The sequence below is a fragment of the Arthrobacter sp. M71 S08 genome, assembly GCF_059089725.1.
Genome location: NZ_JBNHEY010000002.1, coordinates 115,344 through 170,890, shown reverse-complemented (window position 1 = coordinate 170,890; position 55,547 = coordinate 115,344). Strand labels below are relative to the sequence as shown.

General features: G+C 64.0%; 56 protein-coding genes and 1 riboswitch (2 of these 57 cut by a window edge). Of the genes, 19 read left to right on the top strand and 37 right to left on the bottom strand.

All coding sequences use genetic code 11. The annotated features are described in order from the left end of the window. A protein-coding gene (locus AC5RTB_RS04665; RefSeq protein ID WP_494059920.1) for an ABC transporter ATP-binding protein crosses the window boundary here: on the top strand, window positions 1-857 show its 3' portion. The gene continues 484 nt to the left of window position 1, outside the view; the window shows 857 of its 1,341 coding nt (coding positions 485-1,341); the start codon falls outside the window, past its left edge; the stop codon is at window positions 855-857. Between the two features lie 92 nt (window positions 858-949). Beyond that, window positions 950-1,933 (top strand): hypothetical protein, encoded by a 984-nt coding sequence (locus tag AC5RTB_RS04660; RefSeq protein WP_494059919.1) that lies wholly within the window; start codon window positions 950-952, stop codon window positions 1,931-1,933. Window positions 1,934-1,939: 6 nt separating this feature from the next. Here the strand turns inward: AC5RTB_RS04660 and AC5RTB_RS04655 are convergent, their stop codons facing one another. The 10 genes from AC5RTB_RS04655 to AC5RTB_RS04610 all read right to left on the bottom strand — a co-directional run bounded on the left by AC5RTB_RS04655 (window position 1,940) and on the right by AC5RTB_RS04610 (window position 10,444). Next, entirely contained in the window at window positions 1,940-3,949 is a 2,010-nt protein-coding gene (locus AC5RTB_RS04655) for an NHL domain-containing thioredoxin family protein (RefSeq protein WP_494059918.1), read from the bottom strand. After that, complete coding sequence (locus AC5RTB_RS04650; protein ID WP_494059917.1) at window positions 3,946-6,102, bottom strand: bifunctional copper resistance protein CopD/cytochrome c oxidase assembly protein; 2,157 nt, start codon at window positions 6,100-6,102, stop codon at window positions 3,946-3,948. Before AC5RTB_RS04650 ends, AC5RTB_RS04655 begins: the two co-directional genes overlap by 4 nt. A 122-nt stretch (window positions 6,103-6,224) precedes the next feature. After that, window positions 6,225-6,515, bottom strand: a complete 291-nt coding sequence (locus AC5RTB_RS04645; RefSeq protein WP_056544463.1) for an HU family DNA-binding protein — start codon at window positions 6,513-6,515, stop codon at window positions 6,225-6,227. Between the two features lie 255 nt (window positions 6,516-6,770). Then, window positions 6,771-7,076 carry a 30S ribosomal protein S14 gene (gene rpsN, locus AC5RTB_RS04640; RefSeq protein ID WP_309072093.1) on the bottom strand — a complete coding sequence of 102 codons (306 nt, stop codon included), beginning with the start codon at window positions 7,074-7,076 and terminating at the stop codon, window positions 6,771-6,773. 2 nt (window positions 7,077-7,078) lie between these two features. Beyond that, a complete protein-coding gene (gene rpmG / locus AC5RTB_RS04635) occupies window positions 7,079-7,246 on the bottom strand; it encodes a 50S ribosomal protein L33 (protein ID WP_019481734.1) in 168 nt (55 codons plus the stop codon). Then, window positions 7,246-7,482, bottom strand: coding sequence for a 50S ribosomal protein L28 (gene rpmB / locus AC5RTB_RS04630; protein WP_026545364.1), 237 nt, complete (start codon window positions 7,480-7,482; stop codon window positions 7,246-7,248). The genes rpmG and rpmB overlap by 1 nt, the downstream gene beginning before the upstream one ends. Before the next feature lie 251 nt (window positions 7,483-7,733). Further along, entirely contained in the window at window positions 7,734-8,870 is a 1,137-nt protein-coding gene (locus AC5RTB_RS04625) for a glucose-1-phosphate adenylyltransferase family protein (RefSeq protein WP_494059916.1), read from the bottom strand. Further along, entirely contained in the window at window positions 8,867-9,364 is a 498-nt protein-coding gene (locus tag AC5RTB_RS04620; RefSeq protein WP_494059915.1) for a MarR family winged helix-turn-helix transcriptional regulator, read from the bottom strand. The genes AC5RTB_RS04625 and AC5RTB_RS04620 overlap by 4 nt, the downstream gene beginning before the upstream one ends. A 28-nt stretch (window positions 9,365-9,392) precedes the next feature. Next, window positions 9,393-10,202, bottom strand: coding sequence for an SGNH/GDSL hydrolase family protein (locus AC5RTB_RS04615; RefSeq protein WP_494059914.1), 810 nt, complete (start codon window positions 10,200-10,202; stop codon window positions 9,393-9,395). Window positions 10,203-10,207: 5 nt separating this feature from the next. Further along, entirely contained in the window at window positions 10,208-10,444 is a 237-nt protein-coding gene (locus tag AC5RTB_RS04610) for a hypothetical protein (RefSeq protein ID WP_494059913.1), read from the bottom strand. A gap of 111 nt (window positions 10,445-10,555) precedes the next feature. Here AC5RTB_RS04610 and AC5RTB_RS04605 point away from each other — a divergent pair, with 111 nt between their 5' ends. Then, complete coding sequence (locus tag AC5RTB_RS04605) at window positions 10,556-11,554, top strand: diacylglycerol/lipid kinase family protein (protein WP_494059912.1); 999 nt, start codon at window positions 10,556-10,558, stop codon at window positions 11,552-11,554. A gap of 3 nt (window positions 11,555-11,557) precedes the next feature. Here AC5RTB_RS04605 and AC5RTB_RS04600 read toward each other — a convergent pair whose 3' ends face one another. The 8 genes from AC5RTB_RS04600 to AC5RTB_RS04565 all read right to left on the bottom strand — a co-directional run bounded on the left by AC5RTB_RS04600 (window position 11,558) and on the right by AC5RTB_RS04565 (window position 19,634). Further along, entirely contained in the window at window positions 11,558-12,205 is a 648-nt protein-coding gene (locus AC5RTB_RS04600) for a M23 family metallopeptidase (protein ID WP_494059911.1), read from the bottom strand. 156 nt (window positions 12,206-12,361) lie between these two features. Continuing rightward, window positions 12,362-12,541: riboswitch (cyclic di-AMP (ydaO/yuaA leader) on the bottom strand. Window positions 12,542-12,668: 127 nt separating this feature from the next. Then, on the bottom strand, window positions 12,669-13,739 hold the full coding sequence (locus AC5RTB_RS04595; protein WP_494059910.1) for a siderophore-interacting protein: 1,071 nt from the start codon (window positions 13,737-13,739) through the stop codon (window positions 12,669-12,671). 110 nt (window positions 13,740-13,849) lie between these two features. Continuing rightward, window positions 13,850-14,737, bottom strand: a complete 888-nt coding sequence (locus AC5RTB_RS04590) for an ABC transporter ATP-binding protein (RefSeq protein WP_494059909.1) — start codon at window positions 14,735-14,737, stop codon at window positions 13,850-13,852. A 1-nt stretch (window position 14,738) separates the two neighbouring features. Next, window positions 14,739-15,803: a FecCD family ABC transporter permease gene (locus tag AC5RTB_RS04585; RefSeq protein ID WP_494059908.1), complete on the bottom strand. Its 1,065-nt coding sequence runs from the start codon at window positions 15,801-15,803 to the stop codon at window positions 14,739-14,741. Continuing rightward, on the bottom strand, window positions 15,800-16,852 hold the full coding sequence (locus tag AC5RTB_RS04580) for a FecCD family ABC transporter permease (RefSeq protein ID WP_494059907.1): 1,053 nt from the start codon (window positions 16,850-16,852) through the stop codon (window positions 15,800-15,802). Before AC5RTB_RS04580 ends, AC5RTB_RS04585 begins: the two co-directional genes overlap by 4 nt. A gap of 189 nt (window positions 16,853-17,041) precedes the next feature. Next, on the bottom strand, window positions 17,042-18,037 hold the full coding sequence (locus tag AC5RTB_RS04575) for a glutathione S-transferase family protein (RefSeq protein WP_494059906.1): 996 nt from the start codon (window positions 18,035-18,037) through the stop codon (window positions 17,042-17,044). An 83-nt stretch (window positions 18,038-18,120) separates the two neighbouring features. Next, complete coding sequence (locus tag AC5RTB_RS04570) at window positions 18,121-18,531, bottom strand: four-helix bundle copper-binding protein (RefSeq protein ID WP_494059905.1); 411 nt, start codon at window positions 18,529-18,531, stop codon at window positions 18,121-18,123. After that, window positions 18,528-19,634 carry a YihY/virulence factor BrkB family protein gene (locus AC5RTB_RS04565; protein WP_494059904.1) on the bottom strand — a complete coding sequence of 369 codons (1,107 nt, stop codon included), beginning with the start codon at window positions 19,632-19,634 and terminating at the stop codon, window positions 18,528-18,530. The genes AC5RTB_RS04570 and AC5RTB_RS04565 overlap by 4 nt, the downstream gene beginning before the upstream one ends. Before the next feature lie 120 nt (window positions 19,635-19,754). Between AC5RTB_RS04565 and AC5RTB_RS04560 the strand changes: the two genes are divergently transcribed. Further along, on the top strand, window positions 19,755-20,792 hold the full coding sequence (locus tag AC5RTB_RS04560) for an NAD-dependent epimerase/dehydratase family protein (RefSeq protein WP_494059903.1): 1,038 nt from the start codon (window positions 19,755-19,757) through the stop codon (window positions 20,790-20,792). A gap of 15 nt (window positions 20,793-20,807) precedes the next feature. Here the strand turns inward: AC5RTB_RS04560 and AC5RTB_RS04555 are convergent, their stop codons facing one another. The 4 genes from AC5RTB_RS04555 to AC5RTB_RS04540 form a co-directional block, all read right to left on the bottom strand. Next, entirely contained in the window at window positions 20,808-21,701 is an 894-nt protein-coding gene (locus AC5RTB_RS04555) for a carbohydrate ABC transporter permease (protein WP_494059902.1), read from the bottom strand. Then, entirely contained in the window at window positions 21,698-22,873 is a 1,176-nt protein-coding gene (locus tag AC5RTB_RS04550) for a carbohydrate ABC transporter permease (protein WP_494059901.1), read from the bottom strand. Before AC5RTB_RS04550 ends, AC5RTB_RS04555 begins: the two co-directional genes overlap by 4 nt. A 78-nt stretch (window positions 22,874-22,951) precedes the next feature. Then, on the bottom strand, window positions 22,952-24,202 hold the full coding sequence (locus AC5RTB_RS04545; RefSeq protein WP_494059900.1) for a sugar ABC transporter substrate-binding protein: 1,251 nt from the start codon (window positions 24,200-24,202) through the stop codon (window positions 22,952-22,954). A 41-nt stretch (window positions 24,203-24,243) separates the two neighbouring features. Then, window positions 24,244-25,293, bottom strand: a complete 1,050-nt coding sequence (locus AC5RTB_RS04540; protein ID WP_494059899.1) for a LacI family DNA-binding transcriptional regulator — start codon at window positions 25,291-25,293, stop codon at window positions 24,244-24,246. Between the two features lie 125 nt (window positions 25,294-25,418). Here AC5RTB_RS04540 and AC5RTB_RS04535 point away from each other — a divergent pair, with 125 nt between their 5' ends. Further along, a complete protein-coding gene (locus AC5RTB_RS04535; RefSeq protein ID WP_494059898.1) occupies window positions 25,419-27,287 on the top strand; it encodes a glycogen debranching N-terminal domain-containing protein in 1,869 nt (622 codons plus the stop codon). On the opposite strand, the gene AC5RTB_RS04530 is transcribed toward AC5RTB_RS04535, so the two are convergent. The 4 genes from AC5RTB_RS04530 to AC5RTB_RS04515 all read right to left on the bottom strand — a co-directional run bounded on the left by AC5RTB_RS04530 (window position 27,284) and on the right by AC5RTB_RS04515 (window position 30,224). Further along, window positions 27,284-27,664, bottom strand: a complete 381-nt coding sequence (locus tag AC5RTB_RS04530) for a DUF7793 family protein (RefSeq protein ID WP_494059897.1) — start codon at window positions 27,662-27,664, stop codon at window positions 27,284-27,286. The two genes, AC5RTB_RS04535 and AC5RTB_RS04530, sit on opposite strands and share 4 nt — an antisense overlap. A 17-nt stretch (window positions 27,665-27,681) precedes the next feature. After that, a complete protein-coding gene (locus AC5RTB_RS04525) occupies window positions 27,682-28,068 on the bottom strand; it encodes a DUF7793 family protein (protein WP_494059896.1) in 387 nt (128 codons plus the stop codon). Window positions 28,069-28,147: 79 nt separating this feature from the next. Continuing rightward, on the bottom strand, window positions 28,148-29,347 hold the full coding sequence (locus tag AC5RTB_RS04520) for a mechanosensitive ion channel family protein (RefSeq protein WP_494059895.1): 1,200 nt from the start codon (window positions 29,345-29,347) through the stop codon (window positions 28,148-28,150). Window positions 29,348-29,408: 61 nt separating this feature from the next. Further along, the gene (locus AC5RTB_RS04515) at window positions 29,409-30,224 is read right to left on the bottom strand and encodes a CPBP family glutamic-type intramembrane protease (protein WP_494059894.1); all 816 of its coding nucleotides are present in this window, start codon (window positions 30,222-30,224) and stop codon (window positions 29,409-29,411) included. A gap of 54 nt (window positions 30,225-30,278) precedes the next feature. On the opposite strand from AC5RTB_RS04515, the gene AC5RTB_RS04510 reads away from it, so the two are divergent. The 4 genes from AC5RTB_RS04510 (at window position 30,279) to AC5RTB_RS04495 (ending at window position 33,636) form a co-directional block, all read left to right on the top strand. Next, the gene (locus AC5RTB_RS04510; protein WP_494059893.1) at window positions 30,279-31,604 is read left to right on the top strand and encodes a DUF2252 domain-containing protein; all 1,326 of its coding nucleotides are present in this window, start codon (window positions 30,279-30,281) and stop codon (window positions 31,602-31,604) included. 47 nt (window positions 31,605-31,651) lie between these two features. Further along, on the top strand, window positions 31,652-33,037 hold the full coding sequence (locus AC5RTB_RS04505; RefSeq protein ID WP_494059892.1) for a dihydrolipoyl dehydrogenase family protein: 1,386 nt from the start codon (window positions 31,652-31,654) through the stop codon (window positions 33,035-33,037). Window positions 33,038-33,142: 105 nt separating this feature from the next. Continuing rightward, on the top strand, window positions 33,143-33,406 hold the full coding sequence (locus AC5RTB_RS04500; RefSeq protein ID WP_494059891.1) for a hypothetical protein: 264 nt from the start codon (window positions 33,143-33,145) through the stop codon (window positions 33,404-33,406). Continuing rightward, window positions 33,403-33,636, top strand: a complete 234-nt coding sequence (locus AC5RTB_RS04495; protein ID WP_490890194.1) for a DUF6480 family protein — start codon at window positions 33,403-33,405, stop codon at window positions 33,634-33,636. The genes AC5RTB_RS04500 and AC5RTB_RS04495 overlap by 4 nt, the downstream gene beginning before the upstream one ends. 70 nt (window positions 33,637-33,706) lie before the next feature. Here the strand turns inward: AC5RTB_RS04495 and AC5RTB_RS04490 are convergent, their stop codons facing one another. The 4 genes from AC5RTB_RS04490 to AC5RTB_RS04475 all read right to left on the bottom strand — a co-directional run bounded on the left by AC5RTB_RS04490 (window position 33,707) and on the right by AC5RTB_RS04475 (window position 36,733). Then, the gene (locus tag AC5RTB_RS04490; RefSeq protein WP_494059890.1) at window positions 33,707-34,012 is read right to left on the bottom strand and encodes a PRC-barrel domain-containing protein; all 306 of its coding nucleotides are present in this window, start codon (window positions 34,010-34,012) and stop codon (window positions 33,707-33,709) included. Window positions 34,013-34,105: 93 nt separating this feature from the next. Then, window positions 34,106-35,164, bottom strand: a complete 1,059-nt coding sequence (locus AC5RTB_RS04485) for an iron-siderophore ABC transporter substrate-binding protein (RefSeq protein ID WP_494059889.1) — start codon at window positions 35,162-35,164, stop codon at window positions 34,106-34,108. Window positions 35,165-35,274: 110 nt separating this feature from the next. Then, window positions 35,275-35,694, bottom strand: coding sequence for a ChaB family protein (locus tag AC5RTB_RS04480; protein WP_494059888.1), 420 nt, complete (start codon window positions 35,692-35,694; stop codon window positions 35,275-35,277). Between the two features lie 67 nt (window positions 35,695-35,761). After that, the gene (locus AC5RTB_RS04475; protein ID WP_494059887.1) at window positions 35,762-36,733 is read right to left on the bottom strand and encodes an ATP-grasp domain-containing protein; all 972 of its coding nucleotides are present in this window, start codon (window positions 36,731-36,733) and stop codon (window positions 35,762-35,764) included. 173 nt (window positions 36,734-36,906) lie between these two features. On the opposite strand from AC5RTB_RS04475, the gene AC5RTB_RS04470 reads away from it, so the two are divergent. Continuing rightward, the gene (locus AC5RTB_RS04470; protein ID WP_494059886.1) at window positions 36,907-37,155 is read left to right on the top strand and encodes a hypothetical protein; all 249 of its coding nucleotides are present in this window, start codon (window positions 36,907-36,909) and stop codon (window positions 37,153-37,155) included. 91 nt (window positions 37,156-37,246) lie between these two features. Here the strand turns inward: AC5RTB_RS04470 and AC5RTB_RS04465 are convergent, their stop codons facing one another. From AC5RTB_RS04465 to AC5RTB_RS04455, 3 genes are all read right to left on the bottom strand, one after another. Further along, entirely contained in the window at window positions 37,247-38,443 is a 1,197-nt protein-coding gene (locus tag AC5RTB_RS04465) for a TerC family protein (RefSeq protein WP_494059885.1), read from the bottom strand. Window positions 38,444-38,512: 69 nt separating this feature from the next. Beyond that, window positions 38,513-39,568, bottom strand: a complete 1,056-nt coding sequence (locus AC5RTB_RS04460) for an SDR family oxidoreductase (protein WP_494059884.1) — start codon at window positions 39,566-39,568, stop codon at window positions 38,513-38,515. Continuing rightward, complete coding sequence (locus AC5RTB_RS04455; protein ID WP_494059883.1) at window positions 39,519-40,490, bottom strand: aldo/keto reductase; 972 nt, start codon at window positions 40,488-40,490, stop codon at window positions 39,519-39,521. Before AC5RTB_RS04455 ends, AC5RTB_RS04460 begins: the two co-directional genes overlap by 50 nt. 159 nt (window positions 40,491-40,649) lie before the next feature. Here AC5RTB_RS04455 and AC5RTB_RS04450 point away from each other — a divergent pair, with 159 nt between their 5' ends. Together AC5RTB_RS04450 and AC5RTB_RS04445 are read left to right on the top strand one after the other, a co-directional pair. Beyond that, window positions 40,650-41,345 (top strand): SDR family oxidoreductase, encoded by a 696-nt coding sequence (locus tag AC5RTB_RS04450; protein WP_494059882.1) that lies wholly within the window; start codon window positions 40,650-40,652, stop codon window positions 41,343-41,345. Beyond that, window positions 41,342-41,620, top strand: coding sequence for an acylphosphatase (locus AC5RTB_RS04445; RefSeq protein WP_494059881.1), 279 nt, complete (start codon window positions 41,342-41,344; stop codon window positions 41,618-41,620). The genes AC5RTB_RS04450 and AC5RTB_RS04445 overlap by 4 nt, the downstream gene beginning before the upstream one ends. Before the next feature lie 15 nt (window positions 41,621-41,635). Here the strand turns inward: AC5RTB_RS04445 and AC5RTB_RS04440 are convergent, their stop codons facing one another. Then, entirely contained in the window at window positions 41,636-42,373 is a 738-nt protein-coding gene (locus AC5RTB_RS04440; RefSeq protein WP_494059880.1) for a YqjF family protein, read from the bottom strand. Beyond that, entirely contained in the window at window positions 42,366-43,667 is a 1,302-nt protein-coding gene (locus AC5RTB_RS04435; protein WP_494059879.1) for a cation:proton antiporter, read from the bottom strand. The genes AC5RTB_RS04440 and AC5RTB_RS04435 overlap by 8 nt, the downstream gene beginning before the upstream one ends. Before the next feature lie 116 nt (window positions 43,668-43,783). Between AC5RTB_RS04435 and ybaK the strand changes: the two genes are divergently transcribed. The 5 genes from ybaK (at window position 43,784) to AC5RTB_RS04410 (ending at window position 49,707) form a co-directional block, all read left to right on the top strand. Beyond that, window positions 43,784-44,272, top strand: a complete 489-nt coding sequence (ybaK, locus tag AC5RTB_RS04430; protein ID WP_494059878.1) for a Cys-tRNA(Pro) deacylase — start codon at window positions 43,784-43,786, stop codon at window positions 44,270-44,272. A 57-nt stretch (window positions 44,273-44,329) separates the two neighbouring features. Then, entirely contained in the window at window positions 44,330-45,259 is a 930-nt protein-coding gene (locus tag AC5RTB_RS04425; RefSeq protein WP_494059877.1) for a diacylglycerol/lipid kinase family protein, read from the top strand. 248 nt (window positions 45,260-45,507) lie between these two features. Further along, the gene (locus AC5RTB_RS04420; RefSeq protein ID WP_494059876.1) at window positions 45,508-47,241 is read left to right on the top strand and encodes a peptidoglycan DD-metalloendopeptidase family protein; all 1,734 of its coding nucleotides are present in this window, start codon (window positions 45,508-45,510) and stop codon (window positions 47,239-47,241) included. A gap of 147 nt (window positions 47,242-47,388) precedes the next feature. Beyond that, window positions 47,389-48,594, top strand: a complete 1,206-nt coding sequence (locus AC5RTB_RS04415) for a M14 family zinc carboxypeptidase (protein ID WP_494059875.1) — start codon at window positions 47,389-47,391, stop codon at window positions 48,592-48,594. A gap of 78 nt (window positions 48,595-48,672) precedes the next feature. Then, a complete protein-coding gene (locus AC5RTB_RS04410) occupies window positions 48,673-49,707 on the top strand; it encodes a M14 family zinc carboxypeptidase (protein ID WP_494059874.1) in 1,035 nt (344 codons plus the stop codon). A gap of 197 nt (window positions 49,708-49,904) precedes the next feature. On the opposite strand, the gene AC5RTB_RS04405 is transcribed toward AC5RTB_RS04410, so the two are convergent. Together AC5RTB_RS04405 and AC5RTB_RS04400 are read right to left on the bottom strand one after the other, a co-directional pair. Continuing rightward, window positions 49,905-50,921, bottom strand: coding sequence for a LacI family DNA-binding transcriptional regulator (locus tag AC5RTB_RS04405; protein WP_494059873.1), 1,017 nt, complete (start codon window positions 50,919-50,921; stop codon window positions 49,905-49,907). A 37-nt stretch (window positions 50,922-50,958) separates the two neighbouring features. After that, window positions 50,959-52,641, bottom strand: a complete 1,683-nt coding sequence (locus AC5RTB_RS04400) for a glycoside hydrolase family 13 protein (RefSeq protein ID WP_494059872.1) — start codon at window positions 52,639-52,641, stop codon at window positions 50,959-50,961. A 277-nt stretch (window positions 52,642-52,918) separates the two neighbouring features. On the opposite strand from AC5RTB_RS04400, the gene AC5RTB_RS04395 reads away from it, so the two are divergent. Then, window positions 52,919-54,214, top strand: coding sequence for a sugar ABC transporter substrate-binding protein (locus tag AC5RTB_RS04395; RefSeq protein ID WP_494059871.1), 1,296 nt, complete (start codon window positions 52,919-52,921; stop codon window positions 54,212-54,214). A gap of 108 nt (window positions 54,215-54,322) precedes the next feature. Beyond that, window positions 54,323-55,547 carry the 5' portion of an ABC transporter permease subunit gene (locus AC5RTB_RS04390; protein WP_494059870.1) on the top strand. It continues 365 nt past the right edge of the window, so 1,225 of the gene's 1,590 nt are visible here — the first part of the coding sequence; its start codon is at window positions 54,323-54,325; its stop codon lies off the right edge, out of view.

Here is a 55,547-nt window from a genome sequence, read left to right as displayed (position 1 = left end):
AGCCGCTATCGAACCTTGATGCGAAGCTGCGCGGACAGATGCGCTCGGAAATCTCCCAAATGCAGCGGCGCCTCGGAACCACCTCTGTTTACGTCACGCACGACCAGACAGAAGCCATGACTCTCGGTGACCGGGTGGCGGTTCTGAAGAAGGGCGAACTGCAGCAGATCGCCTCGCCCCGGGAGCTCTACGAGCAGCCTGTGAACCTTTTCGTTGCAGGCTTCATCGGCTCCCCGTCGATGAACTTCCTGCCGGCGACCATCGAAAACGGAAAGCTTCAGACATCCCTTGGGGCGCTCGACGTACCCGCTGACAAAGCTGCGAAGGCGGCGGGCCGGAAGGTCGTCCTCGTGGGTGTACGCCCGGAGTTCTTCGAAGACGCCAAGCTGGTCGATGATGCCAAGAAGCCGCACGGCTCAACGTTCAGGGCCACGCTGACCCACACCGAGTGGCTCGGAAACGAACAGTACGGCTACATCAACTTCGATCCGGCCCCGGAGGTGCGCGAGCTTCTCAACAACCTCGCCCGGGATATGGACGCCGATGAGTTGCGGCCCCAGGTTGTGGTCACACTTGACGCGGCGAGCCGCATCCGCGGCGGGCGCGAGTCAGAAATCTGGGTGGATACCCGGAAGCTTCATTTGTTCGACCCGGAGACCGGCGAGAACCTTACCCGCGATGCCGAGGCCGGAGCAGCCCTCACTGCCGAGGCCAACGAGGAGCGCGCTGAGGAGCTCGCCAGCGCGCATGAGGCCGATCGCGCAATGAACGGGAACGGCGACCGCGGCGGCGACCATGAAAGGGTAAGCGGCAGGCACAGCGACGGCGGCGGAGGTAGCCACGCCGCCACTCGCTGACGGCGGCTGGGACCAACGCGTACATGTCGGAACGCTTCGGTAGCGCCGCCGTCGTTGGCAGGTCTGGGAGCACCATTGGGTAACGTAAGAGAGTGCATTCGTCCCGCCTGATCCGAGTCCTCGCCGCCTGGCTGCTTGGACTCATGCTCGCGGTCGTGGCGGCAATTGCAACGGTGATGCTGGTCAACACGCACGTATTCGGTCCTCACGAGCAGGTGGAAGGCTACCTTGAAGCGCTTCGCCAGGGCGAGGGAGAAAGGGCGCTGGGGCTGCTGAACGCCACTGTTCCGGACGCCAATGCCGCGCTCCTCGACGGCCCCGCCCTGCAGCGTGCAGCGCAGGGCGTGGAAAACGTCTCGGTCGGTTCGCCGGAGCCGTCGGGCGAGAACCGGGTGGAGGTGGGCGTCACGTACACCATCGACGAATCCGAGCACGCAACGGCGTTCTTACTGGAAAAGACGGGGACGGAGTGGTTTTTCTTCAACCGGTGGGAGTTTGTTCCCTCGACCCTTCCCACGCTTGAGGTGTCGGTGATCAATCAGAGAGAAGCGACGCTGAACGGCACCCGGGTGCTCATGCCCGAAGGACGCAACCAGTTCGCCGTTTTCTACCCCGCGGAGGTTGAGGCCCACTACACGAGCGAGTACTTTGCCGCGCCCGCCCAGACTGTTGCCATCACGGACCGTCAGCAGGCTCCGGCCAGCCTGAACCTTGCCACCGCCGCAACTCCGGCCCTGACTGAAGCTGTCACCGCGCAACTGAAGACGTTCCTCGACTCGTGCGCCGAGCAGAAGGTGTTTCAGCCGGCCAACTGCCCGTTCGGCTTCGAGACCGGCAGTCGGGTGGCGGGCCCGATCACCTGGTCCATCACGGAGTACCCGGACGTCCGCATAGAACCGTTCAACGGCGACTGGGTGATTTCCCCGCTCACCGGCACCGTCCTGCTGGAAACCGAGCTTCAGGACCTGTTCACGGGCATCATCGAACCGGTCAGCGTCCCACAGGAGTTCGGGTTCACCGCCCGCCTCGCCGTCACCGACGAGGGCATCTCGGTGACCCCCGTGGTGGAGTACTAAGCCCGGTTAGTCGAGGCCGCGCAGGTCGAGCGTCAGTTCCGTTTCGCCGTCGGCATTGAGGGTCACCGGGATGCCCCAGTCCTGCTGGTACAGGTGGCACGCGGCATGGTCCGGGATCTCTCCGCCGGGCTCACCGTCACAGGCGGCAGCGCGCGCCGTGATGTGCAGGACGCCTTCAGCCACTTCATCCGACAGTACGAGCTGCCTCTGAAGGCCGACGCCGGTGCCTGCACCCGATACCAGGAGGGACTCCGGCGAGGAGGAGATCTTGAGCTGCGTCGGGTCACCCCACCGGTCGTCCAGCTTCTGGCCCTTGGGCGCGCTGAACCGCACCGTTACACCAAACTCCCCGGCCGCTACGGCGGTCTTGGGGCGCTGCGTCTGGGACGCGCCCTCATCCACCGCCAGCGCGTGCTTGGGGATCGGGACCCGCACCAGCTGGTGCTTGTTCGATTCGACGACGACGAGCAACGGTTCGCCGCCGGACTCCACAGGCGCCTGATCAACGAGCACGTCGGACGGCTCAGCGAGACCGCGGATAAGGGTGGAAACCTGCCGTGTGGCCGGGTCATACCGGCGGACGGCGCCGTTGTAGGTGTCCGCGATAGCGAGCGATCCGTCCGGCAGGGCCGTGACGCCGAGCGGGTGCTGGAGGCGTGACTGTTCGGCGTCTCCGTCGCGGAACCCGAAATCGAATAAACCGGTGCCGATCGCTGACTGGACCTGTGTGCGGCTCCTGCCGTTGACGGTGATGAAGCTCAGCACGCGCAGCGCGGAGGTTTCCGAGTCCGCGACCCAGATGTTGCCGCGTGCGTCCTCGGTCAACCCCGAGGATTGGGCGAACCAGGCGGCGGTGGCATCGCCGTCGAGCAGTCCTTCCAACCCCGTACCTGCCAGGATGTCCACGGCGCCGGTCACCGGGTCAAAGGTGAAGATCTGGTGAGTTCCGGCCATGGCCACGACAACCCGCTCGAGGGTGCTGGACCAGATGACGTCCCACGGAGAGGAGAGGGAGATATTGAGTGCATCCGTACCGAGGAAGGTGTCTTCCAGTCGCGGCGCGGCATCCTCCGGGATATCCTCAGGGTCGCCGCCGAGGTCGTGGGAGACCTCCTGAAGCTCAACCGGCCGGGCCTTGACCTGATCGCCGGCATCGAGCAGCCTTTGGACGCCGTTGCCGGCAACGGTGCTGACCATCCCGCTCTCCAGCGACACCGCCCGCAGGCGGTGGTTGACTGTGTCGGCAACGACGACGTCGTACCCCGCCCGGCGGGCGATCGCGGGCGAAAGGAGCGTCAGACCCTGTGGCTCATTGAACTGGGCTTCGTCGGGGCCGCCGTCCGCGAAACCGCGCGTGCCCGTCCCGATGGTGCGCCGCACCGTCTCAAGGTCCGATTCCAGCTCCACCAGCCGGTGGTGGCCGCTGTCGCCCACGAGGAACGTGTTGGTGGCAGGCAGGGCGAGCACTTTGCCAGGAAAGCGAAGGTTGCCCGCGGTGGGCTCCGCCGGCACGTAGGGACCGTCTCCGCGGTGCAGTGTGCCCTTCGCTTCGTGTTCGGCGACCAGTTCCTCGACCAGGGATTCCAGTCCGGCGGCATGGCCCTCACCGGACAGGTGGGCCACGATGTAGCCCTCCGGATCGATGACCACGAGAGTGGGCCACGCCCGCGCGGTGTACGCCTGCCAGGTGTCCAGCTCCGGGTCGTCCAGGACCGGATGGTGAATCTCGTACCGCTCCACCGCTGCGGCGAGAGCAACGGGATCAGCCTCATGCTCGAACTTCGGCGAGTGGACACCCACCGTGACGAATACGTCGGAGTATTTCGCTTCGAGCGGGCGGAGCTCGTCGAGGACGTGCAGGCAGTTGATGCAGCAGAAGGTCCAGAAATCCAGCAGGACAATCTTTCCGCGCAGATCCTCAAGCGTCAGCTGCCTGCCCCCGGTGTTTAGCCAGTTCCGCCCGACGAGTTCAGAGGCGCGGACTCGGTAGCCGACGCGGAGCGAGGTTTCGGTCATTCAGGGTCTCCTGTTGGGGTTGTGCGCTGTCCTGCGGGAGTGTCATGTGGTGCGCGGGCCGCGGGAGTCCGGGTGCTGTCCCGTTCCGCCAGCGAGGCGAACATGTTGTTATAAGCCGAGAGCTCGGCGTCGTTATTCCGGTCCGCGGCCCGGTCCTTGCGCCGAGTCTCCCTCGCATCGCTGCGGGACCACATCACGGCGACGCCGATAGCGAGCAGAAGAGTCGGGATTTCCCCGATACCCCAGGTCACCGCCCCACCGATCTGCTGGTCTTCAAGGGCGGAGGGGCCCCACTCCCGCCCCATGTTTCCGAACCAGGACGCCTGCAGCAATGAGGTGCCCCCCGTCAGCGCGACGCCGAAGAACGCGTGGAAGGCCATGGTGGCAAAGAGGAGCAGCAATCGTAGCGGATACGGTGCGCGGCGCGGGATCGGGTCGGTGCCGATCATGGTCAGGACGAAGATGTACCCGGTGAGCAGGAAATGCAGGTTCATGAGCTCGTGGCCTACGTGCTCCCGCAGGGCGAAACCGAACAGGGGCGAGTAATAGAAGATCACGATGGATCCTACGAAGTTCGCGGCCGCAAACAGCGGGTGGGTAACCAGTGCCGAGAATTTCGAGTGGACGATCACGAGGATCCACTCCCGGATGCCGCGGCTGCCGTCCCTGCGGGGTGTAAGGGCCTTCAGTGCGAGGGTGACGGGTGCGCCTATCACCAGGAACAGCGGGACCACCATGGTCAGTGCCATGTGGTCGATCATGTGCGCACTGAACAGCACCATGCCGTACACGGCGGGAGCGCCGGATGTGAAGTACGTCAGTGCGATCAGCCCGATAAACCAGGAGATGGTTCGGAGCACGGGCCAGGAATCACCGCGGCGGCGCAGTTTCAGGACACCCAGGATGTAGGCGACCGCGACAGTGACGGTGAAGGCGATCCACAGCCAGTCCGGGCGCCACTCAGTGAGCCAGCGCATCGCCGTCGGCTCCGGAGGCAGCTCGTATCCGGTGAGGATGCGTGCGGGGGTGGCGTCGGGCTGGAGCTCCTCCGAGCGCGGCGGTGCTGTCCTTGCCAGCCCGACGGCGACACCGGACACTGCGCCCATGATGGCGAGTTCGACGGCAATAAGCTGCCAGAGCACGCGGCGCGCGGACATGTTGATGTCCAGCTGGGGAATAATCCACTGCCGGTGCATGAGGCCGATACCGCCGAGGAGGATCGTGGCGATTGCCTTGAAGGTCACCAGCAGGCCCCACTCGGAGCCCAGTTGCGAGAGGCTGCCGATGCGCAGGCTCGCGTTGATGATGCCGGAGAGAAAAACCAGCGCGAATGCGAAGCCTGCGAGTGCGGAGAAGCGCTTCAAAACTGCCGTGGTCTGTGTTCCCAGCTTCCCGCTGATCACCGCGAGCACAATGATCCCGCCCACCCAGAGGCAGACGCCTATCAGGTGCAGCAGGATGGAGCTGACCGCGGCATTGTGGTCATCGCCGCTCGCGGAGTGGCCGATCAGTGCCATCGGCAGCACGCCGCCGAGCGAGAGCACGAGTGTGAGGGCCAACCACATGCTGGAGCGGGCGCCGAAGGTCATGGTGGCCACGACGGCGGCGATCATCGTGGTGGACAGCCATGCCCGGCCGGTATCGAAGTCGGTGAGGTAGGAAGCCAGGCCCTGGGTGTAGGCGGGGTCACCGCTGAGCGGCAGGCCTGCAGCGTCGGAGTAGGTCAGTACAAGGACGGCGAGGGCGGCGAGGGTCCAGGCGACGGCGGCCCAGGACGCAAGCGCCATCACCCTTGAGAACGCGGGAGTCTCTTCCGCCTCCGAGTCGGCGGTGCCCGTGCCGGAGCGGCGGGATCCGTTGCGCGAACGGGCGTGCCGCGGCAGGATCACCACCGCGAAGACGAGAGAACCGATGACGGCGGCAACCGAGATGTTGTGGACCGCCTTGGACACGGGCAGGCCCCACCGGGTGAGGACGCCGGGGTCGCTCAGCTGGCGTGGCGCGGCTGCTCCGGAGAAGGCGAGGGCGAGGACCACCGCGACAAGGACGGTGATACCCGCGGCAATCAGCCAGCCCGGCCTGACCCGGGCCTGGCCGGTGGCACCCGCGCTGCCGGGCTTCGACTGGTTTGTTGTTGTGGCCACGCTCTCCATTGTCTACCCGCAGTAGAACAACGACCAACTAACGTGGCCTTCCGCACGGGCCTGCCCCGGTGCCCGGCTTAACAAAAACGGGGACTGCCACGCAGGTGGTGGCAGTCCCCGAATCAGCTGACCTACTTGACGGCAGCCTTGAGCTTGGAGCCGGCGGTGAGCTTGACGCTGCTGCCTGCTGCAATCTCGATGGTCTCGCCCGTCTGGGGGTTGCGGCCGGTGCGTGCTGCACGCTCGGTGCGCTCGACTGCCAGCCAGCCTGGGATGGTGACCTTGACGTCGTTCTTGGCGGAGGAAGCGAGAACGTCGAACAGGGCATCCAGCACGCTGTTCACGGCAGTCTGGCTGGTGTCAGCCTTTGCTGCTACCTCGGCCACCAGTTCGCTGCGGTTCTTGGTCTCTTTCTTAGCCAATGTGTGTCCTCCTGGACTTGTGCGGATTATTCAGAACCTCACCGTGCTGGCGAAGCTTCTGGAGGAAAACCTATCAGCTTCAACCGCAAAGTCCCGCAGATTGGCGCGTTTTTGCCCGGTATTTAGCGGAATTCAGCCCTATTTCCCAGCTGGAAGCGGCCCGGGTACGTACCGGTGGCATTAAAACGATCAGGACGGCGACCGCATGGTCACCGTCCTGATCTCAGTTCACTGAGGTGTCTCAGCCGCAGGCATCTACCAGCTGGACTTGGTCACGCCGGGCAGCTCGCCGCGGTGCGCCATCTCGCGGAAGCGAACGCGCGAGATACCGAACTTCTGGAGGGTGCCGCGGGGGCGCCCGTCGATCTGGTCGCGGTTACGCAGGCGAACCGGCGAAGCGTTGCGGGGCAGCTTCTGCAGGCCGAGGCGTGCAGCCTCACGAGCCTCATCCGTTGCGTTTTCATCAACAAGCGTCTTCTTGAGCTCGAGGCGCTTGGCCGCGTAGCGCTCAACAATGACCTTGCGCTGCTCGTTACGAGCAATCTTTGACTTCTTAGCCATGTTTAGCGCTCCTCTCGGAATTCGACGTGCTTGCGAATTTTGGGGTCATACTTCATCAGAACCATGCGGTCCGGGTCGTTCCGGCGGTTCTTGCGGGTCACGTAGGTGTACCCGGTGCCGGCCGTGGACTTCAGCTTGATGATCGGACGTACGTCTTTGTCCTTTGCCATTAGAGCTTCACTCCCCGAGCCTGGATCTCAGCGACGACGGCGTCGATACCGCGGACGTCGATGGTCTTGATGCCGCGGGCGGATACCTGCAGCGTTACGTTACGGCGCAGGGACGGAACCCAGTAGCGCTTCTTCTGAATGTTCGGGTCAAACCTGCGCTTGGTGCGCCGGTGCGAGTGCGAGATGCTGTGCCCGAAGCCCGGCTCGGCCCCAGTCACTTGGCAGTGAGCTGCCATGACGATCCTCCAAAGATTGAATGAAACAGGAAACAGCCAGTGCTACCTGCCATGGAATGCGTTCAGGGGCGTCACCGTGATGACGGCCGAAATGGCCGTCGGATGTTCGCGTTTTTTGCGCAACCTGAGCCCCTAACTACCGGACCTCGGACGAGAAGAAGTTCCGAGAACCGGAGCAATTGCGCACGCTCCGCCACCTGATGCCTTTCCATTCTAGGAGGCGGCCCGCTTTAAGACCAATCGCGGGGCGCTCAGCTGCCGCTCGACTCGTCAGGATGCGAGGCCTCACCGTTGGCGTCAACGACCGTGACAACGTCGGTTTCGCCGATCTCACCGGGACTGAGGTGGGCGCCGGTGTCCACGACCGCCCAACGCAGCACCGTACCTGCAGGGACGCGAACCCGGTCAAGCACCACTGAATGCTCGACGACGGCGCCCTCCTCCACCACTGCGTCAGGTCCTATCACGCTGTGCGTGACGGATCCTGCGATGCGGGCGCCCGGAGAGATAAGACTGGACCCGATCCGCGCAGTGTCCTCGATGAAGGCGGGCAGCCTGCGGGGACTGGCGCTGAGGATCGGCCATGCGGGATCGTCGAAAGCCAGGCCGTTCCCTGCCAGGAGGTCCATATGCGCGCGGTAATAGTTCTTCGGTGTGCCGAGGTCCAGCCAATAGGAATCGAGCCGGTGCTCTGCGACGGTGCAGTTTTCGACCAGGTACGGGATCAGTTGGTCCCCGTAATCCTCCAGCTCGCCCTCCTTTTCATGCAGTTCCTCAAGCGTGGCCAGCAGGACATCGGTGGAGTAGAGGAAAATCTCCGCCGCCACCACATCGGTGCGGGGTTTTTCGGGCTTGTATTCGAAAGCGGTCACCAGGCCGCCTTCCACCTCCACGACACCGTGTTGGGAGGCATCGCCGTCGAACTGTTTGGTCACCATGGTGAGTACCGCACCGGTGTCCTGATGGGTCTCGAGGACGTCGCGGTAGTCGAGCTGATAGAGGTGGTCGGCGCTGAGGACGAGGACCAGATCCGGATCGAACTGACGGATGAAGTCCGCCTGCCGGTACAGGCCGTCCGCGTTGCCTACCGCGAAGCCTTCGCCGTGCTCCCCTTGGAAAGGCGGCAACAGCCGCAGTCCGCCGTTGGTGCGGTCGAGGTCCCAGGGACGGCCGTTGGCCAGATGGTCATTGATCGATTTGGGCTGGTACTGCTCCACCACCCAGACATCCGAGATGTGGCTGTGGTGGAGGTTCGAGAGCGGGACATCGATAAGGCGGTACGTTCCGCCCACCGGCACAACGGGCTTGGCTTTCCTGTCTGTGAGCGCACCGAGCCGTCCGCCTGTACCTCCGGCCAGAATCAGCGCCAGCACGGACGGCTTGGTCACACCGAACCCGCCGGCTGCGACTGCTTCAGGATCCAGTGCCCGTCATCAAGCCGGGCCAGGATCTTCTTGCCCACCCGTTCAAGGTCGGCGATGTCCTGCTCATCGAGTCCCTGAAAAACCAGCTCCCGGACATGCTCCACATGCTCGACGGCGAGTGACTGGAGGTTGTCGAGGCCGTCCGGGGTAATGGAAGCGGTGGTGACCCGGAGGTCCCTGGTGCTCTGGCTCCGCTGTACCCACCCGCGGGTCTCCAGCTTGGTGACCACGTGACTCAACCGCGAGAGCGAAGCGTTTGACCGGCCGGCGAGCTCACTCATGGGAAGCGTCCGGTCCTCGGCCTCCGAGAGCATCGCGAGGACGTGGTAGTCAAACAGGGTGATCTTGGCACGCTTGTTCAGATTGGCGTCCAGCGTCCCCGGCAGCATCGTAGCTACTGCATAGAGGGCAAGCCACGCTTGTCTTTCGGCCGGATTCAACCACCGCGCGCCAGTCATGACGATCATTCTCGCAGACGACCGGCTCTCACGGGGACGTTGTCTGCTGTGTCCGGACCGGGTGGGTCAGTTCGGGGTACTTTGCGGTGAACGCGTCCCCGGATGACTGCCTGCGTAGCCGTCTGCCCACCCACGGTCCAAGGTAGTCGCGAGCCCACAGGGCATCTTTGCGAAGTTGCACAAGCCTCGATGCAGCCGGGCGGGCCTCAAGTTCGGGCAGTTCGATGCTGTGGGCGGACTTCAGGACTTCCAGAACCCGAACCGCCATGAGCGTATGCCCGGCAGCGGACATATGCATCCGGTCGACGTCCCAGTAGCCCCAGTTCTGGAACTCCCGCATCCGCCAGTAGTCGGCCAGCTCGGCATCGTGGCGGTCCGCGATTTCGCGGACGAGTTCGTTGTAGATGGCTGTGCGCCCGCGCGTCTTGCCGAAGACGGCCGATTTCGACGAGTCGAACCCGGTGAAGAGGACCACAGCAGCACCGCTGTTCCGCAGGCGGGCGATGCCGGCGTCGTACTCTGCGAGCAGCGCGTCCAGATCAATGGAGGGCCGCAGGATGTCGTTGGCTCCTGCGTAGATGGTTACCAGGGTCGGTTTCAGGGCAAGCGCCGCATCGACCTGTTCGGAGAGGATCTGCCGCATTTTCCGGCCTCGGATGGCCAGATTCGCGTAGCCCCAGGAAGGGTCGGCGAGGACCAGCTGCTCGGCGACGCGGTCAGCCCAGCCGCGCACCCCGTTGGGACTTTGCGGATCCCAATCCCCCACACCCTCGGTGAAGGAATCGCCAAGGGCGACATATCGATGGGCGAATTCAGTGCCCGGAGACTCAGTACCCAAGAGTGTCAGTCCTCCCCGTCGGAACCAGGGGTGGAGTCACCCTCGTTCCGCTGGTGCTCGGCGTCGTATTCGTGCTGGGTGTGATGCTCGGTCTCTGTGTACGAGCCGTTGAACCCAGTGGTGTCACCGGTCGGACGGGCCGTGGACGGGTTGGGGAACGTGGGAGATCCGCTCAGGGCGTTGCCCTCGGTGTCCTCTTCCGGCCCGTTGCCCTCGCCTGCGCTGGACTGGTCCTGTGTCATGGCTCCTCCTTCTGGTTTTGCCCACCCAGCATAGTCCCGTAAAACTCTCCGCACACCCGGCGAGGGCAGACGCTAAGCTCGATTACAACCACTCTCGTCAGGAGAATACGCATGGCTTCCTTGCCGGACACCGAGACTGAAACGCGGGCCGAAACGCAGTCGGAATCGCGGACAAAGCGCGCAGCCCTGATCCTCAACCCGGTCAAGCCAACCGACGAGGATATCCGCGCAATCGTCACGGAGCTGAGCCTCGAGAAGGGGTGGCAGGAACCCCTCTTCCTCGAGACCACCGAGGACGATCCGGGGCACGGCCAGGCGCAGGAGGCTCTCAGGGAAGGGGTCGACGTCGTCATCGCGGCAGGCGGTGACGGCACCGTACGGTGCGTGGCGGAGGAACTGGCAGGCACGACGACGGCACTCGGCCTGCTGCCGCTGGGCACAGGCAACCTGCTCGCGCGGAACCTCGATATCGACGTCGATGACCCCCGGGGAGCCGTCGAAGCGGCGCTCGGTGGCACCGAACGGTTCATCGACGTGGTGCATGTGAACGTGGACCGGGCGCAGGACGCGCATGTTTTCCTGGTGATGGCCGGGCTTGGCTTCGACGCTTCGGTGATGGCTGACACGCGCGACGACCTCAAGGACAAGGTGGGCTGGCTTGCATACGTCGACGCCGGCATCCGGAACCTCCCGGGCAAGCCCTCCAAGGTTCATATTTCGATCGACGGCGGCAAGCGGGTCACCCGCCGCCTGCGCAGCGTCATGGGCGGCAACTGCGGAAAGATAATGGGCGGCCTGGAGATCTTCCCGGGCGCCAAGCTCAACGACGGACTGCTGGACATCATGACCATCGCGCCGCGCGGCAAGCTCGGGTGGTTCGCTGTCGTCGGCAAGCTCCTGGCGCGGGGCAAGGGCAAGGACCCATCGGTGGAGTATTACCAATGCAAGGCCGCTGAGGTGGAGTCTGACACTCCGCTGGAGATCGAGCTCGACGGCGACCCCCTCGGCAAGGGCACTCACATGTCCTTCCGGGTTGAGCCGAATTCGCTGAAGCTGCGGATGCCGTACGGCAAGAAGGACCCGGCGATCCTCACGAACCCCGTGCCGTAGGCGCTAGAGGCGGCCGCTCGGGTCGACTGTCTTCCCATCGACGAGCACTTCGAAATGCAGATGGCAGCCGGTGGAGTTGCCAGTAGTGCCAACTGCGCCGATAGCGTCTGCGCGGTCAATTTTCTCACCAACGGTGACGCCCAATGAGGCGAGGTGGTTGTAGGTGGTCTGCAGTCCCCCGCCGTGGTCGATCACAATGCGCTGGCCCCCGCCATAGGGGTGCCACCCGGACTCGGTCACGGTGCCTGAGTCGGCGGCGAGTACCGGCGTGCCGCAGGCGCCGGCGAAGTCCGTACCTGTGTGCATTTCCTCGCCGTACCCGGTCATCGGGTTGACCCGGTTGCCGTAAGGGGAAGCCACCGAAACTTCGCTCACCGGTGCACCGAGCGATGGCTCCTCGGCAGGCTTTTCTACCGGCTTCTTGGGCGCTTCGGCGTTCGCGACAGTGATTTCGCCCGCGGACAGCGTCGAAACTTTGCTCTCCTCAGCCGGTACGTCACTTGCGGACGACGGTGCAACCGGTTCGCGGCTGAAATCCACCGCGACATCCTCAGGCGCAGTGACGCTCTGCGTCTCGCTCACCCTCATCAGCCCTGCTTCGGTGAGCGCCGGCGGCCCTGCCAGCGTCAATGCAAACGCTGACGCAGCCAAGGCTCCACCAGCGCAAAGGAATACGCGGACGCGACGCTGGGAGCGTTCATGAAGGCGCGCGTCCCTGCGGGTCAGGCTTTCGGCGGTTGATGGGGATGAACGGTGACCGGACAAAACAGGCACAGGGGTGCCCACGGAATCTTGCTGGGACAAGGGATTGCCTCTCTTGACGCCGGCGAAGTTAGCTGTCGGGTTCGAGCAAGAGTCACTCGGCCTTACCTCGATAGCCGCGCCAGGGCGGGTCAAGGACTGTGCAGGCTTCACCCCAAAGGCAGCAGACCGACTGCCCAGGATTGGGTTCTCCGCCCCTGTCTTCGAAATGAACGGGAACCGGACAGGTGACAGGGCTAGGCGTACAGTCCGGCGGCCACGATGATACGGATGACCTGATTCAACGCTACGGCATCCGGCCGAAAGTTACAATTTCGTTATGCGCCAATCCCAAGGATCGTATGGCTGCGTGTTATGCGAGTTCGGCTTTACCCCGGCGCCAGTACCCCATGAAGGCGACCTGCTTGCGGTCTATGCCGACGTCCCGCACCAGGTAACGGCGTAATCCCCGGACCACCGCGGCTTCCCCGGCAATCCAGGCGTAGAAGGGCAGCGCACCCGAGGGCTTGTCCGGGTTCAGCGAGCCATCAAGGGCCGCGGGATCCAGCAACTGGGGCGTCTCCCAGAGGATGTTCTTGTCGATGTCGATATCTTCCGGCTCGGGCCCGGCTGCCCGTTCAGGACCTCCCGCACAGGCTGCCGCGGCAAGCGCCTGTCCTGAGGGTGTGTCCGAGCCCAGGCTCACGCGGAAGGGCGCCGCCAGGGATACCCAACCAGGGACCCTGACCGCCTGCCGGACTGCCGCATCGAGCAGTTCGCCGTGCGGACGGCCGCCGCGCACCAGCCAGCTGATCCCGACGCCGGACCGGGTCCGGATGTCCTGGCAGTCCGATGCATCCGGGACCTCCAGGAATGCATGGCCGCTGATGTGTTCCGGGAGGGATTCGAGGATGGCGCTGATCGCCGGAACGGCAGTCTCATCGCCCGCGAGCAGAACGTTCTGGGCCAGTCCCGGACGCCACTCGATGCCGCCGTACGCGCCGGCGGTGGAGCAGGTTGCGGCATGGATGTTCGGCCCGATCAGCCAGACGCGGTCGCCCGGCTCGGCCGATGCGGCCCACTGCGAGGCGGGGCCGCCCTTCCCGTCCGCGTCGAAGTGCATCACGAAGTCGACATCGAGCTCGGGAACTTCCAGGTCGCAGCGTGATTCGCGGACCGTGTAGGTACGCATGTGCCCGCGTTCGGCGGGCTCGAGGGAAAGCCATTGCTGGTACCACCCGCTGCCCGCGCCGTCCATGAGAGCGCCGAGGTCGGCGCACTCGCCGCCGGCCGGCGGGATCATCACCTTGATGCGGAGATCCAGGGTGGAACCCTGGACGCCGAAGTCGGAAAGGCACGCGCCGCCGAACGTAATGCGCCGGAAATTCGGGCTGACCGGCTCCACGCGGCTGACCACGACGTTGAACGCGCGGATCGCGGACACGGCAGACAGCGCGCCCGCACGCCCGGCCGCTCGCGGGGTTGTAATTTGTCCTGCATCTTGCCTTGACTTCGATCTCGTCCTTGGGACCCGATGCGTTGTGCTGCCTTCTGTCACGATGCTGCCTCCATTGCCGGTGCGGGTAGCCCGTCCTGCGGGTTCGCTAAAAAACCCGGGATGCCCTCCCGTGTGGTCTTTGCGCTTACGTTGCGGGGAGCGGCGTGATGCCGCCCGATCGGCACTACCATCGGCGTGCCTGAAACGGGATCCGGGATGACGTGGGATTGAAGACCGAAGACATCGGCGACCGTCTCCGCAGTAACCACCTTCGACGGTGAGCCCTCGGCGACGATGCGGCCACCCTTCATGGCGATGAGGTGGTCCGCGTACCGCGCAGCGAGGTTCAGGTCATGCAGGACGATCGCGACGGTGGTGCCCGCCGTACGGTTCAGATCGGTGATGAGGTCGAGGACTTCCACCTGGTGGGCCACGTCGAGGAAGGTGGTCGGCTCATCCAGGAGCAGGATGTCGGTCTGCTGCGCCAGCGCCATGGCTATCCAGACGCGCTGCCGCTGGCCGCCGGAGAGCTCGTCGACGTTACGGTCTGCGAGTTCCAGCGTGTCGGTGACCCGCAAGGCGGAGGCAACGGCCGCGTCGTCGTCGTGGTTCCACTGGCGGAACCAGCCCTGGTGGGGGTAACGGCCACGGCCCACGAGGTCCACGACGGCGATTCCGTCCGGGGCCACCGGGGTCTGCGGGAGCAGCCCGAGGGTTTTCGCCACCGCGCGGGTGGACAGTGAGTGGATGTCCTTGCCGTCCAGCAGCACTGTTCCCGCCGCGGGCTTCAGCAAACGCGCCAGCCCGCGGAGCAGGGTGGACTTGCCGCAGGCGTTCGCCCCGACGATGACCGTGACCTTGCCCGCCGGCAGTTCAACCGTGAGGTCCTCGACCACCGGCCGGTTGTCGTATGCGAGCGTCAGGTCTTTGGCGTTCAACCTCATGTCAGCCTCCCTGGCCTGATCGGTTGGATGTGGCAAGAAGCCAGAGGAGGAATGGGGCGCCGAGGACGCCCGTGATCACTCCGACCGGCAGGGAAACTCCTGGAATCAGGTTCGCGCCCACGAAATCCGCTGCCAGGACAATGACCGCTCCGACCAGCGCCGCAGTCACCAGCGGGCGGTACCCGCCGAGAAAGCGCCTGGCGATCGGGCCGGAGAGGAAAGCGATGAAGGAGACAGGTCCGGCAGCCGCAGTCGCGACCGCGGCGAGGAGCACTCCGGTGACGATCAGCGCCAGCCGCGACCGTTCGACGCTCACGCCAAGTCCGGCGGCGGCGTCATCGCCCAGTTCCAGCCCGCGCAGCGAACGGGACAGTACGACGACGGCGGGCGCCAGCACCACCAGCGCAACGAACAGTATGCTCACCCGCTCCCAGTTGCTCGAGTTGAGCGAACCGTTCAGCCAGGCGAGGGCATCAGTTGCAACGGTGATGTCGGTGCGGGTGAGGAGGAAGCTGACCACGGACTGCAGGACCGCGGCGAACCCGATGCCGACCAGGATGAGCCGGTACCCGGCCACTGAACCCCGCCGGGAAATGAAGTAGATGGCCAGCGCAATCACCAGGGCACCGCCCATGGCGAAGCCCGAGAGGACAAGGCCGGATGCACCGAGGAACGCGATCGCGAAAACGGCAGCCGCGCTGGCGCCGTAACTGATGCCGATAATGTCGGGGCTGGCAAGCGGGTTGCGGAGCATGGTCTGGAACACCGCCCCGGCAACGCCGAAGGCTGCACCGATCATGACCCCGATCAGGACGCGGGGAATCCGGTTCTCCATCACGATGAAGCTGGCCCCCGGGATGTCGGCGCCCGCCACGATGCGGAAGAAGTCGGGGATGGTCACGGTGTAGCGGCCCAGCAGGAGCGTGACAGCGCTGAGCACGACCACAAGGAAGGCCAGCGCGCCGATCTTCACGGCCCGCCGGGTGCGGAGATGGTGGCGTTGAGGGAGACCTGTGCCCTCACCACCGGCGCGCTCCTCGGGTGTGGGACGGACTGCGAGGCTCATAGTTCAGCCATCTTGCGGCGCCGCACCAGCCAGATGAATACGGGGGCTCCGATGATTGCGGTGAGGATGCCGACCTGTACCTCACCGGGCGGGAGGATGATGCGTCCGAGGATATCGGCGGCCAGCAGCAGGACCGGCGCGAGCACCATGGAGAAGGGAAGGATCCACCGGTAGTCGGGGCCCGTGAACGCACGCACGACGTGCGGAATGACCAGGCCAATGAAGCCGATGGGGCCGGCAGCTGCTGTCGCCGCACCACAGAGCACGACGACGCCCAGCGCCGTGAGCGCGCGGGCGAGCGTGACGTTCTGGCCCAGTCCGCGGGCCAGGTCATCACCGAGGGACAGGCTGTTGAGCACCTTGCCGGTGAGCAGGGTCAGGGCAAATCCGAAGGCGAGGAACGGCAGCACCGGCATGATCACGTCCCAGCCGCGGCCGGCTACGGAGCCTACCTGCCAGAACCTGAAGGTATCGAACGTCTGCTGACTGGAAACCAGCACCGCATTCAGCAGCGAGACCATGCCGGCGGAGAGTGCTGCGCCGGCGAGTGCGAGCTTCACGGGAGTAGCGCCGTCGCGCCCGAGGCTGGCAACGGCATAGACCAGCACCGCGGCGGCGGTTGCTCCGAGGAAGGCGAACCAGATGTACCCGGTGAAGTTAGTGACGCCGAAGACGAAGATACCGATCACCACGGCGAGTGCCGCACCGGAATTGATGCCGAGGATTCCCGGATCCGCGAGGGGGTTCCGGGCGACACCCTGCATGGCGGCTCCGGCCAGGCCGAGGGCGGCTCCGGCGAGCAGGCCGACGATGGTCCGCGGGATGCGCGAGAGTACGACGGCGTGGTCCCCGTTAGCCGGGTCCAGTGCGGTCAGGGCCTGCACCAGGGTTTCCACACCGATGGGGCGGGCTCCGATTGCCAGGGACGCCCCGCACGCGAAAACGAGCACAAGGATTGCGGCGGCCAGTTTCAGACCTCGAGCGGCGGGACGTTTCGGTGCGCGCTGCGTCCGCAGGTCCAACGGAGAGGCGGGCGCATCGAGTGCCATGCATGCCTCCTTGAGCCAACACCTGAAGTCGCCGGACAGTCGCCGGGACGGACTCAAGTAAGGCTAGCCTATGCATGGCAGCATTAGGAAACGATTCTGTTCGCTATTTCGAAATCCTGCCAAATCATGGTGCAGCTCCGGCCAGACCATGTCGCTGTTGAACCGGCCGGAGCTGTACAGAATTTCCCGTTACGCCGCCGCGGTCGGCGCAGTTCCGCGCCCGAAAGGACTTCCTCCGAGGCGTTCGCGCTGGTGTTCGGTGCGCCAGTTCTCCAGCGAGGGACCCTTCGGCACGATCTGTGTGGGGTTGATGTCCTCGTGGACGATGTAATAGTGCTTCTTGATCTGGTCGAAGTCGATCGTGTCGCCGAAGCCGGGGGTTTGGAAGAGATCCCGCGCATACCCCCACAGCGCCGGCATCTCGGTGAGCTTGTTCCGGTTGCACTTGAAGTGCCCGTGGTACACCGGGTCGAAGCGTGCCAGCGTCGTAAAGAGCCGCACATCCGCTTCTGTGATCGAATCACCCATCAGGTACCGCCGGTTGGTCAGCCTCTCCTCGAGCCAGTCCAGGGCGGTGAAGAGTCGATCATAGGCGTCGTTGTACGCTTCCTGCGAGCCCGCGAAACCGCAGCGGTAGACCCCGTTGTTGACCTCCGTGAATACACGCTTGTTGACGGAGTCGATTTCCTCCCGCAGGTCCTCCGGGTAGAGGTCGGGGGCACCCTCCCGGTGGTGCTCCTTCCACTCCGTGGAGAAGTCGAGCGTGATCTGCGGGAAGTTGTTCGTGACGACTGCCCCGCTGTTCACGTCGACGATCGCCGGCACGGTGATACCGCGGGGGTAGTTCGGATCACGCTTGAAGTACGCCTCCTGGAGCCGTTCGATCCCGAGCACAGGGTCTTTGCCGCCGGGATCGAGGTCGAAGGTCCAGGACCGCTTGTCATGGGTAGGCCCGGGGGTACCCATGGAGATAGCCTCCTCCAGTCCCAGGAGCCGGCGAACGATGATCGCCCTGTTAGCCCAGGGGCATGCCCGAGCGGCGACGAGACGGTAACGCCCCGGCTCCACGGGGAAGCCGTCCGCGCCGTCGCGCCTGATCCGCGTTTCAATGTACTGGGTGTCGCGCTTGAACTCCTTGCCGGAGTCCACGTAGGCACCCTTGGTGCTGTGGTCGGATTGGCTCATGATTTCACCCTAAGTGGTTGGCTGCCGGTCATGACCGGAGTTCGTTGAGCGCAGGCGGTCGGATGCCTTCAATCCTGCAGCGACTACTTCCCTAGCGATGCGAGCAGAGCAGTGCAGGCTGCTTCGCAGCGGCGGCAGGCTTCGGCGCAGATCCTGCAGTGATCATGCATGGAGGCGTGACGCTCGCATTCCTCCGCACAATTCCGGCAGGCCTGTAGACAGGCCTCGAGCAACGGCGCAAGGACCGCGGGGTGATGCCCGCCCTGGCGCTGAAGCATCCTGACAGTGGCCAAACAGATGTCAGCGCAATCCTGGTTCGTCCGGATGCAGTGCCGGAGCTCCTCGATGCCCTCCTCACCGAGGCAGGCGTCCGCGCAGCTTCCGCAGGTGGCAACGCAGTCCAGGCACGCCTCGATGGTGGCAGCGAGGTCTCCCGCCTGCACCTGCCCGGAGGGGCGCGGGTGGGCGATGATCATGTCAGCGATGTGGGTCATGATTTGCTTCTCTCCCTGGAGTCATGATCGCGACCGTACTTCTGACGGAGTTCGCGGCCGTCGTCTACAAGTTCGATCTGCTTGTCGCGCTTCTTCTGGGCGCCCTTGGTGTCACGAGGGGGCAACTGCACGGTTTCTTCTGCCTCGATGCCCGCCTGCAACTCACGGCCACGTTCGAGTTCGGCGTCGACTTCCGCCCCGAAGAGCAGGGAAAGATTCGCCAGATACAGCCACAGCAGGAAGATGATGACGCCGGCAATAGCGCCGTAGGTCTGCTGATAGTTGCCGAAGTTCGCGATGTAGAAGGAGAAAGCCACCGTTGTGATGGCAAGAACCAGCAGCGCAATTATTGAGCCGATACTGACCCACTTGAACTTGGGCTGCTGCACATTGGGTGTCGCGTAGTACAGGACCGCGACGGTCAGGACCGCAAAGGCTACCAGGACCGGCCATTTGGCGATGTTCCAGACGGTCAGTGCAGTTGGGCCGAGACCGATTACTCCGCCGATCGCTTCTGCCACCGGCCCGGACAGGATCAACAGCAGCGCCATCACCACCACCAGAAGCAGCACGACGATGGTGATCCCGAGCATGATCGGACGCAGCTTCCAGAAGGGACGCCCCTCCTCGACCTCGTAGACCCGGTTCATGGCACGGGAGAACGCGGTGACGTACCCGGAGGCGGACCAGAGAGCGCCGAGTAGGCCGATGACGAATGTCAGGCCGGCTGCTTCTGAAGAGGCCAACTGCTCAACCGTCGGCCCGATGGTGTTCGCGGCCTCCGGCGCGATGTTGGAGACGATGTTGAGCACGGTGTCAGTGGTTGCCTGTGCCTGCCCGAAGAGTCCGAGAATTGATACGAGGGCCAACAGCGCGGGAAAAATGGCCAGGACCGCGAAGAAGGTCAGGGCAGCTGCAATATCAGTACATTGGTCCTTGCCGAACTCGTTCAACGTCCGCTTGAAGACGTAACCCCAGGCCGGTTTGTCGAGGTCGGTAGGGGCATCCGGCTTCCGGGAGTCATCCGGTTCCGGGCTTGAGGCTCCCTTCGCCTGCGTTGCTTCCTCCGCAGAATCCGCCTTCGCTGGATCTTTAGTGGCCACGTTTCTACCTCCGGTTCGATTTGCCTTCCCCAACCGAACCATAAGGATACTTACTATTGCAATAAGTAGTCGAGCGTTTAGTGTGGTTTTCACGTCTCCGCAACGATTGAGGGGTTCCACATGCGCATTGCTGTTATCGGAGCGACCGGCAACGTGGGAACGGCGCTTCTCCGCCGTCTCCAGCAGGCCCGCGATGAGAATCCTGCCATCGAGCTGGTGGGGATCTCCCGCCGCGAGCCGTCCAGGGACCACGCACCGTACAGCGGTGTCGAGTGGCACACGGCCGACGTCGGCACTGACGCCGGTCGGGAAAGCCTCACCGCGGCGCTCCAGGGGGCTGACGCCGTCGTACATCTTGTCTGGGCAATCCAGCCGAATCGGGATGAGGACACCCTGTACCGAACCAACGTGACCGGCACCCGGAATGCACTCCGCGCAGCTGCCGACGCCGGTGTGCGGCACTTCGTCTGTGCGTCCTCCGTTGCGGCATACAGCCCTGCGCCAAAGAGCGAACGCGTCACTGAGACGTGGCCTACCGGGGGTATTCCCACGTCACACTACGGCCGGCACAAGGCCATCCAGGAAGACCTGCTCGATGAGTTCGAGGAGAAGTATCCCGAAATCCCGGTGGCAAGGCTTCGCCCCGGCCTGAGTTTCAACACCGAGGCGGGCAGCCAGATCGGCCGGTACTTCCTGGGCTCGCTGGTTCCGAAAGGACTCGTTCGGCGCCTGGGCATGCTGCAGGTGCTGCCGATTCCCTCCAGGTTCGTGTTCCAGGCGCTCCATGTGGAAGACGTTGCAGACGCCTATTGGTTGGCGGTCAAGCATCGGGCATCCGGGGCGTTCAATGTCGCCGCGGATCCTGTTCTCACACCGGCGATCGTGGCCGGGATCCTCGGAGCGAAACGTGTGTTCGACCTACCGGTGCCTGTCCTACGCGCGCTCGTCGCGGCCACGTGGCGGCTCCGGTTACAGGCTTCGGACCCGGGCTGGATCGACATGGCTTCCCAGGCGCCGGTCATGAACACCGATCATGCCCGTACCGTCCTGGGCTGGGAGCCGAAGTACACCTCGGTGGATGCCATCCGGCAGGTGCTCGACGGCATGGCTGAGGGCGAAGGGAACACCGGCTCCCCCAGCCTGCGTCCCGGCCGCTGACGCCTCCGCCGCCGTTTACTCCTTCACCGCGCCTGCCGAAGCGTTCATGATCCGCTTCTGGAAGACGAAGAACACGATCGCCACCGGAACGGTCATGAGGGCAGCCGCGGCGAGCTTGAGCGGATATTGCGTTCCCTGGCTCAGGGCCCCGGACGCCAGCTGCGCAACACCCTTGGTCAGTGTGGTCAGTCCGGGGTCCTGGGTGGAGATGATGAAGTGGTTAAGCTCGTTCCAGGAACCCTGGAAGGACAGGATCACAATTGTCATGACCGCGGGCCGCGCCATAGGCAGCACCACGGACCAGAATGTGCGAAAGGTTCCTGCGCCGTCGATCCGCGCCTGCTCCTCCACGCTGACGGGGATGGACTCGAAAAAGTTCTTCATGATGAAGACGCCCGCTGCATCGGCCAGGAGCGGCAGAATCATGCCGGTGTAGGAGTCGTACATACCCAATTGGTTGATCACCAGGAACTTCGGAATAAGCAGCACGACGCCGGGAACCGCCATCACCGCGACCAGGAGGGCAAACACCAGACCACGGCCGCGGAACGGGATACGTGCCAGGGCGTAGCCGGCGAGCGAGTTGAAGAACACCCTGCCGAGCGTCACGAACACGGTCACGATGAACGAGTTCATTCCCCACAGCGGGAAGTCAGAGTTCGCGAAGAGCGCCTCGTAGGCGGCGACAGTCCAGTTCTGCGGAACAATACCCAGTGGGTTCTGCGCGGCTTCCGGCTCGGTCTTGAAGGAGGTTGCCACCTGCACCAGGAACGGGAAGATGTAGATGATTGCGAGCGCAATCAGGACGAGGTACGCAATCCACGCCCCGCGGACGGCCTTTCGCCGGCCATCGGACCGGGGACGATGGTGGCTCGCGTGTGCCGGAGCCGGTGCTGTGGCGGTGCTCATCGGTTGGACCTTCGCTCTTCATCCTTGGGTGCGGCGGTGCCGGGGGCTGCTGCCGCACTTGAGCCGGCGCTGACTCCGGCAGGCACCATCCGCCGTCGTCGTGGGACATCCCGTTCCTGCAGCGCCCAGCGTTGCAGGAGGGTGAGGACAACGATGATGGCGAAGAGCACGAAGGCAATCGCGGCGCCGACTCCCCACCGCTGGTCGACGAAGGCGGCATTGAATGAAAGATAGGCGGGTGTCAGCGTTGTCTTGGCCGGTCCGCCCTGGGTGCCGGTGTAGATCTGGTCAAAGACCTGCCAGGTGCCGATCAGTCCAAGGGTCAGCACGGTGAACAGGGTGGGGCGCAGCATCGGAAGGGTGACGCTCCAAAAGCGCTGCCAGCCGGTGGCTCCGTCCACCATGGCTGCCTCCTGCACCTCGCCGCTGATGTTCTGCAGCGCCGCAATGAAGAGCAGCATGAACGTTCCGGAGGTGGTGAAGATTGCCATCAGGATGAAGGCCGTCATCGCCACCGACGGTCCCGCCAGCCAGTCCCACCCGGTGATGCCAAGGAACCCCGGATCCCTGAGGCCGGCAGGCGTCTGGTCGAGCCCGACCAGACCGAGCAGGATGTGCAGCACTCCCCGCGGGTCCTGGAACCAGTTGGGTCCATCGATGGCGAAGAAGGACAGGACCTTGTTCACCACGCCGGTTGCGCTGAAGAGAAACAGCCACAGCACCGTAATTGCCACCGAGCTGGTCACCGAGGGGAAGTAGAACGCGGTGCGGAAGAAGCCCCTGCCCCGCAGGATCTGTCGGTTCACCAGTACCGCCAGGAACAGGGACAGGGCTGTCTGCAGCGGGACAACGAGGATGACGTAGTACAGGTTGTTCCGGATCGAGGTCCCGAAATCGCGCCCGATCAGCCCCTCACCGCCGAGTATTCCGGCGTAATTTTCGCCGCCGACAAAATTGACGTTGGCGGAGAAGGGGCTGCCGCGCCCGGTCCAGTCCGACATGCTCACCCATGCGGCCATGAGAACCGGAATCACGAGGAACAGCCCCAGGATGAGGACGACGGGAGCGATGAAGAGCCAGCCCGCAAGTCCTTGCCTACCGCGGATGTCGCCGCGTCGCCTGGTGTCTGTGCCGGCCGCTTGCGAAGCGGGTGCTGGGGTGGTGGGTGGCATTGGAAACCTCGGTTCTGGAACGCATTGGCTGTCCCGGGCGACGCCCCGCAGTGGAGCGCCGCCCGGTGTGATGCGTCGTTACTGGGTGACTACGGATTCCAGGAGCGGTTGTACCGACTCCAGGATCTGCTGGGGATCCGAGGACTCCAGTGACTCAAGCTGGGAGTTCAGTTCCCCCAACACATCGGCTGCACCCTGCTGTGCGGGCAGGTTCTGCGCGTACTCACCGCCGGCGATGAAAGGCTCCAATTCCGGGTACTGTTCCGCCCAGTCTCCAGCAACCGACTGCAGGGAGGGCATGACGCCGAACGCTTCCGCGAACGCCAACTGGCTCTCGGCGGAGGTCAGGTGTTCCACGAGCGCCTTTGCGCCCTCGATGTTGTCGCTGTCGGCCGCGATGCCCCAGCAGTTGGTGAACTGGAGTGTCCCTTTGCCTCCAGGTCCCTCCGGGAGTTCGGCGACCTGGTACTCGACGTCCGGGAAATCGTTGGTCATGGCGCCGGCAATCCAGTTGCCCTCGATGACCATCGCTGCCAGGCCCTTCCCGAAGGCCTCGCCGCCCCAACCGGCTCCGAGGTTGGAGGAATAGTCGGCGACGCCGTCCGTCATCAGCTGCTTGACGTAGCTCAGGCCTTCAACGTTCTCCGGGCTGGCGGCCGTCGCCTCGCCGTCAGTGACGAGTCCGCCTCCAGCCTGTGCGGTGAACACACCGAGCCGCTGGAATTCGGGGCTGAACCCGAGACCAACAGTGTCGTCGGTGGTGAGCTTCTCAGCTACGCTGGCCAGTTCGTCCCAGGTTGTGGGGATGTCATCCTCCGTGAGGCCCGCCTCTTCCCACTTGGCTGTGTTGATGACGAGGCCGAGGGTGGAAAAGTCCTTGGGTGCGCAGTAAAGCTGGTCCTCGTATGTGAATGCATCGCGCAGGGCAGGATAATAGTCGTCCTTGTTCTCAAGGTCTTCCCCATACGGCTCGAGCGATCCGTTGGCAGCGTATCCGGCGAACGCGTCGGTGGACAGGTAGAACACGTCGGCCGGATCGCCGGAGGCGAAGCCCTGGCTCAGCTGCTGGGTGAGATCGGAGGCGGCGATGACGGACGCGTCCACACCTGACTCGCTTGCCCATGCGTCAACAGCCCCGGTGACGGCCTGGGTCTCGGCGTCGCCCGACGATCCGATGAGGACACTGACGGGTGCGTCCGTTACCTCGGCAGGGTCTCCGCCTTCCTCGGCGGATTCCGAGAAGCCGGATCCTCCGCAGGCGGTCAGGGCAAGCATCGATGCCGCAGTGATGGCGACGGCCAGGTGGCGTCGGGGATTTCCAGTCTTCATTGTCTGATTCCTCATGTTGTTGCGTCTTCTTGTGGGTTCGGTCAGGTACTACGGCTGAAGGAGTACGGCGTTCGCTGAATGAGTGTCGGTGGGAGCAGCAGATGCTGTTCCGGCGCCGGCCGCTGGTCTCCTTCCGGGGAATTGCTCGCGGCCAACTGGTGGGCGAGAACGGCAACAATGTGCCGTGCCGCGTCCTCCGTTGGCTGGGAAACACTTGAAAGTCCAACGGCGGCGGCAACAGGCGTGTCATCAAACCCGATGACCGCGGGTGAGGTCTGTGCCGGACGCAGCTGCCGCAGTTTCGCCGATGCGCCCAGGGCGAGGGAGTCGCTCGCACAGACCAGCGCCGTCGCACCGTGGGATGACAAATGTTCGGCGCCTTGCGCCCCGGCGGGGACGCCGTCGTCTGACTGAATGTCGAGGCCCGCGGTGGACAATCCGGCTGCGCGCATCGCGCGAGCCCAGCCGTCGCGACGGTCATCCCCGGCACCGGACCCTGCGGGCCAGCCAAGGAAGCCAACAGTGCTATGGCCCTGCTCGATCAAGGTTCGGGTTGCCCGCTCGGTGCCTGCGCCACCGTCGACGTCAACCCACGGGTGGCTGGAGGAGAACGGATCCTCGACGCTGCTCCAGGGACGGCCGAACGCGGCGAATGGAACTTCATGCTCAAGGAGCCAGGCAGTGCGGGCATCGCCATAGTGAGTGCCGGTGAGGACGAAGCCGTCCAAGGCAGCGACCTTCAACAGCTCCTCGTATTGGCAGATCTCACCGGAATCGGATTCGGCGCAGAACAGCGTAATCCTGTAGCCCTGAGCTTGAGCAGCTTCGGTGAGTGCGTGCAGGAACCGGTCCAGGATCGACCCGTTGATCCCGTCGACCACCGGCGTCATCCGGATGCCCAAATTCATGGATCGCCGCGTACGAAGCTGACGGGCAGCCGCACTGGGCCGGTAACCGCTCTCAGCGATAGCGTGCTGCACCCGCGCACGGGTTTCAGGCTTCACCCGATGGGGCGCATTAATCACATTGGAGACGGTCTGCCTGGACACACCAAGGGATTCAGCGAGGCTGACGAGAGTTGCCTTCGGCATGCCTTCCTTCTCCTTTGAGTTTGGCGCCATGTAGCGTTTACAGAATATGAACGTTCAAATAGTGTTGTCAATGAAAAATTTGAACGATCTAATTCTCGCGAGCCTCGAAACTTCAGGAGAACCCAGTGGCGTACCTACAGCCCTTCCTCCACAACCTCACCGGCGTATTCAGCGCCCCCGTGCAGGCATGGGCGGACCCTCACGGCCAGATTCGGGACTCCGGCGCGCAAGGAATCCATTGTGGTGACGACCGCATCATCCGGTCCGCGGTACTGACCGTCAACGGCGACGAACCGGATTGGGTCTCCACCCAGGTCCGCTCCGCCCAGCGGGTCGACTACCTGCACTTCGTACGGGTGGAATCGCAGGTAGCGGATCCCCTGATGTACCTGACGCGTACGCGCACCGCCGACGCGGAGGGTGTCTCCGAACGGATACGCTTCGAGTCCGCCTATAGCTTCCCCGTTCAGCAGCAAGTCCGGCTGGTACTCGACGCTGACAACACACCGATGGAGCAGGTGAAGTCCGGCGCACCCGGTAGGTCGGACCTCACGATGACCGGCCCGGAGTGGAGCTGGCGCGACGAGGACACCACCGCTCATCTGGAGGCACAGGGCGCACAGATCGCCTACGACGGCGGCCGCATCACCGTCACCTGGCAGGTTGGAGTGGAGCCGGGCGGCGCCGTCGAGCTTGCCTGGCGATTGGCTGTTGCCGATGCAGGCGCTCCTATGGTGGCTCCGTCAGGTCCAGCGCTTGCAGCTCCGACTGTCGAAGGTGAGTCACTCCAGCGCCTTGTGGACCGCTCGATCTCGGACCTCAACGGTCTCCGCATGGCCGCAGCCAACCGGCCGGAAGATGCCTTTCTGGCGGCCGGAGCCCCGTGGTTCTTCACCATGTTCGGTCGCGATTCGCTCATTGCGGCGCGGCTTCTCCTGCCCATCGACACCTCGCTGGCCGGAAGCACGCTTCGCGCGCTCGCCTCCCGACAGGGCGGCTCTACTGATCCTGAGACCGCCGAACAACCGGGAAAGATCCTTCACGAGGTGCGCCGCGGAACGCTGTCCTTCTCGGAGGGCGACGCCGGCGTATCCCTCCCACCCGTATACTTCGGCACAATCGACGCCACTCCCCTATGGATTTGCCTGCTGCATGACGCCTGGCGGGCAGGCTTGCCCAATGAACAGGTCGTAGGCCTGTTGGACCAGCTTGAGGCGGCACTGGTCTGGTTGCGGGATCACGGTGACTCGGACGGCGACGGCTTCCTCGAGTACGAGGACGAGAGCGGTCATGGACTGGCGAACCAGGGCTGGAAGGACTCCGGCGATTCCATACGCTGGCACGATGGATCCCTCGCAGAAGGACCGATCGCGCTCGTCGAGGTGCAGGCTTACGCCTACGAGGCAGCGATCGGCGGAGCCGCGCTTCTGGACGCCTTCGGGCGCCGCGGCGGTGAGGACTGGAGGCTCTATGCCGCGAATCTTCAGAAACGGTTCCGGGAAGCGTTTTGGTGTGCGGATGAACTGGGCCCCTATCCTGCTATCGCGCTGGATTCTTCCAAGCGAGCAGTTGACGGCATCACCAGCAACATGGGCCATCTGCTGGGCACCGGCATTCTGAACGGCGAGGAAGCACGGGCGGTTGCGGAACGAGTAATGGACCCCACCATGTTCTCCGGTTACGGTATCCGCACCGTCTCCACCACCAACGGCGGTTTCTGGCCCACCCGCTACCACGCAGGGTCGGTGTGGAGTCATGACACGGGCATGATTATCAACGGACTGCTCAAGGACGGCTTCACCAGGGAGGCGTCCTTGCTTGCCAGCGGACTGTTGCGCGCTGCAGAAGGGTTCGACTGGCGACTACCCGAATTGTTCTCCGGGCACTCGGCGTCCGATGTCTGGCCGCCAGTCCCATATCCGGCCTCCTGCAGGCCGCAGGCGTGGGCCGCCGCTTCCTGTGTTCCCATCGTGCGGGCGCTCGGCGGGCTCTAGCCGGTCCGCTCGGCGGCACTGCTGGAGGTAAGCCACCCGACCGCCAGTGCTTCATCCGTGAAGTACTGGCTGGGAGTTGCGGCACGGTAGTTGAACGCCGTCATGACGCGCGCCACCTCGTCCTTCCCGAGGACGGCCGTACGGCTCGAGCACGTCTCTTCCAGCAGGAGACCCCTCGCCGGAGCGCTGATCCCGTCGACCAGGTCTATGTGGACGAGCAGCGGCCGCTTGCACGCCGGCGACATGGCCTCGACGGCGGCGATGCTCGCCTGCACGTCGCTCAGGTCCAGAACTATCCCGGCATTCCAGCACAATCGAAGAAAGCCGCCCTCATCTGTCAGCGCGAAACGCACATGATCGTCAGCTGAATATTCCATTTTCGGTCTCCCCAGACTCATGGTTCAGATGTGCTGTGTCCCGGCGTCATCAGCCAGTCGATTGCCGCGGCCGGCGCCGCGAAATGGCGCGTGGGATATCGCGGACGATGAACGTCGTTGAAGAAGGTGGTGAGTAGCCGATCCACCGCTGAAGGCCCAACGAGCGCCAGCGCCGCCACGTTCAGGTGCCCGGCGAAGATCGCCAGTGCCGCAGCGTCGAGCGAGACCATCGAGTTGAGGATCACCAGCATCGGCTCGCACAGGCCCGGGTTCACTTCATCGAGCTTTCGGAGGAGTTCGAGGGCATCCTGCTCACTGACCGTCACGCCCTCATTCCATTGGACGCGGACATAGCCCTCCTCCAATGCGAGGACGAAGCGGTGGCCCGAGGCCTCCCCGTTCATCGATTCTCCCTTCCCCTGACCGTCGAAGCCAATGTATCCCACCTCACATCAACTGCGTCAGGAAGTGCCAGGAAGTGGGTCAGGAAGCCCTACGGGATTCCCGCTCGTCGAGCACGTTCTCACTCGGACCGCTGAAGTCCTCCCGGCGGCGCTCCGCGTCCGGGGAACCGGAGAACAGGCGGGCGTCCCGACCGGGCCAGCCGGCGTCGTCGTTCCCGGTCTGGCTGGGCACTGGCGCAACGGACGACGGCGCCGACACCTGCTCCCAGCGCTGGCGCGGCAGCGCGTCGGGGAACTGGGTCTGGATGAACCGGACCATCTCTTCGCGAACGAGGCACTGCAGGTCCCACCGGTTGCCGCTGTCAGCCGCGCTCACCAGGATCCGCGCCCGGACCACGCCGTCGGTGGCCGAGGTGATCTGCAGCGTCCCGGTCCGACCGTCCCACAGCTCCGAGCTCTCGAGGATCTCGCGCAACCGTGAGCGCATATTCTCGATCGGCACGCGCCAATCAAGATCCAGCTCCACGGTTCCCAGAAGTTCGGAGCGGCGGCGGGTCCAGTTCTCGAACGGGGTGGAGGTGAAGTAGGTGGAGGGAAGGATGATGCGGCGTTCGTCCCAGGACTGGACCACGACGTAGGTCATGGTGATCTCCTCGATCGTCCCCATTTCGCCCTCGACCAGAACGACGTCGTCCACGCGGATTGCGTCGGTGAAGGCCAACTGCACGCCGGCGAAGACGTTGCTCAGCGAACTCTGCACGGCGAGGCCGGCGACGATCGAGATGAGACCGGCGGAGGCCAGGATCCCGGCCCCCAGCGCACGCACCTCGTCAATGGTGAGCAGAAGGCTGGCCAGTGCGAGGGTGATGATCACCGCAACAGCAACCCGCCGTGCAAGCATGATCTGGGTCTTGAGCCGCCGGGCACGCCGGTTGTCGCGGCTGGAATTCTCGTAGTAGTCCAACACCATGATCTCCACCACGGAGAGCACCGTGACCAGCAACCATGCCAGCGACCCGATGAGTGCCAGCACCAGCGCGTAGTCAGCGGGCGGAAACCAGGCGGCGTCACGCGCGGTTGCAGCGAGGGCAATCCGTACACCGAGGACGGCGAGCACCACCTGCAGCGGAGCGCGCAGCTTCCGGGTGGCGTCATGGATCTGCGGCACTTTGCGGAGCGCACGGGCTGCCACCCGGCGAAGGATCCACCCCAGCACGACGGCGGCAAACACCGCTCCCGTGACAGCCAGGAAGGGGGTGATCGCCTCTAGAAAGTCCATTCGTCTACAGTCTCAGATGGCCCAGGGGGTTAGTCCAATTGCCCTCCCGGTCTGTTGGGGACTAGTAGAGGAAGATCGCGAACCACTCGCGGTTGTGGGCGTGCAGCAAAACCAGAAAGAGCACGAAGTCGAACAAGAGGTGCACGCTCACGATGTAGCTCAGCGACTTGGTCTTCGAGAAGATCCAGGCCTGAATCAACGCGAACGGGTAGATGAGGATCGGACCCCAGGCGTGGAAACCCAGTTCCCACAGGAACGATGTGAATAGCACTGCCTGGAGGACGTTGGCCTGCCAGTCGGGCAGGTGGCGGCGCAGCAGGGTGAATGCCGTACAGATGAAGAACAGTTCATCCCAGATACCGAGGACGTTCGTCCCCAGGAATAACCGCGTGATGGTTCCGGGGTCCGATGCCGCCGGCCAGTTTTCGTACACCCCGCTGGGGATCATGTACACCGGCAGCACCAGGTAACCGATGATGACGACGGCAACCAGGTACCAGCGCTCCATCCGGGTCCATTTCTGGCCGGTGAGTACCGGGAAGCGGATGGCATGGTCCTTGAAGACGAACCGGGACAGCGAATACGGCACCCCTACAGCGAAGAACATGGCCGTACCCATAATCGCCATGTGGCTGAAGCTGATGTCGGTGGTGATGGGCACCGCGCTGATGATGACCAACCCGATAGCCAGCAGCAACAGGTCCCGGAAAAGCGCCTTACCGGTGAAGTACGCGACTGTAAGCGCTGCGGCAAGAAACAGGTAGCCGATCAGCCTCTGCTCCAGGGCGAAAGTGATGAAACCGGACGCAGAGACCAGGGCGGCGGAGAGGACCGGCAGCACCCGGGGGCGCGCGTCAAGGCTCGCCGTGGTGATCATAATTCGAGCTTACGCCTTGCTCCGCCGGGAGGGGAGCGCCCCTAGACTGGCGAAATGGTGAACAAGACTGCCGACAGTGATTCACGCGAGGCGCTTATCGCCGACACGCTCGTCGAGGCGTTCAAGCCGCTCATGGAAGCGGACCCGCATGGGTTCCGCACGAAGTTCCGCAAAATGGCCGCCGATCCGTTCGCCTTCTACGGTGGCAGCGCCTGCCTCTTCTACGCGGACATGCGGGAGATGACTGACGAATGGGCCGATGACAAAACCAGTCGGGTGTGGATCCACGGCGACCTCCATGCGGAAAATTTCGGCACCTACATGAGCAGTACCGGACAGCTGACGTTCGACATCAACGACTTCGATGAGGCCTACCTCGGCCACTTCTCCTGGGACCTGCGCCGGTTCACCACATCGCTGGCGCTGATGTGCTGGCAGAAGGCGCTCCCCGAGGAATCCGTGCGCTCGCTGGCACGCACCTACCTGTCCGCGTACCTGGACCAGGTGAAACATTACGACGACGCCGGCCAGGATGACTTCGCGCTTCACCTGGGCAACACTTCGGGCACCATCCATGCCGTTCTGCTGGAAGCGCGTGCGTCCCGGCGCACCGACCTGCTCGACGCGATGACGTTCGTGGAAGACCATGAGCGCCGTTTCCAGAACAACAGCAAGACGCGCCGCCTGGGGGAAGCCGAGCACGCCATGGTTTCAAGTGCCTTCGAGGACTACCTCGGCACCATTCCCGAAGGCAAGCGATCCGACCGTGACGTCTTCTACAACGTCAAGGACATCGTCGGAAGCACGGGCTTCGGCATCGGCAGCGCGGGCCTTCCCGCCTACAACGTGCTCATCGAGGGGTACAACGAGGCTCTGGAAAACGACATCATCATCTCCATGAAGCAGGGCAACACGGCCGCGCCCAGCCGGATTGTCACGGATGAGCGGGTGCGCTCCTACTTTCGCCATGACGGTCACCGGACGGTGATCAGTCAGCGGGCACTTCAGGTCCACACTGACACGTTCCTCGGGTACACCACCGTGGACGGGGTGGGTTTCGTCGTCGACGAGCTCTCGCCCTACAAGGCGGACCTCTGCTGGGACAACCTCACTGAGCCGGATGAGATCGGGCCCGTACTCGTGGACCTCGGCCGCGCAACCGCCAAGGTGCATTGCGCATCCGACGAGGACAGCGATCAGGACCTCGTTGATTTTCAGACCGAGCGCGCCATCATGCAGGTGGTCGACGGACGCCGGGAGGAGTTCATTGACGACATTATCGACTTCTCCCACGACTACGCACGGACCGTCCGGAATGACCATGCTCTCTTCATTGAAGCGTTCAGGGAGAGCCGGATTCCGGGCGTGCCGTCCACCTGATGCAGGGCACCTAACGTAAAGACAGGACACCAGCCATGGAGGCCGTTATGGATTTTGATGTACTGGTCATCGGCGCCGGGCCGGCGGGCATGGCTGCTGCAACCCGCGCTGCGGAACTCGGGGCGCGCACCGCCGTCGTCGAGCGTGCGCGGCTCGGCGGCACGTGCGTCAACTCCGGCTGCGTGCCTACCCGGGTGCTCGCAAAAACCGCACGGCTGTACCGGGAGGTCCGCACCGCCCGCGAGTACGGAATCGTTGTGCAGGAGCCGGCCGTGGACTGGCCCCAACTGGTCCGACGGGTTCGTTCCACCGTGGACCGCGTGCTGGATGCAAAAGGGTACAGCGAGTCCATGCAGCGGCTGAAGATCACCCTGCTGGAGGGCGAGGCGGCCTTCACCGGGCCGCAGGAGATCTCCATCGAGGGCCGGTCCGTCACTGCCGCCTCGATCATCCTGTGCGTCGGCGGCAGGGCGCGCCGGCTTCCAATCCCCGGCGCCGAGCATGCCGCGCTACCGCATGAGGTGCTGGACCTTCCGGACCTTCCCGAAGCCGTCGCGATCATCGGCGGCGGCCACACCGGTGCACAGCTCGCAACCATTTTCGATGCGCTTGGCTCGCGGGTCACCCTTCTTGATCTCGCCCCGCGCATCCTCACCACCGAGGACGAGGCCGTCTCCACCGTCGTGACGGAAAGCTTCCGATCCCGCGGCGTCCGTGTGGACGTCGGTATCCGTGGCGTGGAGGGTATCGAAAAGCACGACGACGGCGGGCTCAAGATTCGCTGGCAGGGAACCGATGGCGTGGAGTCGGCCCAGGTGGGAGCGGTGGTCATGGCTGCCGGCTGGCCTGCGAACATCGACCGGCTCGGTCTGGACGCCGCCGGCGTCACCGCAACGCGGGGGGCCATCCCGGTGGACAGCTACCTCCGCTCCAATGTCCCGCACATATTCGTTGCCGGAGATGCCAACGGAACGTCCATGCTGGTTCAGGCTGCGGTCTTCGAGGGTGAGACGGCGGCGGAGAACGCCGTCCTCGGAGCGCACCGCACCACGCCGCACCACCTGCTTCCGGAGGGTGGCTTCACGGACCCCGACTATGCCGGGGTGGGGCTGACCGAGGCTACGGCGAGGGAGCGGGACCCGGAGTGCGCCGTCGTCGTCGTTCCCTATGGGGCCGTGGAGCGCCCCATCATTGATGACCGGGAGCAAGGCTTCCTGAAATTGGTCACGGACCGGCACCGCGAACTTATCCTCGGTGCGCACGCTGTCGGCGAGAACGCAGTGGAGGTTATCCAGGCGGTCGCGTCGGCAATGGCGGCCGGCACTGATGTCGCCACCCTGGCCCGCGTGAAGTTCGCCTACCCCACGTACAGTTCGATCATCGGCCATGCGGCCCGGAAGGTGGTGCGGGGAACTGGGAAAGACTCCTGGTAGTCAGACTGCTAGTGTGGGATGAGGATCACTACAAAGCTTGCTTATCAATGGAGGCCATCAGGCACGGAGCCTGAGGCATCGGTATGAGCGCAGTGAGGAGTAGCCATGGGCAGCGCGGAGAAGAAGTTTTCGGTCACGGAAGAGTCGGACAGCAAGCACCCGCACGACTGGGGCCGGGCAATGGCGGTAGCCATCAGCCGACTCGCTGACCTCGCACACGAGGCGGGGGACTTCGTCGAACATGAGAATCTTTACGGCGAAGACCTGCATCTCTTCGTCAGCGAGACTGACGAGGGCGCAAACATCACCATGTCATGGACTCCGCGGGCATCGAATGCCCGTCAGTCTTCTGAGCAGGAGCAGTCATGAGCGCCTCAAACCCGGATCCGGAACAGGACAACGTCACAGGGCTGGAGCCTGGCGGCGGCGTGCCTCCAGGTGAAACCCCTCCCGGCGAGGCAAGTACAGCCGGGCCCCAGGGCCACGAGGAAAATGCGCCCGGGAAGGCGGCTTCCCGCATTTGGCTGGTGCTGATCGGCATCTTTGTACTGCTGGGACTCCTGTTCTTCGTTGGCTACATCGTCGGGCTGTTCACCTAGACGATGCAGTCCCCCATACAGCAAAGCGGCCGAGCCCCATGGGGGACGGCCGCTTTGCTGGACGACGACCTCACATGCGGTAGTAGTCCCGAAGCGTCGATTCCTGTTCAGCCGTAAGACCTTCTTCAACCGTGAAATCCGGGGCGTCTTCAATGGTGTCCTTGGTGACCGCGACATAGAGGTTGTCGCCGTCCAGCCGTGAACCGGCGAGCGGAACGAAGTTCTCCCTCGTGTTCAGCAATCCGAGCCCAACTGTCACCCAGGCGGGCTTGCGCGAGATTCCGTCAAGGTGCACCTGCGTGACGTTCCCGAGCTTGTCCCCATTGAGGTCCCATGCCGTAGCTGCCTGCAGTTGTTCGAGTTCGAGGTTATCCATGATGCCTCCGAGTGTAGATGAGAAGTGCCCTTACCATTCCAGTGCATCGAGCACCCAAAGGCAACGACAGTCCCCGGCGATCTTCCTGGAGCGTTACGCTGCGTCGGCCGCAACGACGGCCTCGTTGATCATCGGCAGCCATTTGTCCAGCGCCCAGACGAGGGACAGCGGGCTGGCAGCGGAGATGGACAGGGTGAGGGTGTTGTCGGCGTCGGCGACGAGCGCTCCGGATTTCACCGCGGGGATCTGGCTCAACAGCGGATCCTCGGCGATCGCTTCCTTGGTGGCGTTATCCGGAACCCAGGTCACGAACACGTCTGACTCAAGCTCGTCAGCACGCTCAGCCGACCACGGGATGAAGAACTCATCACCGGTGGTGTTCTCAGCGACGACATCGGCCATTTCCATCCCGATCTGGCTCAGGAACCGGGGACGGTTGTCGCTCGCGGTGTAGATGTTCACGCCCTCGGAGCTGTTCGGTTCCAGGTTGCCGAAAATGAAGGATTTTCCAGCGATCGCGGGGTACTCCGCGGCCGCCTCGGCGATCTGGTCCTCGGTCTCAGTCACGAGCTGGTCGGCCTCTTCGGTCAGGCCCAGAGCCTCACCGATCATCGCCGTCGACACCTGCCACGCAGTGCCGTACGGAACCTCCGGGTAGGCGACCACGGGGGCAATTTCACTGAGGGTGTTGTAGTCCTCTTCGGTGAGACCGGAGTATGCCGCGAGGATGATGTCCGGGTTGGTCGCAGCGATCTCGTCGAAAGCGATGCCGTCAGCCTCAGAGTACTGAACGGGCGCGTTCTCGGTGCCGATGGCGGCGTCGAGCTCTTCGAGTTTGGCATCCTTCCACGGTGTGGAGCCCTGCTCGTTTCCGCCATACTCGTCCACCGGCATGCCGACCGGAACCACACCGAGTCCAAGGGCGACATCGGCGTTGACCCAGGAGACGGTGGCGACGCGCTCGGGCTTTTCCTCGATCACTGTCTCGCCAAAAGCGTGCTCGATGGTTACAGGGAAGGCCTCAGCGGAGCCGCCCTCATTCGCTCCGGCAACTTCGGAGCCGCCTCCAGAGGGGCCGGTGGAGCATGCGGAGAGGGACATTACCGCAATTGCTGCCGCGGCGATCATACCGCGCATGCGTGTGGGGGCCATTGGGGCTCCTTGACTTTCAAGACGGCGTGAGCGGACCGTCGGGGTGGATACGAAAGTAAGGGTAGCCTACGCTTCGAACGATTACGAAATGTTTTTGTTGCGTAATAGGCTCAGCCCCGCGCTTTGCGTGTTTCCCTGTCGTTAGCCTTCTGAATCGCCTCCACCAGTTCCTTCTTGTTCATGGTCGAGCGCTTCGGTACGTCGAGTTTCTTCGCGATGTCGTAGAGGTGCTCCTTGCTTGCATTCGCGTCGACGCCGCCCGCAGTCTCCTTCGACGTTCCACGCCCGCCTTCAGCCTGCTCGTCGGACGGACCCTTGGATTCCTTCTGCTCCCAGTGGTCGCCCACTTTCTCGTGGGTGTGCTTCAGCGCGCTGTACGCAGTCCGGTGTGCCCGCTCGCCGTCACCGTACTGTTCCTCGGCGGAATCAAGGGTCTTGGCGTAGGTCTCCTGCGCTTTTTTGTCAGACCGCTGCAGAGTACTGGGCAGCTCGTCGGTCTTGACCTTCCCTGACTTAGTTACCTTCGGCATTGCATCTGCTCCTTCCGTGCCGGGCAGAACCCCCAGTTCCGAGGCTACCGCTGAGCCTGCGGCACCGCTAGGCGAACGACGGCGCCGGCTCGGCTGCCACTGCCGCCAGATACTTTGCGAGCGCGCCGGGTGCGGAGCGCGGCGCTGCGACCTCGACCAGGGCGTTGTAGTTGGTGTTGGTGTTCACGTCGTAGGTGAGCAGGCGTCCGTCCGCCGTCTCCATGAATTCGATGCCGCATACCTCGATGTTGTTCCGGCGCGCGAACTTCAGGTACTTCGCGATAATCGGATGATCGAAGTCACGGCGCAGGCTGAAGAGTTGCTGATCTGCCTCCGGTTCGATCGTCGCACCCGGAGGCATGACCGGCTTTCCGGTGGACGGATCGATGGCGCACGCGTCCGCCGGGCAGAGCTGGAAGCCTCCGCGCGCTGTGTCCGCCTGGATAGCGTAGATAAACTCACCGCCCACGATTTCCACCCGGGTGATGACCGGTTCAGCGGCCTGGATGAATTCCTGCACCAGGGTGATGCCGTCCTGCGGCTCCTCGAACCCGTCCGACGCCACGTACTGGACGAGTTCGCGGTGGCTCTCGAACTTGCGGACACCGAGCCCCTTGCCGCCCTGGTTGTGCTTGATGATGAAGGGAGTGGGAAACGCCTTCGCTGCTTCCAGGATTCGGTCCCGTCCGATGGCAGCCACCGTCCGTGGCGTATCGATGCCGGCCGTCTTGAGCGCGGTCAGCTGGTCCACCTTGCTCATTTCGAGCTCAAGGATCCGCCGCCCGTTCACCGTCCTGCGGCCGTGAGCCTCCAGCCAGGACAGGACCGCGCGGGCATAGTCCTTGGACAGCCCATGATCCCGGGTATGCGCAGACGCACTGATTCTCGACCAGAAAATGCCGTCCGGCGGTGTTGCATCGAGGTCGATGACACCGTCCGTCAGCAGCCACTCTTCGAACTCGATCCCCTCCTGCTCGAAGGCGCGGGCGAACGGCGGAAACCACTCAGGGTTCTCGTGCAGGGCGTAGATCCTCGTCATGTCCGGTGTAACGGCACCCTCCTGCGCGCTATTCCGGGCCTCGGCGCCGAATCGGAACAGGCAACACGTTCTACCCGCAGAAATAACGCCCCCGTAACCGGGTGGCAACACCACAGCGGGAAGCTGGACTCACCGGCGGGAAAAGCCGGTTCCATCCTTACCAAGGAGCCGCAATGTCTCTGATCAACGCCACAGAAATCAGCCGCATCCGCGACCTCGGCACCCTACGCCGTGGCGATCTCATTGAAGCCCACCGCCGCGACGAGGTTCACTATCGAGGCCTGGTCGAGGACACCGCTCCCGGCCTCGGCGTCGTGTGGATACGCGATGACTCCGATGGCCGCCGCGCCATCCTCCACACGGACGAGTACGCCATCTGGCAGATTCGGTTGGCCACTCAGCAATCAAGCCTGGCCGCCTGAGCGCTACAAACCAGCCACCCGATCAATTGACGACGACGGTGGGTTCCCTCTGAGAAGAAGGGAACCCACCGTCGTGCTGGTCCGGGCGGAACTAGCGGGTGGGCTCGCGCTCCAGCGCCGCGTCGTGTTCCTGATGCGCGCGGGCCAACAGGTTCATGAACTCTGTCTCGTTACGGATAAGCCGCTTGTACTTCTCGGGCAGCTGCCTGATGTGCTCTTCTTCGGCACACATCTTCTGGAAGATCCGCTCGCGCTCGTTGATGTCCGTCTCGTAGTCGAGGTCCACGTATTGAATGGCGTGGCGGCGTGCACCGGCGGCTGCGTTCTTGGCTTTGCCCTTCGGGCTCAACAGCGACGCGACGATGGTCACCGTAAGCACACCGAGGATCACACTGAGCGAAAGCCCGATCGAAACCTCGGCAACGTCGACATGCTCGCCGTTATTGATGAACGGCACGTTGTTCTCGTGCAGCGCGTGCAGGATGAGTTTGATGCCGATGAAGCCCAGGATGGCCGCGAGTCCGTACGAGAGGTAGATGAGCCGGTCGAGCAGCCCGTCGATGAGGAAGTACAGCTGCCGCAGTCCCATCAGTGAGAACGCTGTCGCGGTGAAGACAATAAATACATTCTGGGTGAGGCCGAAGATCGCGGGAATCGAATCCAGCGCAAAGAGGATGTCGGTCCCGCCGATCGCGATCATCACCAGGAGCATCGGGGTAAGGACTCTCTTGCCGTTTTCGACGGTGAAAAGCCTGTCGCCGTCGTAGTGCTCGGTTGCGGGGAGGAATCTCTTGGCGAGCCGGACCACTATCGGATCAGTGCCGTCGTCGTGCGAATGGGGCTTGAGGAGGTTGCCTGCAGTCAGTAGCAGGATGAGACCGAAGATGTAGAAGACCCAGGCGAACGAGTTGATCAGTGCCGCACCCAGGAAGATGAATCCACTGCGGGCAATCAGTGCGAAGACGATGCCGAAGAGCAGCACCTTCTGCTGATCGGCGCGTGGCACCCGAAAGCTCGCCATGATGATCAGGAAAACGAAGAGGTTGTCGACCGAGAGCGCCTTTTCGGTGATATACCCGGCGAAGTACTCGGCACCCATGTCCCCGCCGCCGAAGATCAGCATGCCGATTCCGAACAGCACCGCGATTCCCACGTAAATGGAGGACCAGATCGCCGCTTCCTTCAGCGAGGGTGTGTGTGCCTTGCGGACGTGGAAGAAGAAGTCGAACAGCAGTAGACCCGCAATACCGACGATTGTGATTATCCAGACGGTTGTGGGTACTTCCATGCGGTATCTCTCCTTGTCAGCAGGTCTGAATTTTACGGTAGTTTGCTGATCAAGGCGCCTGCAAGCAGTTCAGCTACCGGTAGACAACTGCCTCGCCGCCGCGATGATCCGGTCAAACCCTGCATCCAGTTCGGAGTCGAAGTGCTGCCGGTTGGGATCGGCGTCATACCAGGCGAGAATTTCCCGCGCGCCGAGGGCAAAGGGGGTTGTGCACACGAAGTCGGGCACCAGTGCCTTGACCTTGGTGTTGTCGAAGATTACCGAGTGCTGCTTGTCCCCGATGATCTGCGGCCCAAGGTCCGGAAGGTATGCGGCAATGGTCTCGGAGGCAACGTGGATCAACTCCGGTTCGGGCGCTCCGGCGGCCTCTGCGAACAACTGGTAGATGCGGTTCCAGGTGAGGAATTCGTCCGACGTGATCGTGAAGCTGTCCCCGATCGCCTGGGGCAGTCCCAGCAACCCGACGAACGCCTTCGCGAAGTCGGTGCTGTGCGTCAGCGTCCAGAGGGAGGTGCCGTCACCATGCACGAGGACCGGGCGCCCGTCCCGCATCCGCGCGATGTCCGTCCAGCCGCCGGTGATGGCGATCTTGGTGTGATCATACGTATGTGAGGGACGCACGATGGTGACGGGGAAGCCGCGCTCCCGGTACTCCTCCACCAGCAGGTCTTCGCACGCGATCTTGTCCCGTGAGTACTGCCAGAAAGGGTTCCGGAGCGGAGTCGACTCCCGGATGGGCAGCGACGCCGGCGGCTTCTGGTAGGCCGACGCGGAACTGATGAACACGTACTGCCCGGTGCGTCCGGTGAACAGTTCGATGTCCGTGGCAACGTGGTCGGACGTGAAGGCCACGAAGTCGACGACGACGTCAAAGGTGCGGTTACCGAGGGCAGCGCGGACTTCGTCCGGTTTCCGGATATCGGCCTGCACCAGTTCCGCACGCGATGCTGCTGGACGCTCCGTGGAGCTGCCACGGTTCAGGATAGTGACGTTGAAGCCGTGCGCGAGCGCCCGGTCGACGACCGCGGTGCTGATGACCCCGGTTCCGCCGATGCACAGGATCTTCACTGGTCGCTCACCATGCGTAGTCCTCGGGCGCCGTCTTGTGGCCCGGGAAGATGTCATCGAGCGCGGACAGCGTCTCGTCGTCGAGCTTTATCTCCAGGGCGCGCAGGCCGCCGTCGAGCTGTTCCTGCGTTCGTGGGCCGATGATCGGTGCGGTAACGGCAGGCTGGGCGAGGAGCCAGGCCAGGCCGAGGTCTGCCGGCGAGTGCCCAAGCTTCTCGGCGAGGTCCTCGTAGCGCTGGATCTGGTCGCGGTGCTTCTCGAGGGTATCCGCGGCGCGGCCTTCAAGCCGGCGGACGCCTTCATTCTCCTTCTTCAGCACGCCGCTCAGCAGTCCGCCGTGCAGCGGTGACCACGGGATGATGCCGAGTCCGTATTCCTGGGCGGCGGGGAGAACTTCGAGTTCGACGGTCCGCGTGAGCAGGTTGTAGATGGACTGCTCGCTGATGAGCCCGGTGTAGTTGCGGCGTGCGGCCGCAGCCTGTGCCTGTGCAATGTGCCAGCCTGCGAAGTTGCTGCTGCCCGAGTACAGGATCTTGCCCTGCTGCACTGCAACCTCGATGGCCTGCCAGATCTCGTCCCAGGGAGTGTTTCGGTCGACGTGATGGAACTGGTAGAGGTCGATGTAGTCGGTCTGGAGTCGCTTCAGGCTGGCGTCCAGGGCACGGCGGATATTTAGCGCGGACAGCTTGCCGTTGTTGGGCCATTCCTCCATGTCACCGTAGAGCTTGGTGGCCAGCACGGTTTTCTCGCGGCGTCCCCCGCCCTTGGCAAACCAACGGCCGACAATCGATTCCGTGCGGCCTTTGTTGACGCCCCAGCCATACACGTTCGCGGTGTCGAAGAAGTTGATCCCGGAGTCATGGGCCGAGTCCATGATCAAGTGGGAATCCGATTCCTCGGTCTTGGGCCCGAAGTTCATGGTGCCAAGGCACAGACGGGAAACGGACAGGCCGGACCGGCCGAGGTGGGTGTACTGCATCAGCGAAGTTCCTCTCGAGGACAAATGGGAATTCGCTTTCCATCCTGCCAAGCCTCACGCCGCTGCGCTAGGGGGACTTCCGGGCAACCGTGGCGGAAGCGGCCGTGACACAGCTCGTCTGACCTGCATGAAATCTCCAGTCCGCCTAGGATTTCACCCATGACTTCCTCGCAATCACTGCCCGTGGCACTTATCACCGGCGCCACCCGGGGCATCGGCCGTGCCATCGCCGACGAACTCGCGCGAAGCCACCACCTGCTGCTCGGCGGGCGGGACGGCACCGCGCTGGAGGGCCTCGCGTCGTCGTACCCATCGGCTGAGCCCTTCGCGCTGGACGTGCGTGAGGTTTCGGAGGCGGACGTCGCCGGCATCGGACAGCTGGATGTGCTGGTCCACTCAGCCGGCGTGTTGAGGATGGGTAACGTCGCTGAACTCGACGACGACGCCTGGCGGGAAAGCTTCGAGATCAATCTCTTCGCCGTCGCGAAACTGACCCGGCTCCTGCTGCCGGCCCTCCGTGCCGCCGGCGGTCAGGTGATCGCGATCAACTCCGGCTCAGGCTACAACTCGGGAGCCGGGTCGGCGGTGTACAGCGGCACCAAGTTCGCCCTCCGCGCGCTCACTGACGCGCTCAGGGAGGAGGAGCGCCCCAACGGCGTCCGGGTTTCCTCCATCCACCCGGGCAGGGTAGCCACGGACATGCAGGCTGAACTTCACGAATACGAAGGCAAGGACTACTCCCCCACCGCGTGGATCCAGCCTGCACAGGTCGCCAAGGCGGTCCGGCTTGCGGTGGATGCCTCCCGCGATTCCACCGTCGAGTCCCTCAACATCCGACCCTCGGGCATGGCATGAGCACGGTACGTCTTGTCGCCACGGTCACGGGCGAGGTCCAGGGCGTCGGTTTCCGCTACCGTACGCGTCAGCAGGCGGAGCAGCTCGGGCTCGTCGGATCGGCTACCAACCGGCCCGACGGCTCGGTTCTCGTCGTGGCCGCCGGCCCCTCCTCGTCAGTTGATCAGCTCCTGAAGTGGCTGAACTCCGGAGACACTCCCGGTCGGGTCGAAAATGTGGATGCAGACCTGCAGGACGACGGCGCCAACGGACTGAGCGGCTTCGTCACGGACTAGCGGGCTGCGAACCCGCTAGTCGCCAGCTTGCCTGACCCTGCGCGGCATCCCGAACTGGGTCTGCACACCGGGTGAGTAGAGCACCGATTCCGGAGCACCGTCCACTACCAGGCCTGCGGCGTGCACCAGGCTGTCGTCGCAGTGGTCCAGCACGGCGGTCTGGAGCGGCCATGGTGAGTGCGTGTTGGGGATGTAGACAGTCCGTCCCGCGAAGCGCGAGTGAAGCCCGAACCGCGCCGTCAGATGAATGGACAGCGGATCAGCGGCGGTGCTCCCTGTGGGAACAACCGCGAACGACGACGACGCCCCACGAAACCTGTGCACTGAGTACCCGGTGCCGTCCGCCCGGTGCCAGGCCCCGCAACGGGACCAGACGTAGGGAATGCCTGCCGCACGGGCGCCCAGCACCACCGCCAGGCGGGACGCGTCAAGGGTGAGGAAAACGACGCCTCGCTCGCCGGAGTGGTCCCGCGAATACAGCCGCACGTTCACCTCCGTGAAGGTTCCGAAATAGGGCACCGGCAACCCGCGCCCGAAACCTGCTCCGCGCATGCGGAAACCGATGAGCCCTACCCACGAGTCGCCGTCGTACTCGTCGGGAACGGTGCCTTCCGGCATGAAGCGGGCTGCCTCGGAGCTGGCGATGCGCCAGTGCAGAAAGGCGGCGTCGCCCCAGAACTGGTCCATCAGCGCAGGGGTGAGCAACGGAGGCGGCTCCGGCCATCGCTCGGGGGCTGCAGCAGGCTCAGACATGGGTTCTAGGTACTTCTCCCTCGGTATCCGCCTGTCGCTTCCGGACTCGGTCCAGGGCCATCATGACCGGCGTCGCTGTTATCCCGTGCAACACCACTGAAAGCGAGACCACAAGACCCACGAAAGCCCAGACCTCGTTCGCTTCGGCGTCGAACTCGCCGTTGCTGAGCCCGTAGCCAAGGTAATAGAGGGAACCGATTCCGCGGACACCGAAGAACGCAAGGGCCACCTTCTCTCGCACGCCGGTCTGACCACCGAGCAGCCCGAGGAACCCCGCCAACGGCCGGACGAGAACCAGGAAGGCCAGTGCAAGGAGGACGTCGGTCCAGCCAATCGTCTCGAGGAGTCCCCGTGCAATTGCCCCGCCCAACAGCACCAGAATGACAACGGAGAGCAACCGTTCGAGCTGCTCCACATAGCTGTGCAGCACGCGGTGGTAGCCGTGATCCCGCTCAGCGGCCCGAATGGTGATGGCACAGACGAACACAGCGATGAAGCCGTACCCTTCGAATGTTTCCGTGACGCCGTAGGCCAGGAACGTTGCCGCAAGTGCAACGAACCCCTCGGAGTGGTTGGACAGACGGAAGGTGGGTGCACGCGAGGAGAAGAAAAGGCGTCCAAGGAACCTGCCAGTGCCGTACCCGAGCAGCACGCCGAATCCAATGCGCCACAGGACATCAATGAAGAACCACTGCGGAAACCATGCGCCCGGCTCGGTGCCGACGAGGCTGATACCGATGGCCAGGTACACGAACGGAAACGCGAGGCCGTCGTTGAGGCCGGCCTCGCTCGTCAGGCCGAACCGGACCTCGTCCTCGCGGTCGAATCCTTCCTCACCGTCGGCCGGCTCTCCCACCTGGACTTCCGAAGCGAGGACCGGGTCGGTAGGAGCCAGTGCGGCAGCCACCAGGATGGCGCTGGCCACTCCGAGCCCCAGGAAGGCGTAGCCCATGAAGGCGAACACAAGGATGCACACAGGCATCACGATCCCGAGCATGCGCCACGTGGTGGACCAGGCACGCCAGCCGATCGGCCGGTCGAGGGCAAGCCCTGCACCCATGAGGGAAATGATCACGCAGACCTCCGTGAGGTGCGTAGTGACCACCTCGTACTTCACGGGGTCCGGTGTGGGCAGATAGTCAATCAGGGCAAACACCACGATGCCTGCGGCGAGGAACACCATCGGCATGGAGACGGGCGCGCGCCGCAACAGGCGGGGAAGGAGGGCAGCCGCAAAAACTATGGCACCCAGAACCGTGAAGATGATGCTGGGTCCCTCAAAAAGTTTGAGCACGAAGGTTCCCTCTCGCCGAATGTTCCTGCCTAAAGATACTCGTGTGAGGGGTGTTCGTGGCGGCCATGGGCGGGGATGGAATACTGCTGTCATGTTTTAGCAATCCGGGGGACACAATGAAATTCCTTGAAAAGCCCGGAACTCCTGCCACCGCATTGTTGACCAGGCTGGGCGTTCCGTTCCGTACCCTCAGCTACGTGCACAATCCTTCTGCCGAACACTACGGAACGGAGGCAGCGGAGAAGCTGGCGGTTGACCCGTCCCGGGTGTTCAAGACGCTCATGGTGGACGTCGGCAACCAACTGGCGGTCGCCGTCGTTCCCGTAAGCCGCTCACTGAATCTGAAAGCGATGGGTGCCGCGTGCGGCAGCAAGCGTGCAACCATGGCCGATCGCGCTGCTGCGGAGCGGCGGACCGGGTACGTTATCGGCGGAATATCGCCGCTCGGGCAGAGACGCCCCAGCCCGCTGGTGCTGGACGAATCCGCGCTGGCCTTCGAATCGATCCTCGTCTCGGGCGGCCGGAGGGGCCTTGAAATCGAGCTCGCGCCGGCCGACCTCCTCCGCGCAACCGGCGGTACGACGGCGCCCCTCGCTTCCCGTTGACCAGTCGTACTATTGTGGTGCCAGTTGTCCCAATCCATCCGGCAGACAAGAGCACCCGTGCATAGTCAGGGCGTACTGGCGGTCGTAAACTCTTCAGCCGGTATCGCATACGGGCGGAGCGTAGACGCCGTTGCCTCCTTCCTTGCCTCCGCGTCCGCCAGGCAGGGCGCTTCCTTTGAGCTCGCGCGGACGGATGACCTGGACGCGCTTGACACCGTGCTTGCAGGCCTCGGCGACAGACGGCTGGTACTGCTTGGCGGCGACGGTTCCATTCACGCAGCCGTTCAGTGTCTGTACCAGGGCGGAAGGCTGGCCTCCGTGGGGCCGATCGGCATCATCCCCGGGGGCACAGGAAACGATCTTGCCCGATCGCTGAACATTCCACTCGACCCGCTGCAGGCCGCGGAGTGCGTCATGTCCGGGCGGACACGCGCGATGGAACTGCTGATCAGTGAGGATCGCGTCGCTGTCAATGCCGTCCACATGGGAATCGGAGCCGAGGCCGCGTCCAGGGGCGCAGACGTGAAGAGGAAGCTGTCAAAGGTGAAGGCGGGAAAGCTGGGATACCTGCTGGGCGCCATCGCGGCCGGTGTTAGTTCGCCGGGCTTGAATCTCAGCGTGCGGGTTGACGATCAGCTGCTCCGTGATGGCTCCCGTCCGCTGCTGATGGCTGCCCTCGGCCTCGGCGGCACCGTAGGCGGAGGTGCGCGCCTCATTCCCGGCGCCAATCCACATGACGGGTCAGTCGACGTCGTGCTCTGGAAATCCGTGGGACGGGCCGCCCGGGTGGGGTACGCGCTCGGTCTGAAGAGCGGCGACCATGCGCGCCGCAGCGACGTGCTGATCGGGCGCGGGCAGACCGTGGAAGTCAGCGCGGAGGACGGCCACGGATTCCGCGTCAGCAATGACGGCGAACTGTTGGGTCCCTTCAGCCACCGCCGCTGGGAGGTGCTGCCCGACGCATGGCATGTCATTACGCCGCAATAGTCGTCGCGCACCGCAGTAAATAGCACCGATTCCGAGGTATTGCCACGGTGCTCCGCAAGTTCGCTCAAGGTTTCCACAAGAGATGCGGAGCACTCTATCTCCATGGCAATCAGCCCACTAGGCTGATTGTCAGCCACCAGCAATGACGGGTCCATCGCGGGCACCTAGCGAAGGCTGATTGTTCGGATTCCTCCCCGGGGGTTCGGTCGGAACGGACCTTCATTAGGGGAGAGACATGGGGAGTACCAGTGACTGAAGCCAGGCCTACGTCCGGCCATCGCGCCCTGAAGAGCCGCCCGCGTGCGGTCCGCTCGGGCATCAGCGTATGCCTCGCGGTTGCTGTCATTTCCTCCTTCAGTTACCCGGTCACCAGCACGGTGCCCTCCGTCGGCTCCGCGACTCCCGCCGCCAGCGTGAGCGGCTCCATCCTCGCGCTGGGCACAGACATCCTGCCCGGTGCCACCCAGCCTCATACCGGTTACGTCGGTGAGCAGGTACTTGGACAGCCCACGTTGCAGTCCCCCTTTGGCACCACCGACTCCCTGGTGCCCGGTCGTGATATTCCCAACCCCCAGGCGTCGCCGCATGCCAGGGCGAACGCTGAGAAAGCCACGGCGGAGTTCCTCGGCGGCAGCATGGAGCGTCCCGGCAAGGGCATGCTCATTGCGCCCCTCCAGTACCTGACCCCCAGTTCACCGTTCGGCCTGCGGACCAGCCCCATCACTGGCGAGCACGGCGAGTTCCACTCCGGTCAGGATTTCGCGGCACCCTGCGGTACGCCTGTATTTTCGGCTGATGCCGGCGTTGTGCGCGCGGTAGGCTGGCACCCGTGGGGCGGCGGCAACCGCGTTGAACTTGACCACGGCAATGGCCTGGTCACCACCTACAACCACCTAGAGGGAATTGCGGTCAAGACCGGCGACCGTGTGGGTGCCGGGCGGGTTATCGCCACCGTTGGCACCAGCGGCTGGTCCACGGGCTGCCATCTGCATTTCGAAACCATCCTGAACGGTGTGCACATCGATCCCAGCGGCTGGAAGCTGATCCCGATGAAGGGCGGCGGTCAGGCTGAGATGCCGAGCCTTGCAAACTTCACTCCGGGAACGGGCAACGGGCGCGGCGGCGACACCGCCTGGGTTGCCTATCTCGCCTCGCCGGAGGCGCATGCGCATAAGCACGAGCCTGTCGCTTTCAAGTCTCCGGGCCGTGTGGACGCGGAACTGTCTGCTCAGGGGAAGCGTTCCACCGCCGGCAGGTCCTATTCCACTAATGAGAAGTCCTCGCCGGGACTGATTGTCACGGCTTCACCGTCGCCGACTTCGCCACCCTCGGGGAAAACAACCACGAAGCCTTCTCCGACTCTCACGCCCTCGGCGCCAGGCACGTCTTCGCCGTCGCCATCCGCGCCGGGCACCTCTTCGCCGTCGCCATCCGCCCCAGGAACATCTTCGCCATCCCCATCGCCATCGGCTCCAGGCCCCACCCCAACTACGCCGGTCCCAAGCCCTGTTGTTCCAGACCCGACACCGACGGTCCCGGCCCCAACGGTCCCCGCTCCAAGCCCGGTTGTTCCGGACCCAACCCCCACAGTCCCGGCCCCAACCCCGACGGTCCCCGCCCCAAGCCCGGTTGTTCCGGACCCAACCCCCACAGTCCCGGCCCCAACCCCGACCGTGCCGGATCCAACCCCGACGATGCCCTCCCCAACGCCGACCGTGCCGGATCCGACACCGTCAGTCCCAGACCCAACCCCGACCTCCGATCCTGTTCCGACCGCGGACCCGACGGCACAGGTCACGCCTCCGCCGCCCGCCTGCGAACCTGCAGCGGACGCTGTCGTGGATCCGGTGACAGGGCTGCTCATCGATCCGATCACCGGGCTACCCATCGATCCGGTGACAGGGCTGCCCATCGACCCGGTCACCGGTAAGCCGATCGATCCGGTCACAGGTAAGCCGATTCCGGATCCCTGCGCACCGTAGAAGGCGGGCTGACGCTGCCCCGTCGACCACGCTTTGATCTCGTATCGCGCCATAACCCCATCGCGGCCGTTACGTCAAGATGACAGCCCGATTTTCGCGTCGATTTGGGCGAGCTCCCTGAGTAAGTTGCTTGCCACAAGTAACGTCGTGACACCACCTCTCTCTGAGACCCCGGAGGTCACGACTATGGGTAAGCCCTTCCCCTTCCACGCCAGACTCGCGCTCCTGGGCGCCGCCGCCCTGGCAGCGCCATTTTTCATTGGCGCCCCCGCCGTCGCCAACGCGAACTTTCCCTCCACCCAGGGAAACACCAACACCGCCAGCATTCTTACCTATGACGACACGATCGCCGAACTCACCAAGCTCGAACGCACCAGTCGCTACCCCGTTGACGTCTTCACCCTCGAAGAGGCGGGTACCGCCGTCAACAAAAGCGAACAGGGGCGCGACCTATATGTCGCAACGGTAGGGAACGGGCCCGAGGATGTCTGGGTGCAGGGTCGCATCCACGGAAACGAGCCCTACGGCACCGAATCAATCCTCACCCTCCTGAAGGACCTTGGCACCAACGGCTCGGCCGAGTACCAACAGATCCGCGACGCCTTCACCATCCATTTCATCCCGATGTACAACCCGGACGGCAGCGAGATGAACATCCGCCACACCGTCCTGCACGACGACGCAACCGGCGCACCGCTTCTGAACGACGCGGGCCAGCAGCAGCGCGTCGACCTCAACCGGGACTGGGTTGCGGACAAGTTCCAGGCGGATGAGTCGCTCGCGTTCTACGAGTACTGGACTGAGGTATTGCCAGACTACGGGATCGACATCCACCATCAGGGCCTGAAGAAGCAGTACGGAACCGGCGACGACGTCACCCTCTCCCTGGGCATCTCCCTCGCTCCGGGCGGCCCCACACTGCCGACGCTGCAGGGCGGCGCCTACGACGTGCTGACCCGCCAGATGCACGGCTCTGTCTTCCAGGAGCTGTCGAAGTACGGCTACATCACCATGGACCGCTACCAGGTCGGCAACGGACTTGAGATCGACATCAAAGGCGGCGTTGTCTCCGCGATGATGCTCGGCCTCGATTACCAGGGCATGAACCCGACCGGACATTCGAACCCCGTGGTGTTCTTCGAGACCTCGGGTAATACCAGCGACGGCAGTCTCGGCCAGAAGGCTCGCGGCAAGAGCATCCAGCAGAACGTCCTCGCGATGCGGACGCTTCTGTCCGGGCTGGCAACCGACCAGGTTCAGCAGGTTGACCCCAACGTCTGGGAAGAGATCCCGCATGCGCCGGTTACCGGTTACAGCACCGACTACGCCGGCACCATCCCCGCTTCATTCTGAGCCATTCTTTTCTGATTCCCTCTGTCTGATTCACCTCATCTCACCCATCTCACGTCATTGAAAGGAACACCCTTCCCTGTGAAGAAATCACTCGCAGCAGCCGCTCTCGCCGGCGCGCTCACCGGCTCCTCCGTTGCCGTCGCCGCCCCCAGCTTTGGGGTTGGCGAAGGCCCCAATTACAACGGCAACGAAACCATCAACACGTCAATCCTCCGGACCTACGACGAAATGGCGGACTACCTCAAGACGCAGGACGCCAAACAGGCCGCCATGGAACTGGAGGTTATCGGCCAGTCGGTCAAGGGCCGCGACCTCTACCTCGCGAAGTACATCTCCAACCCGGACAACCCGACCATCCTCTTCCTCACCCAGCAGCACGGCAACGAGCAGCTCACCACTGAAGGCGCCCTCGAATTCATCAAGCACCTCGGCACCGGTAAGACAGGTGGCGTGCTCGACGGCGTCAATATCCTGATCGTCCCGATGCTGAACCCGGACGGTGCCATGGGCGACGTCGACTTCTCCCTCGACGACTACATCGCCAGCGGCGACCGGCACCTCACCCGGTACAACGCCCTCGGCGTGGACCTGAACCGCGACCATGTCGCCAAGATCCAGCCGGAGACGCAAGCGCTGCACTACAACGTCATGGCGAAGTACGACATCGACTACATGATCGACCTTCACCACCAGGGCACCAGCAGCGAGCGCGACGGCAAGCTGGTGTCAGGCTCGATCCTGCACCCCACCACACCCAACGTCGACCCGGCAGTCCTTGAGGGCTCCAAGCGCCTTGGCGCGGTGGTGTTTGATGCAGTGGACTCCACCGGCTGGGGACACCTCGGCAAGTACAACGGCGGTTCGGCCGAGACCATCAGCCGGAACGGAATTGCGGTCGAGTACGGAATCTCCACCCTGCTGTTTGAGATGCGCGGCATGTCCGACCATTTCAACGAGGGCGCGATTCTCGGCCAGAAGAGCAACGGCTACCTGATCAAACAGACCATCACCACGCTCGACGCCACAGTGCGGGCAATCGCTGACGGCTCGATCAATACGGTGGATACGTCGTTCTGGGACACGCTCGCTACACAGAACACCCGCGCGGAGTAGCAGTCAACCGCCCCCGAAGGGCGCTAACCGCCTGCTGCGGTTACCGCCCTTCACTGGGTCCTGCAGCGAACACCTCGGCTCAACCGGTCGAAACTGGTCAAATGGGGCGTAGGCTGAATTGGCACCTGACGGCGACGGTCCGCGCGCGCCCTACTCCGACGAACTGCCGCCTCCAGAGGCCGCGCCTGACTGAGCACCTAATCCGTCGGTGCCGCAGTGCTGGAGCGCACAATCATCTCCGTATGCGCCGTGTGGTTGGTGCGTTCACCTGACTCGGCCGGACCGGCGAACAGCTGCAGCATCCGCTGCACCGCCCGCGCACCCTGCAGCGCCGGATACTGCGCAATCGTGGTCAGCCCGAAGACCTGGCCGAGGTCGTGGCCGTCAATTCCGATTACTGACAATGCATCGGGTACCCGCAGCCCCAGGTCCCGTGCGGCGACGATGGTGCCGATGGCCATTTCATCCGATGCGCAAAAGACGGCGGTCGGCCGGTTCCTGGGATAGCCCAGCACCTGCTTGGCGCTCGCATATCCGCCCGGGATGGTGAAGTCCGCGTAGGACAGCCACGACTGCATCACTTCGAGGCCTGCGGCCTCCATAGCGACCTCGTAGCCGCGACGTCGACCTTCGGAGATGTTGAAGTCCTTTGCCGCATCCTCCGGTCCGCCGATGTAGGCAATGCGACTGTGCCCCAGACTGATCAGATGCTCGGTGGCCAGCTGCGCTATCACGAATTCGTTGACGCTGATGGTGTCCGCGCCAGGAAGCGGACCGCCGATACCGACGATGGGCTTACCCACCGCAAGCAGCTGTCCGAGTTCGGTGTCCGACAGCTGCAGGGAAACGGAGATGACACCGTCGCACCGCTGGCGCAACAGGAATTCGGAGAACACCCGGTCGCGGTGGCCGGCGCCGTCGCTGACGTTGTAGAGCGTGAGGTCATAGCCCGCGTCCAGGAGGGACGCCGCCACGCTGTCCACGATCTGCGAGTAGTACCAGCGGTTGACGGAAGGCACCACCACACCCACGTTGCGGTTCCGGCCCGACGCGAGCGACGACGCCGAGAAGGACGGCACAAAGTCCAGTTGCTTCGCGGCCTCAACAACCTTCAGGCGAGCGCGTTCGGAGACCTGCCCGTTGCCGCTGAGCGCGCGGGACACCGTGGCCGTGGACACGCCGGCAAGCGCTGCCACATCCTTGATGCCAACCACGACGCCCCCCTCAGAGCAATGGACGCGCGTGGTCCTGTTAGTTGAGTTTCAGCCATACGCACCGGTTGGGCGCCAGGATGCCATCAGCACCGGCCCCCGGGTGGCTTGCGGCGATTACCGCGCCCGTTGGTACGTAGGTTTCAGATTCTCCCATGTTCATGATCACCATGACGTCATTGTTGAGGAAGGCAACGGTGTCGGTGTGATCAGAGTCAACAGTCCAGCTGAGCGATCCGGCGCCGAGACGAAGCTGTTTCCGGAGCGCGAGCGCAGACCGGTAGAGATTGAGGGTGGAACCGGGGTCAGCCTGCTGAATATCGCGGGCCAGAGATGACCAGTCCTCAGGCTGGGGCAGCCACCCTCCGTCTGCAGATCCGAACCCATAGTGTTGTTCCCCCGCCCGCCATGGCAGGGGAACCCGGCAACCGTCACGGCCCAGACGTTCCCCACCCGTGCGGATGAATGTCGGGTCCTGGCGAAGCTCATCCGGGATGGACTGGTGATCCGGCAGTCCAAGCTCCTCGCCCTGATAGAGGTAGACGCCTCCAGGCAGCGCGAGCATAGCGAGGGAAGCTGCCCGTGCCCGGTCGAGTCCGACGTCCGGATTCTGCTCCTCCTCGAACCGCGTCGCGTGCCGGGTGACGTCATGGTTGCTCAGCACCCAGGTGGTGGGAGCACCTACGCTGTCGAAGGCCTGCAGTGAGTCCGTGATGATTTCGCGAAGCTTCGCCGCATTCCACGGGTGGTGAAGGTAGGCGAAGTTGAAGGCCTGATGCATCTGGTCCTCGCGCACCCAGTTGACGAGACGCGACAACGGATCGACGACGGCTTCAGCGCAGAGGATGCGGTCGCCGTCGTACTCGCTCAGGATGGACCGCCACCGGCGGTAGATGTCGTGGACACCCTGCTGGCCGAACATCGGCGCAGCGTGGCCCGGGTAACCGTCCGTGGAGCAGCCGTCGGGGCGCCCGTGCCAGTCAGGGAGACCCTCGGCCTTCACCAGGGCGTGCGCGACGTCAACGCGGAAGCCGGTGACGTTGCGGTCCAGCCAGAATCGGAGGATCCGCTCGAACTCCTGGTGCACTGCGGGGTTGTCCCAGTTGAAGTCGGGCTGTGATGAATCGAAGAGGTGGAGGTACCACTGGCCCGGGTTGCCGTCAGGGTCCTGGGTGCGTGTCCAGGCTGACCCGCCGAAGTGGGACTGCCAGTTGTTCGGCGGATTGGAGCCGTCCGGTCCGGTGCCGTCACGGAACATGAACATGGCGCGTTCTTCGGATCCCGGCTCGGCCGCGAGGGCTGCCCTGAACAGGGCGTGCTCGCTCGAGCAGTGGTTGGGGACAAGGTCGACGATCAGCTTGATGCCCAGCTCAGAGGCGCGGGCGGCGAGCTTGTCGAAGTCATCGAGCGTTCCGAACATGGGGTCGACGTCGCAGTAATCAGCGACGTCGTAGCCGCCGTCGCGCTGGGGCGAGGTGTAGAACGGCGACATCCAGATGGCATCGATGCTGAGGTCGGCCAGGTGGTGCAGCTCTGCGGTGATTCCAGCGAGGTCACCCTGGCCGTCCCCGTTCAGGTCACGGAAGGACCTCGGGTACACCTGATAAATCACGGACGATCGCCACCACGCATCATCGGAATGTGCTGCGTGGAGAGGTTCGTGGAAACTAGGCGCGGCAGGCTGTGCGGACACAGCAGGGGCCAGGGAAACGGCATTGGACATGTGTCCATGTTAGCCGTTACTCCCGAGTATTTGAAAGCGTTTACAGTGTGCCACTCGTCTCCTCACCCCCGAGATTGCCGGACTCCCGCGGAAACAAGCCAAATACTGGGGCCGCCTTGTGCGGACTGACCGTAAACGCTTACGATGTGTTCTGCCTCACTCCTTCCGCTCGGAATTGAAGTGCTCGGCACAATCCACCGGTTCTCACATTTCCAACCGCGCTCCAGCGCAACGCCCAGTATCGGGCTGCCCTATGGCGCCACAGAAAGGTTCACCAATGAAGGTGCAAACAACCAGACTCCTCCAACGCCGGACACTGGCCACAGCTGCGGTGTCCGTTGCGGTGTTGGCAATGACTGCATGCGGTGGCGGATCCACCGAATCCACTCCCGGAGAATCGGCTGCGCCTACTGACCTGGCCGAGGGCGGCTCCACAACCCTCACCATGTGGGTGGACGCGGAGCGCGCTCCCGCCCTCGAGTCGATTGCGGCCTCGTTCGAGGAAGACACCGGCATTGCGATCGACCTCGCAGTCAAGGACTTCGCAGCTGTCCGCGACGACTTCATCACCCAGGTGCCCACCGGTAACGGCCCCGACTTGATCGTGGGCCCGCATGACTGGATCGGCACCTTCGTCGAGAACGGCGTCGTCGCTCCGATCGAACTGGGCGACAAGGCCGGCGAGTTCCAGGAATCCGCCATCCAGGCCATGTCCTACGAGGGCAACCTGTACGGCGTGCCGTACGCAATCGAGAACATCGCCCTGCTGCGCAACACCGACCTGGTGCCTGAAGCCGCCAGAACGTTCGATGAGGTCATCGAGAACGGTCAGGCAGCAGTGGAAGCCGGAGAGGCGGAGTTCCCCTTCCTCGTGGGTCTTGATCCCAAGCAGGCCGATCCTTACCACATGTACCCCTTCCAGACCTCGATGGGTGTGCCTGTCTTCGCCCAGAATGAGGACGGCAGCTACGACGCATCGCAGCTCAAGCTCGGTGAGCCCAACGGGGTCGAGTTCGCGAAGAAGCTCGTTGAGTGGGGTGACACCGGTTCCGGCATCCTCAACTCGAACATCACCGGCGACATCGCCAAGGAGAAGTTCCTCGCGGGTGAATCCCCCTACTACCTGACCGGACCGTGGAACGTCGGCGCCGCCCAGGAAGCCGGCATCAACCTGGCCATCGACGCACTACCCACCGTCGGCGATCAGCCTGCTCAGCCCTTCATCGGCGTGAACGGCTACTTCATCTCCGCAAAGAGCACCAACGCCCTGGCGGCCAATGAGTTCGCAGTGAACTACCTGACCACCGAGGAAGCCCAGGACGCGATGTTCGGCGTCGGCGGCCGCCCGCCGGCACTTACCGCCTCCTTCGAGAATGCAGCGTCCGACCCTGTTGTTGCTGCCTTCGGCGAGATCGGCGCCAATGGTGTTCCGATGCCCGCCGTCCCCGAAATGCAGGCCGTCTGGGCTGACTGGGGCGCAACCGAACTCGCCCTGATCAAGGGCACTGCCAAGCCGGAGGAAGCCTGGCCCGCCATGGTCGAGAACATCGAGCAGAAGATCGCTGCCGGCTAATCCACCACCAAGCAGCCGTTGTGGGCCGGCCGGACACTCCCCGGCCCACAACGGCTTCCCTTTACCTGCCCGGCCTCACCGCAGCGCCCACAACGAAAGCTCCGTTTCATGCCCACCACCGAACTCACCCCTCCTGACGCCAGGAAACGGTCCCTACGCCCGTCGGACACGATGGCCGGCCTCCTCGCAAAGATCATCCTGCTGGGTCTCGTCGATGCCTTCGCGGTGTACGTCCTCATGGTCCTGTTCATGCAGGAGAAGTGGACGGTGCTGGTACTGGCTGCCGGCGTCACCCTGCTCATCAATTGGATCTACCTTCGGCGCGGCGGACTGCCGGCCAAATACCTGGCTCCGGGTGTGTTCTTCCTCCTGATCTTCCAGGTCTTCGTCATGATCTTCAGCGGCTACGTCGCCTTCACCAACTACGGCGACGGGCACAACAGCACCAAGGAAGACGCCATCGAGTCGATCCAGCTCGCGGCGCAGCAGCGAGTACCCGACTCCCCCGCCTACCGGGTCACCGTCGTCGAACAGGACGGCGAGTTCCACTTTCTGACCACGGGCCCCGAGGGAGACATCAGCATCGGGAGCGCCGAGGAACCGCTTGAGGGGGTTTCGGATGCTGTCACCGACGGCACCGGCAAGGCAACGGAGCTCGACGGGTACCGTACCCTCCAGTTCAATGAAGTGCTCGCGAACCAGGCGGACATCCTCGCTCTGACGGTCCCGTTCTCGGAGGATCCCGATGACGGCACCCTGAAGACCAGCGACGGCTCCACCGCCTACGTCTACAGCCCCACGCTGGAGTACGACGAGGCTGCCGACACCTTCACCGACACCGAAACAGGGACCGTCTACGCGGACTCCGGCGAGGGAACCTTCGTCTCCGAGGATGGGAAAGAGCTCAACACCGGTTGGAAGATCGACGTCGGGTTCGCGAACTTCGTCAAGGCGTTCTCCGATGAGAACATCCGCGGACCGCTGCTGCAGGTGACTCTCTGGACCTTCACCTTCGCGCTCGTTTCGGTGCTGTCCACCTTCGCGCTCGGGCTGTTCCTCGCCAACGCCTTCAACCTGCCGGACCTGCGCGGGAAGCGTATTTACCGGGTCCTGATGATCCTGCCCTACGCGTTCCCCGCTTTCCTCGCCGGTCTCGTCTGGTCCGGCCTCCTCAACCCCGAGTTCGGCTACGTCAACAACACCTTCTTCGGCGGCGCGAATATTCCGTGGCTGACCGATCCACTCCTGGCCAAGCTCAGTGTCCTGCTGGTGAACCTGTGGCTGGGCTTCCCGTATATGTTCCTGGTGTGCACCGGCGCGCTGCAGTCACTGC

What these genes read in the sequence shown, in the direction of transcription:
- AC5RTB_RS04560 (WP_494059903.1), top strand. Translation starts at nt 19,755, where the DNA reads ATGCGCATTGCTGTTATCGGAGCGACCGGCAACGTGGGAACGGCGCTT.
- rpmB (WP_026545364.1), bottom strand. Translation starts at nt 7,482, where the DNA reads ATGGCAGCTCACTGCCAAGTGACTGGGGCCGAGCCGGGCTTCGGGCAC.
- AC5RTB_RS04530 (WP_494059897.1), bottom strand. Translation starts at nt 27,664, where the DNA reads ATGGAATATTCAGCTGACGATCATGTGCGTTTCGCGCTGACAGATGAG.
- AC5RTB_RS04500 (WP_494059891.1), top strand. Translation starts at nt 33,143, where the DNA reads ATGGGCAGCGCGGAGAAGAAGTTTTCGGTCACGGAAGAGTCGGACAGC.
- AC5RTB_RS04440 (WP_494059880.1), bottom strand. Translation starts at nt 42,373, where the DNA reads ATGTCTGAGCCTGCTGCAGCCCCCGAGCGATGGCCGGAGCCGCCTCCG.
- AC5RTB_RS04585 (WP_494059908.1), bottom strand. Translation starts at nt 15,803, where the DNA reads ATGAGCCTCGCAGTCCGTCCCACACCCGAGGAGCGCGCCGGTGGTGAG.
- AC5RTB_RS04655 (WP_494059918.1), bottom strand. Translation starts at nt 3,949, where the DNA reads ATGACCGAAACCTCGCTCCGCGTCGGCTACCGAGTCCGCGCCTCTGAA.
- AC5RTB_RS04480 (WP_494059888.1), bottom strand. Translation starts at nt 35,694, where the DNA reads ATGCCGAAGGTAACTAAGTCAGGGAAGGTCAAGACCGACGAGCTGCCC.
- AC5RTB_RS04540 (WP_494059899.1), bottom strand. Translation starts at nt 25,293, where the DNA reads ATGCCGAAGGCAACTCTCGTCAGCCTCGCTGAATCCCTTGGTGTGTCC.
- AC5RTB_RS04395 (WP_494059871.1), top strand. Translation starts at nt 52,919, where the DNA reads ATGAAGGTGCAAACAACCAGACTCCTCCAACGCCGGACACTGGCCACA.
- rpmG (WP_019481734.1), bottom strand. Translation starts at nt 7,246, where the DNA reads ATGGCAAAGGACAAAGACGTACGTCCGATCATCAAGCTGAAGTCCACG.
- AC5RTB_RS04590 (WP_494059909.1), bottom strand. Translation starts at nt 14,737, where the DNA reads ATGAGGTTGAACGCCAAAGACCTGACGCTCGCATACGACAACCGGCCG.
- AC5RTB_RS04650 (WP_494059917.1), bottom strand. Translation starts at nt 6,102, where the DNA reads ATGGAGAGCGTGGCCACAACAACAAACCAGTCGAAGCCCGGCAGCGCG.
- AC5RTB_RS04490 (WP_494059890.1), bottom strand. Translation starts at nt 34,012, where the DNA reads ATGGATAACCTCGAACTCGAACAACTGCAGGCAGCTACGGCATGGGAC.
- AC5RTB_RS04400 (WP_494059872.1), bottom strand. Translation starts at nt 52,641, where the DNA reads ATGTCCAATGCCGTTTCCCTGGCCCCTGCTGTGTCCGCACAGCCTGCC.
- AC5RTB_RS04570 (WP_494059905.1), bottom strand. Translation starts at nt 18,531, where the DNA reads ATGACCCACATCGCTGACATGATCATCGCCCACCCGCGCCCCTCCGGG.
- AC5RTB_RS04510 (WP_494059893.1), top strand. Translation starts at nt 30,279, where the DNA reads ATGGTGAACAAGACTGCCGACAGTGATTCACGCGAGGCGCTTATCGCC.
- AC5RTB_RS04610 (WP_494059913.1), bottom strand. Translation starts at nt 10,444, where the DNA reads ATGACACAGGACCAGTCCAGCGCAGGCGAGGGCAACGGGCCGGAAGAG.
- AC5RTB_RS04525 (WP_494059896.1), bottom strand. Translation starts at nt 28,068, where the DNA reads ATGAACGGGGAGGCCTCGGGCCACCGCTTCGTCCTCGCATTGGAGGAG.
- AC5RTB_RS04495 (WP_490890194.1), top strand. Translation starts at nt 33,403, where the DNA reads ATGAGCGCCTCAAACCCGGATCCGGAACAGGACAACGTCACAGGGCTG.
- AC5RTB_RS04470 (WP_494059886.1), top strand. Translation starts at nt 36,907, where the DNA reads ATGTCTCTGATCAACGCCACAGAAATCAGCCGCATCCGCGACCTCGGC.
- ybaK (WP_494059878.1), top strand. Translation starts at nt 43,784, where the DNA reads ATGAAATTCCTTGAAAAGCCCGGAACTCCTGCCACCGCATTGTTGACC.
- AC5RTB_RS04520 (WP_494059895.1), bottom strand. Translation starts at nt 29,347, where the DNA reads ATGGACTTTCTAGAGGCGATCACCCCCTTCCTGGCTGTCACGGGAGCG.
- AC5RTB_RS04550 (WP_494059901.1), bottom strand. Translation starts at nt 22,873, where the DNA reads ATGCCACCCACCACCCCAGCACCCGCTTCGCAAGCGGCCGGCACAGAC.
- AC5RTB_RS04445 (WP_494059881.1), top strand. Translation starts at nt 41,342, where the DNA reads ATGAGCACGGTACGTCTTGTCGCCACGGTCACGGGCGAGGTCCAGGGC.
- AC5RTB_RS04545 (WP_494059900.1), bottom strand. Translation starts at nt 24,202, where the DNA reads ATGAAGACTGGAAATCCCCGACGCCACCTGGCCGTCGCCATCACTGCG.
- AC5RTB_RS04455 (WP_494059883.1), bottom strand. Translation starts at nt 40,490, where the DNA reads ATGCAGTACACCCACCTCGGCCGGTCCGGCCTGTCCGTTTCCCGTCTG.
- AC5RTB_RS04475 (WP_494059887.1), bottom strand. Translation starts at nt 36,733, where the DNA reads ATGACGAGGATCTACGCCCTGCACGAGAACCCTGAGTGGTTTCCGCCG.
- AC5RTB_RS04460 (WP_494059884.1), bottom strand. Translation starts at nt 39,568, where the DNA reads ATGACATCTTCCCGGGCCACAAGACGGCGCCCGAGGACTACGCATGGT.
- AC5RTB_RS04605 (WP_494059912.1), top strand. Translation starts at nt 10,556, where the DNA reads ATGGCTTCCTTGCCGGACACCGAGACTGAAACGCGGGCCGAAACGCAG.
- rpsN (WP_309072093.1), bottom strand. Translation starts at nt 7,076, where the DNA reads ATGGCTAAGAAGTCAAAGATTGCTCGTAACGAGCAGCGCAAGGTCATT.
- AC5RTB_RS04515 (WP_494059894.1), bottom strand. Translation starts at nt 30,224, where the DNA reads ATGATCACCACGGCGAGCCTTGACGCGCGCCCCCGGGTGCTGCCGGTC.
- AC5RTB_RS04465 (WP_494059885.1), bottom strand. Translation starts at nt 38,443, where the DNA reads ATGGAAGTACCCACAACCGTCTGGATAATCACAATCGTCGGTATTGCG.
- AC5RTB_RS04555 (WP_494059902.1), bottom strand. Translation starts at nt 21,701, where the DNA reads ATGAGCACCGCCACAGCACCGGCTCCGGCACACGCGAGCCACCATCGT.
- AC5RTB_RS04575 (WP_494059906.1), bottom strand. Translation starts at nt 18,037, where the DNA reads ATGAGCCAATCCGACCACAGCACCAAGGGTGCCTACGTGGACTCCGGC.
- AC5RTB_RS04450 (WP_494059882.1), top strand. Translation starts at nt 40,650, where the DNA reads ATGACTTCCTCGCAATCACTGCCCGTGGCACTTATCACCGGCGCCACC.
- AC5RTB_RS04580 (WP_494059907.1), bottom strand. Translation starts at nt 16,852, where the DNA reads ATGGCACTCGATGCGCCCGCCTCTCCGTTGGACCTGCGGACGCAGCGC.
- AC5RTB_RS04505 (WP_494059892.1), top strand. Translation starts at nt 31,652, where the DNA reads ATGGATTTTGATGTACTGGTCATCGGCGCCGGGCCGGCGGGCATGGCT.
- AC5RTB_RS04620 (WP_494059915.1), bottom strand. Translation starts at nt 9,364, where the DNA reads ATGACTGGCGCGCGGTGGTTGAATCCGGCCGAAAGACAAGCGTGGCTT.
- AC5RTB_RS04485 (WP_494059889.1), bottom strand. Translation starts at nt 35,164, where the DNA reads ATGGCCCCCACACGCATGCGCGGTATGATCGCCGCGGCAGCAATTGCG.